This is a genomic window from Streptomyces anulatus, from assembly GCF_000721175.1.
Taxonomy (GTDB): domain Bacteria; phylum Actinomycetota; class Actinomycetes; order Streptomycetales; family Streptomycetaceae; genus Streptomyces; species Streptomyces anulatus_C.
Genome location: NZ_JOEZ01000009.1, coordinates 109451 through 164651, shown reverse-complemented (window position 1 = coordinate 164651; position 55201 = coordinate 109451). Strand labels below are relative to the sequence as shown.

At 72.1% G+C, this 55201-nt stretch carries 52 protein-coding genes and 6 pseudogenes (2 of these 58 cut by a window edge); 38 read left to right on the top strand and 20 right to left on the bottom strand.

The window, feature by feature from the left end; genetic code table 11:
• From IG90_RS0112880 to IG90_RS0112860, 5 genes are all read left to right on the top strand, one after another.
• Window positions 1-451, top strand: the 3' portion of a protein-coding gene (locus tag IG90_RS0112880; protein WP_030582297.1) for a MarR family winged helix-turn-helix transcriptional regulator. 47 nt of this gene lie to the left of the window's left edge; only the last 451 of its 498 coding nucleotides appear in the window; its start codon lies beyond the left edge, outside the window; its stop codon occupies window positions 449-451.
• Window positions 452-515: 64 nt separating this feature from the next.
• Window positions 516-3461: an FAD-binding and (Fe-S)-binding domain-containing protein gene (locus IG90_RS0112875; protein WP_030582295.1), complete on the top strand. Its 2946-nt coding sequence runs from the start codon at window positions 516-518 to the stop codon at window positions 3459-3461.
• A 286-nt stretch (window positions 3462-3747) separates the two neighbouring features.
• Complete coding sequence (locus tag IG90_RS0112870) at window positions 3748-5232, top strand: Gfo/Idh/MocA family protein (protein WP_030582292.1); 1485 nt, start codon at window positions 3748-3750, stop codon at window positions 5230-5232.
• Window positions 5233-5389: 157 nt separating this feature from the next.
• Complete coding sequence (locus IG90_RS0112865; protein WP_030582289.1) at window positions 5390-7243, top strand: ABC transporter transmembrane domain-containing protein; 1854 nt, start codon at window positions 5390-5392, stop codon at window positions 7241-7243.
• Window positions 7240-9021: an ABC transporter ATP-binding protein gene (locus IG90_RS0112860; protein WP_030582286.1), complete on the top strand. Its 1782-nt coding sequence runs from the start codon at window positions 7240-7242 to the stop codon at window positions 9019-9021. The genes IG90_RS0112865 and IG90_RS0112860 overlap by 4 nt, the downstream gene beginning before the upstream one ends.
• 27 nt (window positions 9022-9048) lie before the next feature.
• Here IG90_RS0112860 and IG90_RS41845 read toward each other — a convergent pair.
• A pseudogene (locus IG90_RS41845) lies at window positions 9049-10608 on the bottom strand (fused MFS/spermidine synthase); the annotation flags it as partial.
• A 255-nt stretch (window positions 10609-10863) separates the two neighbouring features.
• Here IG90_RS41845 and IG90_RS0112850 point away from each other — a divergent pair.
• Window positions 10864-12225 carry an NAD(P)/FAD-dependent oxidoreductase gene (locus IG90_RS0112850; RefSeq protein ID WP_030582280.1) on the top strand — a complete coding sequence of 454 codons (1362 nt, stop codon included), beginning with the start codon at window positions 10864-10866 and terminating at the stop codon, window positions 12223-12225.
• A gap of 45 nt (window positions 12226-12270) precedes the next feature.
• Here the strand turns inward: IG90_RS0112850 and IG90_RS0112845 are convergent, their stop codons facing one another.
• Together IG90_RS0112845 and IG90_RS0112840 are read right to left on the bottom strand one after the other, a co-directional pair.
• On the bottom strand, window positions 12271-13806 hold the full coding sequence (locus tag IG90_RS0112845; protein WP_030582278.1) for an ATP-dependent DNA ligase: 1536 nt from the start codon (window positions 13804-13806) through the stop codon (window positions 12271-12273).
• A gap of 68 nt (window positions 13807-13874) precedes the next feature.
• Window positions 13875-14666 carry a metal-dependent hydrolase gene (locus IG90_RS0112840; protein ID WP_030582275.1) on the bottom strand — a complete coding sequence of 264 codons (792 nt, stop codon included), beginning with the start codon at window positions 14664-14666 and terminating at the stop codon, window positions 13875-13877.
• 138 nt (window positions 14667-14804) lie between these two features.
• Here IG90_RS0112840 and IG90_RS0112835 point away from each other — a divergent pair, with 138 nt between their 5' ends.
• Both IG90_RS0112835 and IG90_RS0112830 read left to right on the top strand, forming a co-directional pair.
• The gene (locus IG90_RS0112835) at window positions 14805-17318 is read left to right on the top strand and encodes a DEAD/DEAH box helicase (RefSeq protein ID WP_030582272.1); all 2514 of its coding nucleotides are present in this window, start codon (window positions 14805-14807) and stop codon (window positions 17316-17318) included.
• Between the two features lie 53 nt (window positions 17319-17371).
• Window positions 17372-18247, top strand: a complete 876-nt coding sequence (locus IG90_RS0112830; RefSeq protein ID WP_030582269.1) for an acyl-CoA thioesterase — start codon at window positions 17372-17374, stop codon at window positions 18245-18247.
• A 246-nt stretch (window positions 18248-18493) separates the two neighbouring features.
• Here IG90_RS0112830 and IG90_RS0112825 read toward each other — a convergent pair whose 3' ends face one another.
• The gene (locus IG90_RS0112825) at window positions 18494-18748 is read right to left on the bottom strand and encodes a DUF6011 domain-containing protein (RefSeq protein ID WP_030582266.1); all 255 of its coding nucleotides are present in this window, start codon (window positions 18746-18748) and stop codon (window positions 18494-18496) included.
• A 119-nt stretch (window positions 18749-18867) separates the two neighbouring features.
• Between IG90_RS0112825 and IG90_RS0112820 the strand changes: the two genes are divergently transcribed.
• From IG90_RS0112820 to IG90_RS0112805, 4 genes are read left to right on the top strand one after another with little or no spacing between them, the layout of a single operon-like run.
• Window positions 18868-19128, top strand: a complete 261-nt coding sequence (locus IG90_RS0112820) for a hypothetical protein (protein ID WP_157846313.1) — start codon at window positions 18868-18870, stop codon at window positions 19126-19128.
• A 53-nt stretch (window positions 19129-19181) separates the two neighbouring features.
• Window positions 19182-20519 carry a chloride channel protein gene (locus tag IG90_RS0112815; protein ID WP_030582261.1) on the top strand — a complete coding sequence of 446 codons (1338 nt, stop codon included), beginning with the start codon at window positions 19182-19184 and terminating at the stop codon, window positions 20517-20519.
• Window positions 20520-20576: 57 nt separating this feature from the next.
• Entirely contained in the window at window positions 20577-21101 is a 525-nt protein-coding gene (locus IG90_RS0112810; RefSeq protein ID WP_030582259.1) for a GNAT family N-acetyltransferase, read from the top strand.
• Between the two features lie 51 nt (window positions 21102-21152).
• The gene (locus IG90_RS0112805) at window positions 21153-21641 is read left to right on the top strand and encodes a glutathione peroxidase (RefSeq protein WP_030582256.1); all 489 of its coding nucleotides are present in this window, start codon (window positions 21153-21155) and stop codon (window positions 21639-21641) included.
• A 231-nt stretch (window positions 21642-21872) separates the two neighbouring features.
• Here the strand turns inward: IG90_RS0112805 and IG90_RS0112800 are convergent, their stop codons facing one another.
• The gene (locus IG90_RS0112800; RefSeq protein ID WP_030582253.1) at window positions 21873-23099 is read right to left on the bottom strand and encodes an acyl-CoA dehydrogenase family protein; all 1227 of its coding nucleotides are present in this window, start codon (window positions 23097-23099) and stop codon (window positions 21873-21875) included.
• Window positions 23100-23284: 185 nt separating this feature from the next.
• On the opposite strand from IG90_RS0112800, the gene IG90_RS0112795 reads away from it, so the two are divergent.
• Window positions 23285-23947 (top strand): TetR/AcrR family transcriptional regulator, encoded by a 663-nt coding sequence (locus IG90_RS0112795; RefSeq protein WP_030582248.1) that lies wholly within the window; start codon window positions 23285-23287, stop codon window positions 23945-23947.
• A 78-nt stretch (window positions 23948-24025) separates the two neighbouring features.
• Here the strand turns inward: IG90_RS0112795 and def are convergent, their stop codons facing one another.
• Entirely contained in the window at window positions 24026-24571 is a 546-nt protein-coding gene (def, locus tag IG90_RS0112790) for a peptide deformylase (protein WP_030582245.1), read from the bottom strand.
• A gap of 114 nt (window positions 24572-24685) precedes the next feature.
• Between def and IG90_RS0112785 the strand changes: the two genes are divergently transcribed.
• From IG90_RS0112785 to IG90_RS0112755, 7 genes are all read left to right on the top strand, one after another.
• A complete protein-coding gene (locus tag IG90_RS0112785) occupies window positions 24686-25924 on the top strand; it encodes a MurT ligase domain-containing protein (protein ID WP_030582242.1) in 1239 nt (412 codons plus the stop codon).
• A gap of 34 nt (window positions 25925-25958) precedes the next feature.
• Entirely contained in the window at window positions 25959-26687 is a 729-nt protein-coding gene (locus IG90_RS0112780; protein ID WP_030582240.1) for a type 1 glutamine amidotransferase, read from the top strand.
• A gap of 174 nt (window positions 26688-26861) precedes the next feature.
• Window positions 26862-27887, top strand: coding sequence for a 6-phosphofructokinase (locus IG90_RS0112775; protein ID WP_030582237.1), 1026 nt, complete (start codon window positions 26862-26864; stop codon window positions 27885-27887).
• 112 nt (window positions 27888-27999) lie between these two features.
• Window positions 28000-28950: a cytochrome c oxidase assembly protein gene (locus IG90_RS0112770; RefSeq protein WP_030582234.1), complete on the top strand. Its 951-nt coding sequence runs from the start codon at window positions 28000-28002 to the stop codon at window positions 28948-28950.
• A 66-nt stretch (window positions 28951-29016) separates the two neighbouring features.
• The gene (locus IG90_RS44785) at window positions 29017-29175 is read left to right on the top strand and encodes a hypothetical protein (RefSeq protein ID WP_033894103.1); all 159 of its coding nucleotides are present in this window, start codon (window positions 29017-29019) and stop codon (window positions 29173-29175) included.
• A 204-nt stretch (window positions 29176-29379) separates the two neighbouring features.
• Window positions 29380-30096 (top strand): lysophospholipid acyltransferase family protein, encoded by a 717-nt coding sequence (locus IG90_RS0112760; protein WP_030582232.1) that lies wholly within the window; start codon window positions 29380-29382, stop codon window positions 30094-30096.
• 64 nt (window positions 30097-30160) lie between these two features.
• Window positions 30161-31213: an NAD-dependent epimerase/dehydratase family protein gene (locus IG90_RS0112755; RefSeq protein WP_233435984.1), complete on the top strand. Its 1053-nt coding sequence runs from the start codon at window positions 30161-30163 to the stop codon at window positions 31211-31213.
• Window positions 31214-31281: 68 nt separating this feature from the next.
• Here the strand turns inward: IG90_RS0112755 and IG90_RS0112750 are convergent, their stop codons facing one another.
• The 7 genes and pseudogenes from IG90_RS0112750 to IG90_RS0112720 all read right to left on the bottom strand — a co-directional run.
• Window positions 31282-32157: an urease accessory protein UreD gene (locus IG90_RS0112750; protein ID WP_233435983.1), complete on the bottom strand. Its 876-nt coding sequence runs from the start codon at window positions 32155-32157 to the stop codon at window positions 31282-31284.
• Window positions 32154-32831: an urease accessory protein UreG gene (ureG, locus tag IG90_RS0112745; protein WP_030582224.1), complete on the bottom strand. Its 678-nt coding sequence runs from the start codon at window positions 32829-32831 to the stop codon at window positions 32154-32156. Before ureG ends, IG90_RS0112750 begins: the two co-directional genes overlap by 4 nt.
• A gap of 25 nt (window positions 32832-32856) precedes the next feature.
• The gene (locus tag IG90_RS0112740; RefSeq protein ID WP_030582222.1) at window positions 32857-33519 is read right to left on the bottom strand and encodes an urease accessory protein UreF; all 663 of its coding nucleotides are present in this window, start codon (window positions 33517-33519) and stop codon (window positions 32857-32859) included.
• 11 nt (window positions 33520-33530) lie between these two features.
• Window positions 33531-35252, bottom strand: coding sequence for an urease subunit alpha (locus IG90_RS0112735; RefSeq protein ID WP_030582221.1), 1722 nt, complete (start codon window positions 35250-35252; stop codon window positions 33531-33533).
• Window positions 35245-35556, bottom strand: coding sequence for an urease subunit beta (locus IG90_RS0112730; RefSeq protein ID WP_030582220.1), 312 nt, complete (start codon window positions 35554-35556; stop codon window positions 35245-35247). Before IG90_RS0112730 ends, IG90_RS0112735 begins: the two co-directional genes overlap by 8 nt.
• A 13-nt stretch (window positions 35557-35569) precedes the next feature.
• Window positions 35570-35872 carry an urease subunit gamma gene (locus IG90_RS0112725; RefSeq protein ID WP_030582219.1) on the bottom strand — a complete coding sequence of 101 codons (303 nt, stop codon included), beginning with the start codon at window positions 35870-35872 and terminating at the stop codon, window positions 35570-35572.
• A 143-nt stretch (window positions 35873-36015) separates the two neighbouring features.
• A pseudogene (locus IG90_RS0112720) lies at window positions 36016-36246 on the bottom strand (TetR/AcrR family transcriptional regulator); the annotation flags it as partial.
• Between IG90_RS0112720 and IG90_RS0112715 the strand changes: the two are divergent.
• Window positions 36247-36473, top strand: a pseudogene (locus IG90_RS0112715) (ABC transporter permease); the annotation flags it as partial.
• Window positions 36474-36556: 83 nt separating this feature from the next.
• Here the strand turns inward: IG90_RS0112715 and IG90_RS0112710 are convergent.
• A complete protein-coding gene (locus IG90_RS0112710; RefSeq protein WP_030582216.1) occupies window positions 36557-36841 on the bottom strand; it encodes a type II toxin-antitoxin system Phd/YefM family antitoxin in 285 nt (94 codons plus the stop codon).
• 91 nt (window positions 36842-36932) lie between these two features.
• Here IG90_RS0112710 and IG90_RS0112705 point away from each other — a divergent pair, with 91 nt between their 5' ends.
• The 3 genes from IG90_RS0112705 (at window position 36933) to IG90_RS0112695 (ending at window position 38895) form a co-directional block, all read left to right on the top strand.
• Complete coding sequence (locus IG90_RS0112705) at window positions 36933-37538, top strand: ATP-dependent Clp protease proteolytic subunit (RefSeq protein WP_030582215.1); 606 nt, start codon at window positions 36933-36935, stop codon at window positions 37536-37538.
• Window positions 37539-37577: 39 nt separating this feature from the next.
• Complete coding sequence (locus IG90_RS0112700) at window positions 37578-37883, top strand: hypothetical protein (RefSeq protein ID WP_030582213.1); 306 nt, start codon at window positions 37578-37580, stop codon at window positions 37881-37883.
• A gap of 541 nt (window positions 37884-38424) precedes the next feature.
• On the top strand, window positions 38425-38895 hold the full coding sequence (locus tag IG90_RS0112695; RefSeq protein ID WP_030582211.1) for a C40 family peptidase: 471 nt from the start codon (window positions 38425-38427) through the stop codon (window positions 38893-38895).
• Between the two features lie 111 nt (window positions 38896-39006).
• Here IG90_RS0112695 and IG90_RS39360 read toward each other — a convergent pair.
• A pseudogene (locus IG90_RS39360) lies at window positions 39007-39361 on the bottom strand (LysE family translocator); the annotation flags it as partial.
• Window positions 39362-39449: 88 nt separating this feature from the next.
• A complete protein-coding gene (locus IG90_RS0112685) occupies window positions 39450-39881 on the bottom strand; it encodes an ATP-binding protein (protein WP_030582209.1) in 432 nt (143 codons plus the stop codon).
• Window positions 39882-40118: 237 nt separating this feature from the next.
• Between IG90_RS0112685 and IG90_RS0112680 the strand changes: the two genes are divergently transcribed.
• Together IG90_RS0112680 and IG90_RS41840 are read left to right on the top strand one after the other, a co-directional pair.
• Entirely contained in the window at window positions 40119-40973 is an 855-nt protein-coding gene (locus IG90_RS0112680; protein ID WP_030582207.1) for a helix-turn-helix domain-containing protein, read from the top strand.
• A gap of 9 nt (window positions 40974-40982) precedes the next feature.
• Window positions 40983-41237 carry a DUF397 domain-containing protein gene (locus IG90_RS41840; RefSeq protein WP_078585272.1) on the top strand — a complete coding sequence of 85 codons (255 nt, stop codon included), beginning with the start codon at window positions 40983-40985 and terminating at the stop codon, window positions 41235-41237.
• Here the strand turns inward: IG90_RS41840 and IG90_RS0112665 are convergent.
• Window positions 41230-42393, bottom strand: a complete 1164-nt coding sequence (locus tag IG90_RS0112665; protein ID WP_030582205.1) for an 8-amino-7-oxononanoate synthase — start codon at window positions 42391-42393, stop codon at window positions 41230-41232. The genes IG90_RS41840 and IG90_RS0112665 overlap by 8 nt on opposite strands.
• Window positions 42394-42609: 216 nt before the next feature.
• Here IG90_RS0112665 and bioB point away from each other — a divergent pair, with 216 nt between their 5' ends.
• From bioB to IG90_RS0112645, 4 genes are all read left to right on the top strand, one after another.
• Window positions 42610-43917 carry a biotin synthase BioB gene (bioB, locus tag IG90_RS0112660; protein ID WP_030582202.1) on the top strand — a complete coding sequence of 436 codons (1308 nt, stop codon included), beginning with the start codon at window positions 42610-42612 and terminating at the stop codon, window positions 43915-43917.
• Entirely contained in the window at window positions 43910-45298 is a 1389-nt protein-coding gene (locus IG90_RS0112655) for an adenosylmethionine--8-amino-7-oxononanoate transaminase (RefSeq protein ID WP_233435982.1), read from the top strand. Before bioB ends, IG90_RS0112655 begins: the two co-directional genes overlap by 8 nt.
• A 5-nt stretch (window positions 45299-45303) precedes the next feature.
• Window positions 45304-45996: a dethiobiotin synthase gene (gene bioD, locus IG90_RS0112650; protein ID WP_030582197.1), complete on the top strand. Its 693-nt coding sequence runs from the start codon at window positions 45304-45306 to the stop codon at window positions 45994-45996.
• 110 nt (window positions 45997-46106) lie between these two features.
• Window positions 46107-46784: a class I SAM-dependent methyltransferase gene (locus IG90_RS0112645; protein ID WP_030582195.1), complete on the top strand. Its 678-nt coding sequence runs from the start codon at window positions 46107-46109 to the stop codon at window positions 46782-46784.
• Between the two features lie 73 nt (window positions 46785-46857).
• Here IG90_RS0112645 and IG90_RS0112640 read toward each other — a convergent pair whose 3' ends face one another.
• Both IG90_RS0112640 and IG90_RS0112635 read right to left on the bottom strand, forming a co-directional pair.
• Window positions 46858-47229, bottom strand: a complete 372-nt coding sequence (locus IG90_RS0112640) for a hypothetical protein (RefSeq protein WP_018957883.1) — start codon at window positions 47227-47229, stop codon at window positions 46858-46860.
• A complete protein-coding gene (locus tag IG90_RS0112635; RefSeq protein WP_030582192.1) occupies window positions 47226-47453 on the bottom strand; it encodes a hypothetical protein in 228 nt (75 codons plus the stop codon). Before IG90_RS0112635 ends, IG90_RS0112640 begins: the two co-directional genes overlap by 4 nt.
• Window positions 47454-47540: 87 nt before the next feature.
• Between IG90_RS0112635 and IG90_RS0112630 the strand changes: the two genes are divergently transcribed.
• From IG90_RS0112630 to mug, 6 genes are all read left to right on the top strand, one after another.
• Window positions 47541-47975 (top strand): GNAT family N-acetyltransferase, encoded by a 435-nt coding sequence (locus tag IG90_RS0112630; protein WP_030582189.1) that lies wholly within the window; start codon window positions 47541-47543, stop codon window positions 47973-47975.
• 248 nt (window positions 47976-48223) lie between these two features.
• Entirely contained in the window at window positions 48224-49564 is a 1341-nt protein-coding gene (locus IG90_RS0112625) for a hemolysin family protein (RefSeq protein ID WP_030582186.1), read from the top strand.
• On the top strand, window positions 49561-50580 hold the full coding sequence (locus IG90_RS0112620) for a hemolysin family protein (protein WP_030582181.1): 1020 nt from the start codon (window positions 49561-49563) through the stop codon (window positions 50578-50580). The genes IG90_RS0112625 and IG90_RS0112620 overlap by 4 nt, the downstream gene beginning before the upstream one ends.
• Before the next feature lie 99 nt (window positions 50581-50679).
• Window positions 50680-51549: an SGNH/GDSL hydrolase family protein gene (locus IG90_RS0112615; RefSeq protein WP_030582180.1), complete on the top strand. Its 870-nt coding sequence runs from the start codon at window positions 50680-50682 to the stop codon at window positions 51547-51549.
• Between the two features lie 204 nt (window positions 51550-51753).
• Window positions 51754-53196: an adenylosuccinate lyase gene (purB, locus tag IG90_RS0112610; protein ID WP_030582179.1), complete on the top strand. Its 1443-nt coding sequence runs from the start codon at window positions 51754-51756 to the stop codon at window positions 53194-53196.
• 19 nt (window positions 53197-53215) lie between these two features.
• Window positions 53216-53797, top strand: coding sequence for a G/U mismatch-specific DNA glycosylase (gene mug / locus IG90_RS0112605; protein ID WP_030582177.1), 582 nt, complete (start codon window positions 53216-53218; stop codon window positions 53795-53797).
• A gap of 34 nt (window positions 53798-53831) precedes the next feature.
• Here mug and IG90_RS0112600 read toward each other — a convergent pair.
• A pseudogene (locus tag IG90_RS0112600) lies at window positions 53832-54014 on the bottom strand (ABC transporter permease); the annotation flags it as partial.
• A gap of 50 nt (window positions 54015-54064) precedes the next feature.
• On the opposite strand from IG90_RS0112600, the pseudogene IG90_RS0112595 reads away from it, so the two are divergent.
• Both IG90_RS0112595 and IG90_RS0112590 read left to right on the top strand, forming a co-directional pair.
• Window positions 54065-54535: pseudogene (locus IG90_RS0112595) on the top strand (LuxR C-terminal-related transcriptional regulator); the annotation flags it as partial.
• A gap of 100 nt (window positions 54536-54635) precedes the next feature.
• Window positions 54636-55201, top strand: partial view of an ROK family transcriptional regulator gene (locus tag IG90_RS0112590; RefSeq protein ID WP_030582169.1) — the start only. It continues 592 nt past the right edge of the window; only the first 566 of its 1158 coding nucleotides appear in the window; its start codon is at window positions 54636-54638; its stop codon lies off the right edge, out of view.

The following is a 55201-nucleotide window of genomic DNA, read 5'->3' as shown; positions in this document are numbered from 1 at the left end:
GAGCTCCCCCGGCTCCCCCGACACCGACGGCATGCTCGCCGAGCAGTTGCTGCGGCTGACCCGTCGGCTGCACCGCATCCAGACCCGCCAGCTGGAGCCGATCGACATCACTCCGGCCCAGTTCCGGCTCCTGCGGACGGTCGCGAGCTACGACGCGGCCCCCCGGATGGCGGATCTCGCCCGGCGCCTGGACGTCGTTCCGCGCGCCGTGACGACGCTGGTCGACGCGCTGGAGGCGAGCGGCCGGGTGCGCCGCGCCGCGGACCCCGACAGCCGCCGGGTGGTCCGCGTCGAGATCACGGACGAGGGGCGCGCCACGCTGCGATCCCTGCGCAGCGCGCGCCGGGCGGCCGCGGAGGAGATCCTGGCGCCATTGACCACCGATCAGCGCGAGGTGCTCGGCGGGCTGCTGTCCGCTCTGGTCGACGGCATGCCGGAACGCCGCTGCTGAGCGCGACAGCACGCCGGAACACCACTGCCGAGCACCGCGCCGAGCCGCCGAGGAGATGGCCGACATGCCGCTGCTGGAGCCCGACCCGGAAGCCCTGCGCCCAGGAACGGCACGGGAACCCGCCCCCGACCGGGTCACCGACCGCAGCGCCGAGGGCACCCCGGAGCCGCTGCGCGGCGAGCTGACGGCCCTGCTCGGTGCGGACAAGGTGCTCTGGAAGATCTCCGACCTCGTGCGGTACGCCTCCGACGCCAGCCCCTACCGCTTCCTCCCCAAGGTCGTGCTGGTCCCCGAGGACCTCGACGACGTCTCCGCGATCCTGTCGTACGCCCACGGCAAGGCGCGTGACGTGGTCTTCCGGGCCGCCGGCACCAGCCTCAACGGCCAGGCACAGGGTGAGGACATCCTCGTCGACGTACGCCGCCACTGGACCGGCGTCGAGGTGCTGGCCGACGGGGCGCGGGCCCGGATCCGGCCCGGGACGACGGTGCTGCGGGCCAACATCACCCTCGCCCGGTACGGCAGGCTGCTGGGCCCCGACCCGGCCAGCGCCATCGCCTGCACCGTCGGCGGGGTCGTCGCCAACAACGCCTCGGGCATGACCGCGGGCACCACCCGCAACTCCTACCGGACACTCGCCTCGCTCACCTTCGTCCTGCCGAGCGGCACCGTCGTCGACACCGCCGACCCCGCCGCCGACGAGAAACTGGCCCGCGCCGAGCCGGAGCTGTGCGCGGGGCTGATGGAGCTGAAGGCGGAGATCGAGGCGGACGAGGAGCTGACCGCCCGGATCCGCGCCAAGTACACGATCAAGAACACCAACGGCTATCGCCTGGACGCCTTCCTCGACGGGGCGACGCCGGTGCAGATCCTGCGCGGGCTGATGGTCGGCTCCGAGGGGACGTTCGGATTCATCTCCGAGGTCGTCTTCGACACCCTGCCGCTGGACCGGCGGATCTCCAGCGCCCTGCTCTTCTTCCCCTCCCTCACCGCCGCCGCGGCCGCCGCGCCCCGGTTCAACGAGGCGGGGGCCATCGCCGTGGAGCTGATGGACGGCAACACCCTGCGCGCCTCCGTCAGCGTGCCGGGCGTTCCGGCGGACTGGGCGGCACTGCCCCGGACCACGACCGCACTGCTGGTGGAGTTCCGGGCGGCCGACGAGGCGGGCCGGGAGGCGTTCGAGCGGGCGGCCGACGCCGTCGTCGCCGATCTGGACCTGGTCGTCCCGGCCGCTTCGGTGACCAACGCGTTCACTCGGGACGCCGGGACGATCGCCGGGTACTGGAAGGCCCGCAAGGCGTTCGTCACGGCGGTCGGCGGGTCACGGCCCTCGGGCACCACCCTGATCACGGAGGACTTCGCGGTGCCGCCCGCCCAGCTGGCGGATGCCTGCGAGGCGCTGCTGGAGCTCCAGTCGCGCCATGGCTTCGACGCCGCCGTGGCCGGTCACGCCGCCCACGGCAATCTGCACTTCCTGCTCGCGTTCGACGCGGGGAAGCCGGCCGACGTCGAGCGGTACGACGCGTTCATGCGGGAGTTCTGCGCGCTGGTCGTGGACCGGTTCGACGGGTCGCTCAAGGCGGAGCACGCCACCGGACGCAATATCGCGCCGTTCCTTGAGCGGGAGTGGGGGCCGCGCGCCACCGAGCTGATGTGGCGGACGAAGCAGGTCATCGATCCCGCCGGGGTCCTCGCTCCGCGGATCGTCCTGGACCGGGACCCCCGGGCCCATCTGCGGGGTCTGAAGACCATTCCGAAGGTCGAGGCGGTGGCCGACCCGTGCATCGAGTGCGGCTTCTGCGAACCGACCTGCCCCAGCGAGGATCTGACGACCACTCCGCGCCAGCGGATCGTGCTGCGCCGGGAGATGATGCGCCAGACCGACGGCTCACCGGTGGAGGCCGGACTCCTCGACGCCTATGGATACGACGCCGTGGACACCTGCGCCGGGGACTCCACCTGCAAGCTCGCCTGCCCGGTCGGCATCGACACCGGGGCGATGATGAAAGGCTTCCGGCACCGCAGGCACACACCGCGCGAGGAACGGATCGCCGCGCTCACCGCGAAGAACTTCCGGGTGGTGGAGGCCTCGGCCCGGCTCGCCGTCGCGGCGGCCGGCACGGTCGGGGAGCGGGTGGGCGACGGTCCGCTCCAGGCCGTGACGCGGCTCGCCCGCAAGGCCGTCCGCCCCGACCTCGTACCGGAGTGGCTGCCGCAGATCCCCGGTGCTGCGGCCCGGCGGCTGCCGCGCACCACCCGCGTCGGGGCGAGCGCGGTCTACTACCCGGCCTGCGTCAACCGCATCTTCGCCGGGCCGGACGGGATGCCGGGCCTGTCCCTGGCAGAGGCGGTGGTCACCGTGTCCGGGCGGGCCGGGAAGCCGGTGTGGATCCCCGAGGACGTCGCGGGGACGTGCTGTGCGACGATCTGGCACTCCAAGGGCTACGCCGCGGGCAACAGGATCATGGCGAACCGCATCGTGGAGGCCGCCTGGGCCTGGACGGCGGGCGGCACGCTGCCGCTGGTCGTGGACGCGTCCTCGTGCACGCTCGGCATCGCCGAGGAGGTGGTGCCCTACCTCACCGAGGACAACCGGGCGCTGCACCGCGAACTGACCGTCGTGGACTCGCTGGTGTGGGCGGCCGACGAACTGCTGCCGGAGCTGACGGTGTTCCGCACCGCCGGGTCGGCCGTCGTGCATCCGACCTGTTCGATGGAGCACCTGGGTGACGTGGGGCAGTTGCGCGCGCTGGCCGAGGCCTGCGCCGACGAGGTCGTGGTGCCGGACGACGCGGGGTGCTGCGCGTTCGCGGGCGACCGGGGCATGCTGCACAAGGAGTTGACCGACTCGGCGACGGCCAAGGAGGCGGCCGAGGTCGGCCGCCGTCCCTACGACGCCTATCTGTCGGCTAACCGGATGTGCGAGATCGGCATGGAACGCGCCACCGGGCACCCCTACCGCTCGGCGCTGATCGAGCTGGAGCACGCCACCCGGCCGACCGTCCGCTGAGCCTCTGACGGCAGGCGTGAACACCCCGACCTCCTCCCCGCCGAGCACCTGAAAAGCGTGCACAACTGAGCGTTCCGAGGCCCCAACTGGTTGCACCAGTTGGGGCTTTCGCACGCCGTGACGAAAGTCCAAGGTTTGAGGACGAGAGTCCAAATACCTCCCTTGCGCATCATCAGCCTCACCCTCCAGGGTCCTTACCGAGACCCGGTCCCCCCCGCTCGCCAGCCGTACGGGGACCGGACGCGCTCGCGCACCGTCTGAACCCCCAACCCCACCTGGAGGCTCGATGAACGACGACGCCCGGCCCGCACCGGAACCGCAGAACATACCCCCGCACAGCGGCGCGGCCGACGAGTCGGCCCGGCAGGACCCCAGTCGCCGCTCGGTGCTGTGGACCACGGCGGGCGTGGCCGGCGCCGGACTCGGCCTCGGCGCACTGAGCGGGGGGACCGCGTCGGCGGCCGAGGCAGCCGCCCCGGAAGCCGTCACCGCCGCAGAGGCGGTCGCCGCCGCTCCCGCCCGGCAGGGACGCACGATGGCGGGCGTCCGCTTCGAGGGGCGCTCCACGGTCCGGGTCGGCATCGTGGGCCTCGGCAACCGGGGCGGCAGCATGGTCGACCTCTTCCTCGCCGTCCCGGGCGTCCAGGTGAAGGCGGTCTGCGACCCGGTCCGGGACAAGGCGGAGAAGGCCGCCGCGAAGGTGACGGCCGCCGGTCAGCCCGCCCCCACCGTCTACGCCAAGGGCGAGGACGACTACGAGAACCTCTGCAAGCGCGGCGACATCGACTTCGTCTATGTGGCGACGCCTTGGGAGCTGCACTTCCCGATGGCGAAGGCGGCGATGCTGAACGGGAAGCACGTCGGCGTGGAGTGCCCGATCGCCATGCGGCTGGAAGAGCTCTGGCAGCTGGTGGACCTCTCCGAGCGGACCCGGCGCCACTGCATGCAGTTGGAGAACTGCTGTTACGGCAGGAACGAGATGCGGGTGCTGCGCATGGCGCACGCGGGTCTCTTCGGCGATCTGCTGCACGGGGCGGGGGCCTACAACCACGATCTGCGCGGGCTGATGTTCGACCCCGACTACTACGAGGGCCCGTGGCGGCGGCTGTGGCACACCCGGCTGCGCGGGGACCTCTACCCCAACCACGGGTTCGGTCCGGTCGCCAACTACATGGACGTCAACCGGGGCGACCGTGCCGTGAGCATCACGAGCATCGGCACGCCTGCCCTGGGGCTCGCCGAGTACCGCGAGGAGCACGTGCCGCCCGGCGACCCCAGCTGGAAGGAGTCGTACATCGGGGCCGACCGGACGATCAGCCTCGTGCAGACGGCCAAGGGCCGGGTGATCCGGCTGGAGCACGACGTGTCGACGCCGCACCCGTACTCCCGTATCAACAGCCTCGGCGGTACGCGGGGCGTCTTCGAGGACTACCCGGAGCGGATCTACCTGGAGCCCACGAACACGAACCACCAGTGGGACGACTTCAAGAAGTACGCCGAATGGGACCACTGGCTGTGGAAGGAGCACGCGAACCCGCCGGGCGGCCACGGCGGCATGGACTACATGATGGTCTTCCGGCTGATGCAGTGCATGCGGCTCGGCCTGGTCCCCGACTTCGACGTGTACGACGCGGCGACCTGGACCGCCCCCGTACCGCTGAGCCATCTTTCCATCAAGGCCAAGGGCGCGCCGCTGCCGATCCCGGACTTCACCCGGGGCGAGTGGAAGAAGGCCCGGTCCGGCGTGGACTCCGAGAAGCCCGCGGAGTGACGTTCCCAGGGGCCCGGGCCGACCGGGCCCGGGACCCCGCAGGGCGGCGGAGCACCGGAAAACCGGTTGCCCCGGAACGGGACGAACAGGGAACCTTGCACGTCACCCCGTTCTTCGAGATCCGTCCGGATCTCCGTTTCACGAGCCCTGGGACGTCATGCAGATTCGCGACCTTCCGTATTCGGATCCCGGCGACCCCGATGTCCGTTCGGGCCCCCGGTTCCTCTACTGGCTCGGGCGCAATCAGCTCGCGGGCCAGCTGAAGGCCCTCTCCTGGGGGCTGCTGCACCAGCTGGGCATCGCCGGTCTCCCGGTCACCGTGGGTCTCGCCGTGCAGGCCGTCATCGACCGCTCCGGGGGGCGGCTCGCCCTGGCCGGCGGCCTCATCGTGGCGCTCGGCATCCTGATCGCCGTCGGCGACACCATGCTCCACCGGACCGCGGTGACCAACTGGATCACCGCCGCCGCCCGGGTCCAGCAGCTGCTCGCCCGCAAGACCGCCGAGCTGGGCTCGGCGCTGACGCGCCGGGTCGCGGCCGGTGAGGTCGTCGCCGTGTCGACCGGCGACGTGGAGAAGATCGGCTGGTTCGTCGAGGCGCTCTCCCGCTTCGCGGCGGCCGCCACCGCCCTCGTGGTGATCTGCGTGGGGCTGGCCTTCTACCTCCCGTCCCTCGGTGTGATGGTGGCGCTCGCCATGCCGGTGCTCGCCCTGGCCGTGCTGCCGTTGCTGCCGCGCGCCACGCGGCGCGCCGACGAGCAGCGCGAGAAGGCCGGGAAGGCCACCGAGCTGGCCTCGGACACGGTCGCCGGACTGCGCGTGCTGCGCGGCATCGGCGGCGAGGAGCTGTTCCTCGGCCGCTATCGCCGCGCCTCCCAGGAGGTGCGCCGGGCGGCCGTGCGCAGCGCCAGGATGTGGGCGCTGATCTCGGCGGTGCAGGTGCTGCTGCCGGGGATCCTGCTGATCTCCCTGGTCTGGTACGGGGCGACGCTGGCCCGGGACGGCCGCATCGACGTCGGCCAGCTCGTCACCGTCTACAGCGCGGCCACCCTGATGCTGTTCCCTCTCCGTCACTTCGAGGAGATCGCGATGGCCTACTCCTTCTCGCGGCCCTCCGCCCAGCGGGCGGTGCGGGTGCTGTCGCTGCGCCGCAGTGCACGTGAGGCCACCGTCGAGGGGGTGACGCCCTCCGGTGATCTGTACGACCCGGCGACCGGCCTGATGGCCCCGCAGGGGCAGTTCACCGCCGTCGTCTGCGGCGACCCGGACGAGGCGGGCCGGCTGGCCGAACGGCTCGGCGGGCACGCGGAGACCGGCGAGGGGGACTGGGACGAGGAGGCTTCGGCGAGGGTTCCTTCGGTTCTGCTCGGCGCGGTCGCCCTGGATGAGATCCCGCTGGACGCCGCACGGGCCGCGGTGCTGGTCCAGGACAAGGACCCGGTACTGCTGTCCGGCACGCTCCAGGAGCTGCTGGACGTACCGTCGTCCGGCCTGGTCACCGCGGAGGCGGCGTTGGAGGCGGCCCAGTGCGGTGACGTGCTGAGCGCCCTGGCGCAGGCCTCCCCCGACGACGACGGGGACCCGATGCGGACCCGGATCACCGAGCGCGGCCGGTCCCTGTCCGGCGGTCAGCGCCAGCGCCTCGCGCTGGCCCGGTCGCTGGTCACCGACCCGGAGGCGCTGGTGCTGGACGAGCCGACCTCGGCGGTCGACTCGCACACCGAGGCGCGGGTCGCCGCCGGCATCGCGAAGCTGCGCCGGGGGCGTACGACGGTGGCGTTCGCCTCGTCCCCGCTGCTGCTCGACGTCGCCGACCGGGTGGTCCTCGTCCACGAGGGCACCGTGGTCGCTGTGGGGAGCCACCGCGACCTGCTGCGCACCGAACCGCGCTACCGGGCGGTCGTCACCCGGGAGACCGACGACGAGGCGGCGGCGTCCGTACCGGACGCGACAGCCGGCATCGAAGCGGTCCCCGCCATGAAGAGCATCCAGGAAATCGAGGAGAGGGCGTGATCGGCGTCGCACCCCCGGCGTACGACCCCGCGGCCCCGGAGTCGGCGACGACACTGCCCGTGGGCACGCCGACGACCGTGCGGAGTTACGTACGGAGCCTCCTCCGCCGGCACCGCAGGGCGTTCGTCGTCCTGATCGCGGTCAACGCGGTGGCGGTGATCGCCTCGATCACCGGCCCCTATCTGCTGGGCGGACTGGTCGAGGACCTATCGAACGGCGTCACCGACCTGCATCTGGAGCGCACCGCCGCGATCTTCGCGGTCGCGCTGGTCGTCCAGACCCTGTTCACCCGCAGCATGCGGCTGCGCGGGGCGATGCTGGGCGAGGAGATGCTCGCGGACCTGCGTGAGGACTTCCTCGTACGGTCCGTCGGGCTGCCGCCCGGTGTTCTGGAGCGGGCCGGGACCGGCGATCTGCTGTCCCGGATCACCACGGACATCGACCGGCTGGCGAACGCGATGCGTGAGGCGGTGCCGCAGCTGGCGATCGGCATCGTGTGGGCCGGGCTGCTGCTCGGCGCGATGACGGTGACCGCTCCCCCGCTGGCGCTGGCCGTGCTGGTCGCGCTGCCGGTGCTGATCGTGGGCTGCCGCTGGTACTTCCGCCGGGCCCCCTCGGCGTACCGCTCGGAGGCCGCAGGTTACGCCGCCGTCGCCGCGATGCTCGCGGAGACCGTGGACGCCGGGCGGACCGTGGAGGCGCACCGCCTCGGCGGCCGCCGGGTGGCGCTGTCGGACCGGCGGATCACTCAGTGGACGGCCTGGGAACGGTACACGCTGTTCCTGCGCTCGGTGCTGTTCCCGGTCATCAACGCGACGTACGTGACGATCCTCGGCGCGGTCCTGCTGCTCGGCGGCTGGTTCGTGCTGGAGGGCTGGATCACGGTCGGGCAGCTGACGACGGGTGCGCTGCTGGCCCAGATGATGGTCGACCCGATCGGTCTGATCCTGCGCTGGTACGACGAGCTCCAGGTGGCCCAGGTGTCGCTGGCCCGGCTGGTCGGCGTCCGGGAGATCGAGCCGGACGCGGGCGACGCCGGGGTCGGTCCGGACGGCCGGGACGTGCGGGCGGACGAGGTCCGTTTCGGATACCGGGAAGGCGTCGACGTCCTGCACCAGGTGTCGCTCGACGTGGCCCCGGGCACCCGGCTCGCCCTGGTCGGCCCCTCCGGCGCGGGTAAGTCGACGCTGGGCCGCCTGCTGGCGGGGATCTACGCCCCGCGTACCGGTGAGGTGACGCTCGGCGGGGCGGAGCTGTCGCGGATGACGGCGGAACGGGTCCGTGAGCACGTGGCCCTGGTCAACCAGGAGCACCACGTCTTCGTCGGTTCGCTCCGGGACAACCTGCTGCTGGCCCGCGACGGGGCGACGGACGCCGAGCTGTGGGCGTCGCTGGCCGCGGTCGACGCGGACGGCTGGGCGAAGGCCCTGGAGACGGGGCTGGACACCGAGGTCGGCTCCGGCGGGTTCGCGCTGACCCCGGCGCAGGCCCAGCAGATCGCGCTGGCCCGTCTCGTGCTGGCCGATCCGCACACGCTGGTCCTGGACGAGGCGACCTCGCTGCTGGACCCGCGGGCCGCCCGCCACCTGGAGCGTTCACTCGCCCGGGTGCTGGAGGGCCGCACGGTCGTGGCGATCGCGCACCGGCTGCACACCGCGCACGACGCGGACGTGATCGCGGTCGTGGAGGACGGCCGGATCAGCGAGCTGGGCGGCCATGACGAGCTGGTGGCGGCGGACGGCGCGTACGCGTCGCTGTGGCGGTCCTGGCACGGGTGAGACACTCGGCGGACGGCCCGGGGATCGCCGGGCCGTCCGGGTGGGGCCGGGCTGGAGGAGCTGGTCGACGGGCGCGTGGTCGTCGGTGAGGATCGGGGCGTTCCCGGTCCAGGTGGCGAGGTCGCCGCCGGTGGTGATCCTCCAGCCGACGTCCCGGGCGTCCAGGGCTTCCTGGATCGCGGGGGCGTCGACCGGCCGGCGGGAGGCGACCACCACCAGGTTGCCGCCCACGGAGGACGCGGTCGTCTCCAGCCCGATGTCCGCGGGCTTCCCGAGGAGGGCGACGTGCTCGAAGGTCTCGGCGAGGGTGGCGACCTCGGCGCGGGCGAAGGCCAGCTTCCCGTGGTCGATGAGGTTGGCGACGTACAGGCCGTCCTCGTCGAGCGCCCGGCGTACGTCGCCCAGCGCCTGTGACGTCGTCAGGTGCCACGGCACGCTGACGCCCCCGAAGGCGTCGCCGACGACCAGGTCGTGGCTGCCCGCCGCCAGCTGCCGCAGGCCCAGCCGGCCGTCCTCCACCCGCACGTCGACACCGGTCGCGGCCGACGGTCCCAGGCCGAACCGTTCGCGGTCGATGCGGACGACTCCGCCGTCGATCTCGGAGACGACGCTGCGGGTCCCGGGGCGTGCGTCCGCGAGGTAGCGGGGGAAGGTGAGGCCGCCGCCCCCGATGTGGTGGGCGGTCAGCGGTGCGCCCTCGGGGAAGGCGGTGTCGACCACGGAGGCGATGGCGCGGACGTACGCGAACTTCAGATGCGCCGGGTCCTCGACGTCGACGTAGGAGTGGCTCAGGCCGTCCAGGACGAGCGTGCGGCCGCTTGCGCGGTCGGGGTCCGCGACGACCTGGGCGCAGTGGTAGCGGGTCTCCGCGTCGCAGCCGCCGGGGGCGAACGCGGTGGCGAGGGAGGCTGCCACGACGGTGGCGAGCGCCACGGCCGAGGCGCGCCGCCAACGCCGGGCCCGCCATCCGACCAGCGCGGCGCCGATCACCAGCAGCGTTCCGAGGCCGATCAGGATGGAGCTGACGGGCAGCCGCGAGACCAGGACGAATCCGGTGAGGACGGTGCCGACGATGGCGCCGAAGGTGCCCACGCCCGACAGCCGCCCGACGACCGTCCCGGTCTCGGCGAGGCTGGTGAGCCGCAGCTTCGTCACGAACGGGGTCACCGCGGAGAGCAGTGCGCCGGGCACCAGGAGCGTCGCCGACGCGACCAGCAGGAGCAGCGCCGGAGACCACTCGGCGGTGGTACGCAGCAGCAGCGGGGTGAGCGCGACGACCACGCCCGACACCCCGAGCGCCGGGCCGATGAGCCGGTGCGGATCGACCTGGTCCGCGATGCGCCCGCCCAGCCAGGAGCCCAGCGCGATGGCGGTGAGGGCGACGCCGATCACCATCGTGCTGGTTTCCAGGGTGAGGCCGAGGTACGGGGCCAGCAGCCGCAGGGCGACGATCTCGACCACCAGGACCGCGGCCGAAGACCCGAACACGAGGACCGCAGCGGCGCGGGGGCCCAGGCCCCGGTCGCGGGGCGGGTCGTCGCCCTTGGGGGAGTCGTCGGCCACGGGCGAGGAGGGCGATGGGGTCACCGCAGCATCCTCGCACGGGGCGGCGGCCGAACTCCCGTTGCTCCATGGGGCGGAGAGGGCGGGAACCGGGCGCATCCCGGTGACGAGCGCCTTCGGAAAGTCGCGGTGCGTCCTCGCCCCGCCGCTGTGAGCCGGGCCCCCCTTTCACCGCTGTCAGGAGGCGGATGCCGGGGCGTCCGGTGAGGATGAGAGGTGAAACCCGGCATACGGGGCAGGCGAGCGCAGAACACGCAAGCCCGAGAAGGGACGCAGACCGTGGCACCACCCAGGATTCTCGTCGTCGGCGCCGGCTTCGCAGGCGTCGAGTGCGTACGCCGCCTGGAGCGCAGGCTCGCTCCGGGAGAGGCCCTGATCACGCTCGTCACACCGTTCTCCTACCAGCTGTATCTGCCGCTGCTCCCCCAGGTGGCCTCGGGTGTGCTCACGCCTCAGTCCGTCGCGGTGTCGCTGCGCCGCAGCCGCCGCCACCGGACCAGGATCGTGCCGGGCGGGGCGATCGGCGTGGACACCCAGGCGAAGGTCTGTGTGATCCGGAAGATCACCGACGAGATCGTGAACGAGCCGTACGACTACATCGTGCTGGCGGCGGGCAGCGTCACCCGGACCTTCGACATCCCCGGGCTGCTGGACCACGCCCGGGGGATGAAGACGCTGGCCGAGGCCGCGTACGTCCGCGACCACGTCATCGCCCAGCTGGATCTGGCGGACGCCAGTCACGACGAGGCGGAGCGGGCCTCCCGGCTCCGGTTCGTGGTGGTCGGCGGCGGATACGCGGGCACCGAGACGGCCGCCTGTCTCCAGCGCCTGACCACCAACGCGGTCCGGCACTATCCGCGGCTGGACCCGAGGCTGATCAAGTGGCATCTGATCGACATCGCGCCCAGGCTGATGCCGGAGCTGGGTGACAAGCTGGGACAGGCCGCTCTGGAGGTGCTCCGCAAGCGGGACATCGAGGTGTCGCTCGGGGTCTCCATCGCCGAGGCAGGGGCGGAGGAGGTCACGTTCACCGACGGCCGGGTGCTGCCCTGCCGGACCCTGATCTGGACCGCCGGAGTGGCCGCCAGCCCCCTGATCGCCACCCTCGGCGCGGAGACGGTACGCGGCCGGCTCGCCGTGACCCCGCAGCTGAAACTGCCGGGCTCGGACGGGGTGTTCTCGCTCGGCGACGCGGCCGCGGTGCCCGACCTGGCGAAGGGCGACGGGGCGGTCTGCCCGCCCACCGCGCAGCACGCGATGCGTCAGGGCCGTGTGCTGGCCGACAACCTGATCGCCTCGCTGCGGCACCAGCCGCTCAAGGACTACGTGCACAAGGATCTGGGGCTCGTCGTGGACCTCGGCGGCAAGGACGCCGTGTCCAAGCCGCTGGGCATCGAGCTGCACGGGCTGCCCGCGCAGGCGGTGGCGCGCGGCTACCATTGGTCGGCGCTGCGGACGAACGTCGCCAAGACCCGGGTCATGACGAACTGGATGCTGAACGCGGTCGCCGGTGACGACTTCGTACGGACCGGGTTCCAGTCCCGCAAGCCGGCGACGCTGCGGGACTTCGAGTACACGGACGTCTATCTGACGCCCGAGCAGATCAAGAAGCACACGGCGACGACGGTCATCAAGCACTGAGCGGCCGGGTGACGCCCGAGCGCGCCCCGGGTCCGCGGGGCGCGCTCACGCCTGCCGGGACAGGACCGTCTCCACGGTGTCCGCCTCCCGCGCGGTCTTGTCCTCCCGGTAGCGCAGGACGCGGGCGAACCGGAGGGTCACGCCCGCGGGGTAGCGGGTGGAACGCTGGAGTCCGTCGTAGGCGATCTCCACGACGAGTTCCGGGCGTACGGTGACGACATGGCCGTCGTCGTCGGTGGCCAGCTTCCCCAGCCGCTCGGTCTGCCACTCCAGCAGGGCGTCCGTGAGCCCTTTGAAGGTCTTGCCGAGCATCGCGAACGTGCCGTCGGACCTGCGGGCGCCCAGGTGCAGGTTGGAGAGCTTGCCGGTGCGCCGGCCGCTCCCCCGCTCGACGGCCAGGACCACCAGGTCCAGGGTGTGCACCGGTTTCACCTTCAGCCAGGACGCGCCCCGGCGTCCCGCGCTGTAGGCGGCGGCCAGGTCCTTGACGACGACACCCTCGTGGCCGCGCTCCAGGGTGTCGGCGAGGAACGCCTCGGCCGCCGCGCGGGCCCGCGGGTCGTCCGGGTCGGCGACGAGCGTACGGCGGACCCGCAGGTGCTCGGGGAGGAGCCGGGCCAGGGCCGCGTGGCGGTCGGTGAAGGGCAGGTCGAGCAGGTCCTCGTCGTCGACCGACAGCGCGTCGAAGAAGACCGGGACGACCGGCACGTGCGCCGCGGCTCCGGCCACGTCCCGCCGGGAGCCCACCCGGGACGCGGTCTCCTGGAAGGGCCGGGGTCTGCCGTCCTCGCCCAGGGCGATCACCTCGCCGTCGAGGACGAAGCGGCCCGCCGGGAGCGCGGCCACGGCGGCGGTGAGCTCGGGCAGCCGGTCGGTGATGTCGTCGAGGGCGCGGGTGTAGGCGCGGATCCGGTCGCCGTCCCGGTGGACCTGCACCCGGATCCCGTCGAGCTTCTCCTCCACGGCGCACGGTCCCAGCTTGTCCAGGGCCTCACCGACCGAGGCGGCCGTGTGCGCGAGCATCGGCTGGACGGGCCGCCCGACGGTGAGACGGAAGGCGGCGAGCGCTCCGGGTCCGTCCGCGAGGAGGACCCCGGCGACGTCCTGGAGTGATCCGGCGAGCATCACGGCGCGCCTGACGTCGGCGGGCGGTGCTTCGGCCGCGCGGGCCAGGGCGTCGGCGGCGACGGCGTCCAGGGCCCCCTGGCGTACCTCGCCGGTGAGCAGGGCCCGCAGGAAGCGCTGCTCACCGGCGGTGGCGGCGGCGAACAGGGCGCGCAGGCGCTCGCGGCGCAGCGCCTGGGATCCTGGGCCGGAGGTGGCGGCGAGGGCGGTCAGCTCGGCGTCGACGCCGGTGACGGTGAGCGTGGGCTCGGCGGCGGGTTCCACGGGGTCGCCCAGGCTCCGCCGGCCGACGCCGATCCGGCCCTGGGGCAGCCGCCCGGCGAGGTACGGGATGACGACGGGCACGTTCTCGGGCCCGGCGTCCCGGAAGAGGCCGGCGAGGAGCGCCACCTTCCGGGACCGGGCGGAGGTGGCGGCGACCTCCAGCGACACCTGGGCGAGCTCGGCGAGCAGCATGCTGCCATGGTGCTACGGGGCGGAGCCCGGCGCCCGCCCATAGGTACGGACGGTCGCGCCCGGGTCCGTCATATGTAGTTGAGGGCGGCGGCCCCGCCCACTCCCCCGAGGAGCATGAAGGCGGGCATCAGCACCTTCATCTCCACCCAGCTGCCGGCCCGGAAGCGCATGGCCTTCGGCGGGCCGATCGGATACCAGCGCTTGCGGCCGATCGGGATGGGCCACAGGATCGGGCAGCCCGAGACGGTCAGCGCGTCGCCGATGTCGTGGACCAGGGCGCCGAGCACGATGGGCAGGCCGAGCCACAGGTACTCCTGGCCGGGGGCGTCGAAGAGCCAGCCGGCCCCGTTGCCCGGCTGGTCCAGGACGCCGGCGAGGATCCAGGCGCTCGTGGCGCCGAGCAGCCAGACCAGGACGTCGCTGGAGACCCGGGCGGCCCGCCACAGCAGGCCCTCGACCGCGAGCACCAGGTGGACGAAGAGGATGCCGAGGACGGCCCAGCGTCCGCCGAAGACCGCCGCGGCGGAACAGCCGCCGCCGATGAGGACGGCCCAGAGCCAGGTGTGGGTCAGCGTCCGGTGGCCACCGGTGCGGCGGGGGTCGCCGGCGCTCCTGGTGGCCTTGTAGACGGCGAAGGAGAGTTTGTCGACGATCTCGCAGAGGGTTTTGGAGACGGGGCCGAAGGCGCGCGAGATGGTCGCGGACTTGTGGTCGAGGTCGGGGGCGAGCGCGGCTCCCGCGCAGATCAGCGCCCCGACGACGAGGACGGGCCAGGGCATCGTGTGACCCGCGGCGGTGGCCGCCGCACCCACCCCCAGCCAGGCCGCCGCCCCTGACAGAGAGTGTGCCGGTCCCATCATGGTCTTTTCCCGCCCCAGTGCTTCGTGCGCCCATCACCGGTGCGGCGCGGGCAGGTTGAGACCGCAGCGTATCGTCCGTGATCTTCGTGCCGTCCGCCGGTTCCCTCATCCGGGCGGAAGACAGGCAAGATGGGGGGCGTGACCCTCATCGACCAGCTGCCCAAGACACCCGACCCGGACGCCCTCTTCGAGGCCTTCTCGTCATGGACCGAGACCCAGGGCATCACCCTTTATCCGGCTCAGGAGGAGGCGCTGATCGAGGTGGTCTCCGGGGCGAACGTGATCCTTTCCACCCCGACCGGCTCCGGAAAGAGCCTGGTGGCGGCGGCCGCGCACTTCACGGCGCTGGCGCAGGACAAGGTCACCTTCTACACGGCGCCGATCAAGGCTCTGGTGTCGGAGAAGTTCTTCGACCTGTGCAAGCTCTTCGGCACCGAGAACGTCGGCATGCTCACCGGCGACGCCTCGGTCAACGCGGACGCCCCGGTCATCTGCTGTACGGCCGAGGTGCTGGCCTCCATCGCGCTGCGCGACGGCAAGTACGCCGACATCGGCCAGGTCGTGATGGACGAGTTCCACTTCTACGCCGAGCCGGACCGGGGCTGGGCCTGGCAGATCCCGCTGCTGGAGCTGCCGCAGGCCCAGTTCGTGCTGATGTCGGCGACGCTCGGCGACGTCGCGATGTTCGAGAAGGACCTGACCCGGCGCACCGGCCGCCCCACCTCCGTGGTGCGCTCGGCGACCCGCCCGGTGCCGCTGAGCTACGAGTACCGCTTCACACCGATCACCGAGACGCTGACCGAGCTGCTGGACACCCGGCAGTCGCCGGTCTACATCGTGCACTTCACGCAGGCGGCGGCCGTCGAGCGGGCGCAGTCGCTGATGAGCATCAACATGTGCACGAAGGAGGAGAAGGAGAAGATCGCCGATCTGATCGGCAGCTTCCGCTTCACCACCAAGTTCGGCCAGAACCTCTCACGTTACGTGCGCCACGGCATCGGCGTGCACCACGCGGGCATGCTGCCCAAGTACCGCCGGCTGGTGGAGAAGCTGGCCCAGGCCGGTCTGCTGAAGGTGATCTGCGGGACGGACACGCTCGGGGTGGGCGTCAACGTGCCCATCCGCACGGTGCTGTTCACGGCGCTCACCAAGTACGACGGCACCCGGGTGCGAACCCTGCGCGCGCGGGAGTTCCACCAGATCGCGGGCCGGGCCGGGCGGGCCGGGTTCGACACGGCGGGCTTCGTCGTGGCGCAGGCCCCCGAGCACGTCATCGAGAACGAGAAGGCCGTCAAGAAGGCGGGCGACGACCCCAAGAAGAAGCGCAAGGTCGTCCGCAAGAAGGCGCCCGAGGGCTTCGTCGCCTGGTCGGAGACCACGTTCGACAAGCTGATCCAGTCCGAGCCGGAGCCGCTGAGCTCCCGCTTCCGGGTGACGCACACGATGCTGCTCGCGGTCATCGCCCGCCCGGGCAACGCCTTCGAGGCGATGCGGCATCTGCTGGAGGACAACCACGAGCCGCGCCGCGCGCAGCTGCGGCACATCCGGCGGGCCATCGCCATCTACCGCTCGCTGCTGGACGGCGGGGTGGTGGAGCAGTTGGAGACGCCGGACGCCGAGGGCCGGATCGTGCGTCTGACGGTCGACCTCCAGCAGGACTTCGCACTGAACCAGCCGCTCTCCACGTTCGCGCTGGCCGCGTTCGACCTGCTGGACGTCGAATCCCCTTCGTACGCGCTGGACATGGTCTCGGTCGTCGAGTCGACGCTGGACGATCCCCGGCAGATCCTGGCCGCCCAGCAGAACAAGGCGCGCGGCGAGGCCGTGGGCCAGATGAAGGCGGACGGGGTCGAGTACGAGGAGCGGATGGAGCGGCTCCAGGACGTCACGTACCCCAAGCCGCTGAGCGAGCTGCTGTGGCACGCCTACGACGTGTACCGCACGAGCCACCCGTGGGTGAACGACCACCCGGTGTCGCCGAAGTCGGTGATCCGGGACATGTTCGAACGGGCCATGACCTTCACGGAGTTCACCTCGCACTACGAGCTGGCCCGGACCGAGGGCATCGTGCTGCGGTATCTGGCGAGCGCGTACAAGGCGCTGGAGCACACGATCCCGGACGACGTGAAGTCGGAGGACCTCCAGGACCTGATCTCCTGGCTCGGCGAGATGGTGCGTCAGGTGGACTCCAGTCTGCTGGACGAGTGGGAGCAGCTGGCCAACCCCGAGGTGGAGACCGCCGAGCAGGCCCAGGAGCGGGCCGACGAGGTCAAGCCGGTCACGGCCAACCCCCGCGCCTTCCGGGTGCTCGTGCGCAACGCGATGTTCCGCCGGGTGGAGCTGGCCGCGCTGGACCGGGTCCGGGACCTGGGCGAGCTGGACGGCGACGCCGGGTGGGACGAGGACGCCTGGGGCGAGGCGATGGACGCGTACTGGGACGCGCACGAGGAGATCGGCACCGGTCCGGACGCGCGCGGTCCGAAGCTGCTGAAGATCGAGGAGGACCCGGCGCACGGGCTGTGGCGGGTCTGGCAGGCGTTCGCCGACCCGGCGGGCGACCACGACTGGGGTATCAAGGCCGAGGTGGACCTCGCCGCGTCCGACGAGGAGGGCCGGGCGATCGTCCGGGTCACCGAGGTCGGCCAGCTGTGAGCGGACCCTTCGACGCGGAAGACGAAGCTGCGGAAGAAGTGGAGAGCGACGGGATGACGAACCCGGCCGAGCGTCTGGTCGACCTGCTCGACCTGGAGCGGATCGAGGTCAACATCTTCCGGGGCCGCAGCCCGGAGGAGTCCCTGCAACGGGTCTTCGGCGGGCAGGTCGCCGGCCAGGCGCTGGTGGCCGCGGGCCGCACGACCGACGGGGAGCGGCCGGTGCACTCGCTGCACGCCTACTTCCTGCGGCCGGGGCGTCCCGGGGTGCCGATCGTCTATCAGGTGGAGCGGGTGCGGGACGGCCGTTCCTTCACCACCCGCCGGGTGACAGCCGTTCAGGAGGGCCGGACGATCTTCAATCTGACGGCGTCCTTCCACCGTCCCGAGGAGGCGGGCTTCGAGCACCAGTTGCCGCCGGCCCGGATCGTCCCGGACCCGGAGGAGCTGCCGACGGTCGCCGAGGAGGTGCGCGAGCACCTGGGCGCGCTGCCGGAGGCGCTGGAGCGGATGGCCCGGCGGCAGCCCTTCGACATCCGTTACGTCGACCGGCTGCGCTGGACGCACGACGAGGTCACGGACGCCGATCCACGGAGCGCGGTGTGGATGCGGGCGGTGGGCCCGCTGGGCGACGACCCGCTGGTGCACACCTGCGCGCTGACGTACGCGAGCGACATGACGCTGCTGGACGCGGTGCGTATCCCGGTGGAGCCGCTGTGGGGCCCGCGTGGCTTCGACATGGCGTCCCTGGACCACGCGATGTGGTTCCACCGGCCGTTCCGGGCGGACGAGTGGTTCCTGTACGACCAGGAGTCGCCGATCGCCACGGGCGGCCGGGGCCTGGCGCGGGGCCGGATCTACGACCGGTCGGGGCACCTGCTGGTGTCGGTGGTGCAGGAGGGGCTGTTCCGGCGGCTGGCAGGCGGCTAGGGCGTGACAGGCGACGTTCGCCCCGTCGCGACGCCCGGAGGGCGGGCGGCGGGACTTTCGAAACACGCCCTGGTGCCGTGACAGGCGACGCTCACCCCGTCGCGACGCCCGGTACGCACGCTCGCCGCACCGGCCGGAACCCCGAGTACGTCCGCTACGAGGGCTTCCGGCCGGCACACCGGGAGCACGCACCGGACGCCACTCCTTGACGGGCAGACGTCGCCTGCCACGGCACCAGAGCGCGCTTCACGTGCCGGGCAGCGGGTCCTGTTCCACCTCGTGGCGGCGGGTGCGGATGTCCGGCGGCGCGGGGTGCAGCTTGGCGTCGCAGGACGGGCCGAGGCCGGCCCGGCGCGATTCGGTCCCGGTGAGGGGCCGGCCGCAGAGGCGGCAGCGGACGAGGCGGCGGCCTTGCGGCTGCTCGCCGTCGGCCGCCGGGTCCCGGGCGAGGGCTCCGTCGGCCCCGGGCAGCGGTTCGGGAAAGGCATCGGGAGTATCCACCCTTCGATCCTCCCAGCTCGGCTCCGTGGCGGCCCTCGGGGCGTTTGGTCCCAGGTGCCGCGGTGCCGCTCCCGGTCGAGCGCCTCGTCCGGGGTCCGGGCCGCCAGGATGAGCGAGAGATGGGTGAACGCCTGGGGGCAGTCGTCCAGTTCTTCGCCACTGGGGCCGGACTCCTCGGCGAGCAGGCCCCGTGCGACGAGCTCGATCACCGGGCGCTGGTGGACGCGGCCTCGGGCCGGCTGCCGGCGCACGGCTCGGCGGGGCGCGCGGCCGGCGGCGCGAACGTCCTCCGGGGCCGGGCGGCTGACCTTACGCACCGGAGGGCGTGTCCCGGCGGCGGAGACGCGCCCGGTCCGCCGGTGCGTGGTATCCCGACGTGAACCCGTGGGGACACCTCCCCGTCCCGGGGTCGTCACGCCGAGGAGTCGAGATCATGCCGGCCGTCCCTCCGGGCACACCCGTCACCGCCTCCGAGGACCCGTACGCGCCGGTCCGCACGCGGAGGTACGCGGGGCTGCTGGTGATGGCGGCGCTGCTCGGGGTGCCCATCTCGGCGGTCGCGTTCGGCTTCCTGGCCCTGGTCTCGGAGCTCCAGTCACTGACGTACACAGAGCTGCCGAGGGCGATGGGCTTCGAGGAGACACCGTCGTGGTGGCCCGTCCCGCTGCTCGGCGCCGCCGGTCTTCTGGTCGGACTCACCGTTCGCCGGCTGCCGGGCGGGGGCGGGCACCGGCCGGCGGAGGGGCTGCTGTCCACCGGAGCCCCGGCCCCGGCGGACCTGCCCGGCATCGTTCTCGCGGCGCTGCTCTCCCTGGGCGTGGGTGCCGTGCTCGGGCCGGAGGCGCCCCTGATCGCGCTGGGCGGCGGGCTGGCCGTCTGGGCGGCGGGCCGCGTCAAGCGGAACCTGGCGCCGGACGGGCGGGCCCTGGTCGGGGCCTCGGGGAGCTTCGCCGCGGTGAGCGCCCTGCTGGGATCACCGCTGCTGGGCGCGTTCCTGCTGATGGAGGTGTCGGGGCTGGCCGGGCCGATGCTGGGCGTGGTCCTGGTGCCCGGGCTGCTCTCCGCGGGGATCGGCGCGCTGATCTTCACGGGGCTGGGTTCCTGGACGGGCCTGGGCACCTACTCCCTGACGTTGGGCGAGGTTCCGCCGGTGGCGGCTCCCGGCATCGCCGGGTTCGGGTGGGCGCTGGTTCTCGGTGTCGCGGCGGCCTTCGCCGGCGCGGGCATCCGCCGGCTGTCGCTGGCTCTGCAGGAACGCGTGGAGCGGCGGACGGTGGTGGCCACGGCGGCGATGGGGCTGGTCGTCGGCGGGCTCGCGCTGGTGTACGCCGAGACGTCGGGCAGGGACGCGTCCGAGGTGCTGTACTCGGGCGAACACGAGCTGGGCCATCTGCTGTCCGGGAGCGCGGAGTACTCGGTCGGCGCGCTGGTGCTCCTCATCGTCTGCAAGGCGCTCGCCTACTGCGCCTCGTTGAGCTGTTTCCGGGGCGGCCCCGTCTTCCCCGCGATGTTCGTGGGCGCGGTGGCCGGCATCGCGCTGTCCCATCTGCCGGGGCTGCATCTCACCGCGGGGTTCGCGATGGGGATCGGGGCCATGTGCGTGGCGGTGCTGCGGCTGCCGCTGACCTCGGTGCTCCTGGCGACGCTCCTGCTGGGCGAGGAGGGGCTCACCGTGATGCCCCTGGTGATCGTGGCGGTGGTGGTGGCGTACGTGGTCACCCTCCGGCTGACGCTCGCGCCGGTGGACAGGGCGGGGCCGAAGGAGGTGTGATCGTTCCCGTGGGTTTCCTCCCGGCTCCTGCTCCTGTTTCGTGAAAGGACCCTCCCCATGACCGAGATCGTCCACGTGTCCGCCCCCGAGCTGGTCACCTACGCCGACGACCTGGCCGGCCTCCTGGTCGAGACCGTCGACGAGGGGTCATCGGTGGGTTTCCTGGCCCCGCTGGACCGGGAGGCGGCCGCCATCTGGTGGCGGGAGCGGGCCGCCGCCGTGGAGGCGGGGACCATCGGGATCTGGATCGCGCGGGAGGGCGGACAGGTCTCCGGGACGATCGCCCTGGTCCGCGCTCCGCTGCCGAACGCCCGGCACCGCGCGGAGGTCGCCAAGCTGATGGTCCGTCCCTCCGCCCGCGGCCAGGGGCTCGGCGGGGCGCTGCTGGCCGCCGTCGAGGCGTACGCGGCGACCGAGGGCATCACGCTGCTGATCCTGGACACCGAGAGCGGCAGTCTGGCGGAGCAGGTCTACTGCGGGGCGGGGTGGACGAAGGTCGGGAGTGTGCCGGGATACGCGGCGGATCCCGCGGGCATCCTCAAGCCGACGACCTTCTATTACAAAGAGCTCGCCGCTCCGTGAGCGGCGAACGGCACAATGTGCACCACCACGCAATGATTCAGGGAGAGTTTCATGACGCTGCACGACATTCCGCTGCGCACCCTCGCGGGCGCGCCGACCACGCTGGGCGCGTACAGCGGCCGGGCCGTCCTGCTGGTGAACGTGGCCTCCAAGTGCGGGCTCACCCCGCAGTACGAGGGCCTGGAGCGGCTGCAGCAGAACTACGGCGACCGGGGCCTGACGGTGCTCGGCGTCCCGTGCGACCAGTTCGCCGGGCAGGAGCCGGGCAGCGCGGAGGAGATCCAGACCTTCTGCTCGACGACGTACGGGATCACCTTCCCGCTGCTGGAGAAGACCGACGTCAACGGCGCGGACCGGCACCCGCTGTACGTGGAGCTGACGAAGCTGGCGGACGCGGACGGGGAGGCCGGGGACGTCCAGTGGAACTTCGAGAAGTTCCTCATCTCGCCGGCCGGTGAGCCGGTGGCCCGGATCCGGCCGCGTTCCGAGCCCGAGGCCACGGAGGTCGTGGCGGCGATCGAGGCGCAGCTGCCGGCCTGAGTACGCGGAAGGGGGGCGGTCCGGGACAGGTGTCCCGGGCCGCCCCCCTTCCGGTCTCCTGCGGCAGCTGGTGCCGTGGCAGGCAGCGTCTGCCCGTCAAGGAGTGGCGTCCGGTGCGTGCTCCCGGTGTGCCGGCCGGAATCCCTCGCAGCGGACGTACTCGGGGTTTCGTCCGGTGCGGCGAGCGTGCGTGCCGGGCGTCGCGACGGGGTGAACGTCGCCTAACACGCCCTAGCGGATCGGCATGCCCGAGAGCGTGCGGGCGATCACCAGGCGCTGGATCTCGCTGGTGCCCTCGAAGATGGTGTAGATGGCCGCGTCGCGGTGCATGCGCTCGACCGGGTACTCGCGGGTGAAGCCGTTGCCGCCGAGGATCTGGATGGCCTGTGCGGTGACGTCCCGGGCTGTCTCACTCGCGTACAGCTTCGACATGGACCCCTCGGCCGAGGTGAACGGCTTGCCGGTGGTGGCCATCCAGGAGGCGCGCCAGACCAGCAGCCGGGCCGCGTCGATCCGGGTGCGCATGTCGGCGAGCTGGAAGGCGATGCCCTGGTTGTCGATGATCGGGCGGCCGAACTGGCTGCGCGTCTTCGCGTAGTCGAGGGCGACCTCGTAGGCGGCGCGGGCGGTGCCCACGGCCATCGCGCCGACGGCCGGGCGGGATGCCTCGAAGGTGGCCATCGCCGCGTTCTTGACCCGCTCACCGCCGGACTTGGCGCGCTCGCGGGCGCGGGCGAGGCGCTCGTCGAGCTTCTCCTTTCCGCCGAGCAGGCAGTGTCCGGGGACGCGGACGTCCTCCAGGACCACCTCGGCGGTGTGGGAGGCGCGGATGCCGTGCTTCTTGAACTTCTGGCCCTGGGAGAGGCCGGGCGTGTTCGGCGGCACGATGAAGGATGCGTGGCCCTTGGAGCCGATGTCGGGGTCGACGACGGCGACGACCACGTGGACGTTGGCTATGCCGCCGTTGGTCGCCCAGGTCTTGGTGCCGTTGAGGACCCACTCGTCCTTGGCCTCGTCGTAGACGGCACGGGTGCGCATCGAGGCGACGTCGGATCCGGCGTCGGGCTCGGAGGAGCAGAAGGCGGCGACCTTCACGTCGTCGGCGTCGCCGTACATCTGCGGGATCCAGGTGCCGATCTGCTCCTCGGTGCCGTTGGCGAGGACGCCGACGGCCGCCAGACCCGTACCGACGATCGACAGGCCGATGCCCGCGTCGCCCCAGAAGAGCTCTTCCATGGCCATGGGGATGCCGAGCCCCGTAGGGTCGAAGAACTGCTGGGCGTAGAAGTCGAGCGAGTAGATGCCGACCTTGGCCGCTTCCTGGATGACGGGCCAGGGCGTTTCCTCACGCTCGTCCCACTCGGCGGCGGCGGGGCGGATGACATCCGCCGCGAAGCCGTGGAGCCACTCCCTGACCTGCTTCTGGTCGTCGTTGAGATCGAGCGTGAACTCGGCCATGTTCCCCTCCAGGCACTGCGGCGGAAAAGCGTACGTTACTTGCGGTAACCCCAGTCTGTTACTGACAAGTAGCCACTGTCAACCGCTCCGGAGCCGATCAAGCGTCCTCCCTGGGGAGTGTTACGTTGCGCGGGCGTGCAGAAGCGATGCGACGGCATCGCGTAGCCAGGGGTGGGAGAGACGACATGGAGACCGCACGAAGCGCCGAACGACAGCGGACCGCGGCCGAGCGCCGTCGCCGCGAGTTGCTGGAAGCGGCGGACCGAGTGGTGCTCAGGGACGGACCGCAGGCCTCGATGAACGCCATCGCCGCCGAGGCCGGGATCACCAAGCCCATCCTCTACCGCCACTTCGGGGACAAGGGCGGCCTCTACCGCGCCCTCGCCAAGCGCCACACCGACGCGCTGCTCAGCGCCCTGCGGGCCGCCCTGGACGCGCCCGCCGACCGGCGTGAGCGGGTGGAGTCCACGCTCGACACCTATCTCGCCGCGATCGAGGCCCGCCCCCAGGTCTACCGCTTCCTGATGCACCCCTCCGACGCCGCCGGAGCCGACACCGCCCCCTCCCCCGAGCAGGGCTTCGACGTCGGCCGGCACTCCGCCCCGCTGCTGCGCCGCCTCGGCGAGGAGCTGGGCCAGGTGATCGTCGAGCGCGTGGACCTCGGCCCGGACAGCGAGCAGATGGCGCGCATCTGGGGCCACGGGATCGTCGGCATGATGCACGCGGCGGGCGACTGGTGGCTCGCCGACCGGCCCTGCTCCCGCGAGCGGCTGGTGAGCGGCCTCGCCGATCTGCTGTGGGGCAGGCTCGCGGAGGCCGGCGACCTCCAGGGCGGCCCGGGCTTCTGACCGCTCCGGATGCCGGGCCCGGGCTTCTGACCGCTCCGGGAGCCGGCCCAAGGCTCTGAAAGCCGGGGCGCGACGGGCTCAGCCCTTGCGGGCCCAGGGTGCGCGGCGCGCCGCGCGCAGTGCCCGGGTGCGCCGCAGCCCGGTCAGCCGGTCGGTGTAGACCATGCCCTCCAGGTGGTCGCACTCGTGCTGGAGGCACCGGGCGAACCACCCCGTCCCGGCGATCCGGACCGGCTCGCCGGTCATCGTCAGGCCCTCGACGACCGCGTGGTCGAAGCGTTCCGTGCCCGCTTCCAGACCGGGAAGTGACAGGCAGCCCTCCGGTCCGCGTACGGTGAGTCCGTCCGCCTCGACCAGTTCAGGATTGACCACGTGTCCCAGATGGCGGACATCGTCGTCGTCCGGGCAGTCGTAGACGAACACCTTGAGCGGGACACCGATCTGGTTGGCGGCGAGCCCGACACCCTGTGCGGCGTACATCGTGGCGAACATGTCCTCGACCAGCCTCGCGAGCGACGGGCCGAAGTCCGTGACGTCCTCGCAGGCACGGTGGAGCAACGGGTCGCCGAGCAGACTCATCTCACGGACGAGTCCGGAACTGCCGGGGATCGGGCGGTTTCGCATGGCGGCAAGCGTACGTTCCGCCGGGGTCGGGGAGTTCCCGTGGTGCCGCGGTGCGGTCGCCACGCCGGACATCGATAGGCTGGGCGCGGACCGATGCAAGGAGGATCTAGGACGATGGCAGGCAACACGGAGCCGTTGTCGCCGCGGGCCAAACTGGCCGTGACGGCGGGCAAGGCCGCGGCGGCGGTGTCACGCGCCGCGGGGCGGGGCAGCGGATCGGTGATCGGCGGCCGGGTGGCGCTCAAGCTCGACCCCGACCTGCTGGGGCGGCTGGCGCAGCACCTGGACGTGATCCTCGTGTCGGCGACGAACGGCAAGACGACCACCACACGGTTGATCGCCGAGGCACTGCGGGCCGCCGGGCCCGTCGTGTCGAACGCCCTCGGCGCGAACATGCCCGCGGGCATCACCTCGGCGCTGGCCGGCGGCTCGGACGCGAAGTTCGGCGTGATCGAGGTCGACGAGAAGTATCTGGCGGGGGTGGCCCGGGACACCACGCCCAAGGCCATCGCGCTGCTCAACCTCTCCCGCGACCAGCTGGACCGCGCTGCGGAGACCCGGATGATGGCCGAGCACTGGCGCGAGGGCCTCTCCGGCTCGAAGGCCGTGATCATCGCCAACGCCGACGACCCGCTGGTCGTCTGGGCGGCCTCCTCCTCGGCCAACGTGGTGTGGGTGGCGGCCGGTCAGGCGTGGAAGGACGACGCCTGGTCCTGCCCGTCCTGCGGCGGTGTGATGCAGCGTCCGGGCGACGACTGGTTCTGCGGGCAGTGCGGCTTCCGCCGCCCCGCCCCGAGCTGGGCGCTGAACGGCGACTACGTCCTGGACCCGCACGGATCGGCCTGGCCGATCCACCTCCAGCTGCCGGGCCGCGCGAACAAGGCGAACGCCACCAGCTCGGCGGCCGTGGCCGCCGTCTTCGGGGTGCCGCCGCAGGTCGCCCTGGAGCGGATGTACCAGGTGCAGGCGGTGGCCGGACGCTACGACGTCGTCACCTTCCACAACCGTGAGCTGCGCCTGCTGCTGGCGAAGAACCCGGCCGGCTGGCTGGAGACGTTCTCGCTGATCGACCCGCCGCCGACGCCGGTGATCCTCTCGGTGAACGCCCGCGGTGCGGACGGCACGGACACCTCCTGGCTGTGGGACGTCGACTACACCCAGCTGGCGGGCCACCCGATCTTCGTGCTCGGCGACCGGAAGCTGGACCTCGCGGTCCGCCTCGAAGTTGCCGGTCTCGACTTCCGGGTCTGCGAGACGCTCGACGAGGCCGTGCAGTACGCCCCGCCCGGCCGCATCGAGGTCATCGCCAACTACACCGCCTTCCAGGATCTGCGCCGTCGTGTCGGCAACTGACCCCGGCCCCGGCCACCTCCGGAGAGGACGAAGCATGAGCAACAACGGTCTGCGTCTGGTCTGGGTCTACCCCGACCTGCTCAGCACCTACGGCGACCAGGGCAACGCCCTGGTCGTGGAGCGGCGGGCCCGGCAGCGCGGTCTGGACGTGCAGCGCGTCGACGTGCGCAGCGACCAGCCTGTGCCGACGTCCGGCGACATCTATCTGATCGGCGGCGGTGAGGACCGGCCGCAGCGCCTCGCGGCCGAGCGGCTGCGCCGCGACGGCGGGCTGAGCCGGGCCGCGTCCAACGGCGCGATCATCTTCTCGGTCTGCGCGGGCTACCAGATCCTCGGGCACGAGTTCGTCAACGACCTGGGCGAGCGCGAGCAGGGTCTCGGTCTGCTCGACGTGGTCTCCACCCGGGGCGAGGGAGCGCGGTGCGTCGGCGACGTACTGGCGGACATCGACCCGCAGCTCGCGCTGCCGCAGCTGACCGGGTTCGAGAACCACCAGGGCGTCACCCATCTCGGCCCGACGGCACGGCCGTTCGCGCGGGTGCAGTTCGGCCGGGGCAACGGCACCGGGGACGGCACGGAGGGCGCGTACAACGACACGGTCTTCGGGACGTACATGCACGGTCCGGTGATGGCCCGCAATCCTCAGATCGCCGATCTGCTGCTCAAGCTGGCCCTCGACGTGAACGCGCTGCCGCCCACCGACGACCGCTGGTACGACGCGCTGCGCTCCGAGCGGATCGCCTCGGCGACACAGCCCGCCTGAGGCGTTTTCCGCTCGCTTGAGCAGCGTCCGCCTGAGGCGTTTTCCGCTCGGTTGAGCGGAGTCCAGCAGGCGGACGGCCGGTTCGGTCCCGCCACCCTGCGCCGGTAGGGTGGCGGGGATCCAACCGGACGACGTGGTCCGGTCGTCGACCCACGTTGCAAAGGTTTTCGGGCCATGCGCATTGGCGTACTCACCTCCGGCGGCGACTGCCCCGGCCTCAACGCCGTCATCCGTTCCGTCGTGCACCGCGCGGTGGTGGACCACGGCGACGAGGTCATCGGCTTCCACGACGGCTGGAAGGGCCTGCTGGAGGGCGACTACCGCAAGCTCGACCTCGACGCGGTAGGCGGCATCCTGGCCCGCGGCGGCACGATCCTCGGTTCCTCCCGCGTCCAGCCCGCGCATCTGCGCGACGGTGTGGAGCGCGCCCGCGGCCATGTCGCGGACCTCGGCCTGGACGCCATCATCCCGATCGGTGGCGAGGGCACCCTCAAGGCCGCGAACCTCCTCTCCGAGGCCGGTCTCCCGATCGTCGGCGTCCCCAAGACCATCGACAACGACATCGCCTCCACCGACGTCACCTTCGGCTTCGACACCGCCGTCGGCGTCGCCACCGAGGCGCTGGACCGGCTGAAGACGACCGCCGAGTCGCACCAGCGGGTGCTGATCGTCGAGGTCATGGGCCGGCACACCGGCTGGATCGCCCTGCACTCCGGGATGGCCGCCGGCGCCCACGCGATCGTGGTGCCCGAGCGTCCCTTCGACATCGACGAGCTGACCGAGCTGGTCGGCAAGCGTTTCTCGGCGGGCAAGAAGTTCGCCATCGTGGTGGTCGCCGAGGGCGCCAAGCCGCGCGCAGGCTCCATGCAGTTCGAGCAGGGCGTCAAGGACATCTACGGCCACGAGCGGTTCGCCGGGGTGGCCACCCAGCTCTCCGGGGAGCTGGAGCAGCGGCTCGGCAAGGAGGCCCGTCCGGTCATCCTCGGCCACGTCCAGCGCGGCGGCACGCCGACCGCGTACGACCGCGTCCTGGCGACCCGGTTCGGCTGGCACGCGGTGGAGGCGGCGCACCGGGGCGAGTTCGGGATGCTGACGGCACTGCGCGGCACCGACATCGTGATGGTGCCGCTGGGGGAAGCGGTCGAGACACTGAAGACGGTCCCGGCCGAGCGGTACGCCGAGGCGGAGTGCGTGCTCTAGGAAACGTGTCGTCCAGAACTGCCCCCGGCCGCAACCGCGGCCGGGGGCAGTTCTAGTCTGGACCGGACAACCGGCACGAAACGGGGACGTGTCCCCATCGGGAGTGAAACAGATGGATCACAGCGGGCACGGCATGAACATGGATCTGCCGCCGTTCACGCTGGAGCGTGGGCTGGAGCTGTCGGTCGACCCGTTCTTCCTGACCGGCTGCGTCCTGGCGCTCGCCCTGTACGGGTACGGCGTGGTGCGGCTGCGTCGGCGCGGGGACGGCTGGCCGGTGAACCGGATCGTGTTCTTCACCCTGGGCGTGCTGAGCATCGCGCTGGTGATGTGCACCAAGCTCAACGACTACGGCATGGTCATGTTCAGCGTGCACATGGTGCAGCACATGGTGATCAGCATGCTGTCGCCGATCCTGCTGCTGCTGGGCGCGCCGGTGACGCTGGCGCTGCGTGCGCTGCCCCCGGCCGGCCGGGGGCGGACCGGGCCGCGCGAACTGCTGCTGAAGCTGCTGCACAGCCGGTACATGAAGATCATCACACATCCGGTGTTCACGATCCCGCTCTTCATCGCGAGCCTGTACGCGCTGTACTTCACGCCGATCTTCGACTTCCTGATGGGCTCCAAGCCGGGTCACATCGGGATGATGGTGCACTTCCTCGCGGTCGGCCTGGTCTTCTTCTGGCCGATCATGGGCGTGGACCCGGGTCCGCACCGGCCCGGCTATCTGATGCGGATGCTGGAGCTGTTCGCCGGGATGCCGTTCCACGCGTTCTTCGGGATCGCCCTGATGATGGGGTCGACGCCGATGGTGAAGACGTACCAGAACCCGCCCGCCTCGCTCGGCATCGACGCCCTGAGCGACCAGAACTGGGCGGGCGGCATCGCGTGGGCGTTCAGCGAGATCCCCTCCGTGCTGGTGCTGATCGCGCTGGTCTTCCAGTGGTACCGCTCCGAGCAGCGCACCGCCCGGCGCTCGGACCGCGCGGCGGACCGCGACGGGGACAAGGAGCTGGCGGCGTACAACGCCTATCTCGCGTCTTTGCAGGCGCGCGGACGGTAGCGCGGAGGGCGCATCCGGGGTGACCATGGGGACAACGGCCGCGCGGCCGACGAGGAGCGTGCGCGCATGTCCGGATCGACGAAGACCATGGGATACACGACCGTCGGGGCACTGGTCGCGGTGACGGCGTACACGGTGGCGCTGGGTAGCAGCGGCTGGCTCTGGTTCGGCTGGGTGGTGCTGGGCCTGTGCACCCTCGGCATGCTGGCCACGCAGGACACCTGACCGCCGCGGCGGAGCGACCACGAGGACAGCTGACCACCGCGGCGGGTGACCACGTCTGACGGGCCAGGAGACGGGTACGAGTCGGTGGACCGGTTCGCTACGGTCGCACGGTGGTGCCGGGGGCCTACGCTGTAGGCCCCCGGCACCACCGTGACCCAGTACAGCCCTGAGCCGACCCGGCAGCGAGCGAGGTGCACCCACAAGGTGTTCTACTACGTCCTGAAGTACGTCGTGCTCGGGCCCCTGCTTCGGCTGCTGTTCCGTCCCCGTATCGAGGGCCTGGAGAACATTCCGGAGGGCGGCGCGGCGATCGTCGCCGGCAACCACCTCTCCTTCTCCGACCACTTCCTGATGCCGGCCATCATCAAGCGCCGGATCACCTTCCTGGCGAAGGCCGAGTACTTCACGGGCCCGGGGATCAAAGGCCGGCTGACCGCGGCCTTCTTCCACAGCGCGGGGCAGATCCCGGTGGACCGGTCCGGCAAGGACGCCGGGCAGGCGGCCATCCGCGAGGGGCTCGGTGTGCTGGGCAAGGGCGAGCTGCTGGGGATCTACCCGGAGGGCACCCGCTCGCACGACGGCCGGCTCTACAAGGGCAAGGTCGGGGTCGCGGTGATGGCGATCACCGCGCAGGTCCCGGTGGTCCCCTGTGCCATGGTCGGCACGTTCGAGATCCAGCCGCCCGGCCAGGTCGTGCCGAGGATCAAGCGGGTCGCGATCCGCTTCGGCGAACCGCTGGACTTCTCCCGCTACGCGGGCATGGAGAACCAGAAGGCCGCGATCCGGGCCGTGACGGACGAGATCATGTACGCGATCCTCGGACTCTCCGGCCAGGAGTACGTGGACGAGTACGCGGCCAAGGTGAAGGCGGCCGGGCAGGAGGCCGCGCCGCCGAGGAAGTTCCCGAAGCTGCGACGCTGAGCGCGAATCCGCCACCGGCAGAGCGCCCACGTCCGGGCGGGCCCGCTCCCCTAGCGTCGGATCCATGAGCAAAGGACGCGCATGGGTGCTGGGAGCGACGGGCCAGATCGGACGGGCGGCGGTGCGGGCGCTGGCCGAGGACGGCTGGGAGGTCACCGCGGCCTCGCGCGGCGGTGGCCGGGACGAGGGGTGGGATGCCGGGGTCCGGGCGGTGGCGCTGGACCGGGACGAGGAGGGGGCGCTCGGCAGGGCTCTGGGCGACGGCTGTGACGTGCTGGTCGACATGGTGGCGTTCGGCGGCGCGCACGCCCGCCAGCTGACGGAGCTGGCCGGCCGCGTCGGCTCGGCCGTCGTGATCTCCAGCGGGGCGGTGTACGAGGACGACCGGGGCCGCAGCTTCGACACCCAGACGGAGCAAGACGGCTTCCCCCGCTACCCGGTGCCGCTGCCGGAGTCCCAGCGCACGGTGGCGCCGGGGGACGCCACGTACGGGACACGGAAGGTCCTGCTGGAGCGGGAGCTGCTGGCGGTGGGCGAGGCGCTGCCGGTGACGCTGCTGCGGGCGGGCGCGGTCCACGGCCCGTACTGCCGGACACCACGCGAGCTGTACGTGGTGAAGCGGCTGCTCGACGGGCGCCGCCGCCGGGTCCTCACGTACGGCGGGAAGAGCCGCTTCCACCCGGTGCATGTGTCCAACGCGGCGGAGCTGATCCGGCTGGCCGCCGACCGGCCGGGATCGCGTGTGCTGAACGCGGCGGACCCCGAGGCCCCCACGGTCGCGGAGATCGCGTCGGCGATCGACGCGGTGCTCGGGCGGGAGACCGAGACGGTACTGATCGACGGCGCTTCCCCGGCGGGGCAGGTCGGGGTGACACCGTGGAGCGGCGCCCACCCCGTGGTGTACGACATGACGGCCGCCGAGGAGCAGCTCGGGTACCGTCCGGTGATCGGGTACGTGGAGTCGCTGCCGGAAACGGTCGAGTGGCTCGCCGGTGAGCTGGCGGAGCGCGACTGGCGGGAGGCGTTCCCGAAGATGCAGGCCAACTACGGCGAGTGGCTCTTCGACTATGCGGCGGAGGACGTCTGGCTGGACGCGTTCGACCGGGGCCGCCGCTGATCGGGGGCCCCGGCGGAACCTCGAACATCTCAGGTTGCCACCCGGCCCCTTTTCAGGAGCCGCTTGTCCTACCGGCTGTGATGGCCGGGACAGCGCTCAGGCATGTCTCCGGTGCCGTCGTCGGAGCGTTGGGGCGATCTGTTCGCGCTCGACGATGCGGATATGTGGTCGTCCCCGTCGAGTCCGTCCAGCAGCTCGTGCATCGCCTCGTCCAGAACCCCGCGCAGCAGGCGGGCGTCAGCCGCCACGGCGGTCACCAGGACGGCGGGGCCGGCCAGCGGGGTGAGGGCTGCGGTGGGGCCGAGGAGGCGCGCCGGGAGCGGGGCGTCCTCGAAGGACGGGTCGGCGAGGAGCAGTTGGCCGACGGCCCGGTGGCCGCCGAGGACGGCGGGGCCGTCCCAGCCGCCGGGGGCGCAGGGTCCGTAGGCCAGTTGCTGGTCCAGGAGCGGGCGGCCCGCGCGGTGGACGGTGAGCCGGGTGGTGAGGGCGCCGCTGGGTTCGCCGTGCCGGCCGAGGATCTGCTCCTCGCGCAGCAGCAGGCGGCCGGTGGCGGCGAGTTGGACCCGGGTGGTCAGGTGCAGGTCGCTGCCGCGGGCGGAGACGAGCTGTTCGGGGAGCCAGCGCAGCACGGCCCCCTCCCCCACGCTCAGGTCCACGGTGTACGTGGACGGCTCGCCGTCCGCCCGCGCCCCGGGCAGGGCCACGGTGGCCGCCGCCGAGTCCACGGTGAGGCGCGCCCTGTCCGCGATGTCCGCCTCGATGGCCAGCCCGTCGCCGTTCAGCGGGGCGCTCATCGCGCCGACGACGGTGACCCGGGCGTACGCGGCCAGCGGGGAGCGGGTACGGCGCAGGGCGAGTGGCCCGTCGCTCTCCAGGACGGGCAGGGCGGTCCCGCCCCGCCCGTCGGGTTCGGCGCGGAGCCGGGCCGTCGCGTGGACGCTCATGCGGTCCAGGCCGCGAGCTGTGCCCGCACCCAGCCGGCGACCGGTCCGACGCCCTCGGCCGAGGTCAAGGAGGTGAAGGCGACGGGGAGTTCGCCGCGCTGCTTCTTGGCGTCCAGAGCCATCCGCTCCAGGTCGGAGCCGACGTAGGGGGCGAGGTCGGTCTTGTTGATGACGAGGAGGTCGGCGGTGGTGACGCCGGGGCCGCCCTTGCGCGGGATGTCGTCGCCGCCCGCGACGTCGATGACGAAGATCTGCGCGTCGACCAGTCCCTTGGAGAAGGTGGCGGTGAGGTTGTCGCCGCCGGACTCGACGAGGATCAGGTCGAGCGGGCCGACCGCGTCCTCCAGGTCCTCGACGGCTTCGAGGTTGGCGGAGATGTCGTCGCGGATCGCGGTGTGCGGGCAGGCGCCGGTCTCGACGGCCTGGATCCGCTCGGGCGGCAGGACCGCGTTGCGCAGCAGGTAGGCGGCGTCCTCCTGGGTGTAGATGTCGTTGGTGACGACGGCGATGGAGAGCCGGTCGCGCAGTTCGCGGCAGAGGGCGGCGACGGTGGCCGTCTTGCCGGAGCCGACGGGGCCGCCGAGGCCGATGCGCAGGGCGCGTCGGGCGCCGTCGGGGCGGGTGGCGTCGACGCTGACGGCGGCGGGGCCGTCGCCGGTGTGGCCGAGGTGCATGGGGGGCTCCGGTGAGGTCTGGGGGCTACGAGGCGAAGAGGCGGACCGGCCAGGCGGCGTGCGCCTCGGCGGTGATGTCGAGGAGCGGGGCCGAGGCGGCGGGCAGGCCGTCGATGCCCTGCCGGGCCGCCTCGGCGGCCTGTTCGGCGACCCGGTCCAACTCGGGGGCGAGCCGGGCGAGTACGGCGGTGGCGTGGAAGGGGTCGAGGGAGAGGAGCCGGACGACGGCGGTGGCGGGGCCGCTGACCGTCTCGTACGCGACACAGTGCGCGGCGTCCACGGGCCCCAGGCCCGCCGACCGTGCGGTGAGCCCGAGGACCACCGGCTGGTGGACGCCCCGCGGCCGGGCCAGGGCGAGCGCGTCCAGTTCGGGGCTCGGCCAGGTGGCGCGGGCGGCCCGCATCATCTGCCGGCCCAGCTTGCGCGCGGTGGTCCGCAGGGCGGGCGAGGGGGTACGGGCGTCGGCGGCCTCGTCGAGGGCGAGCGGGTCGAGGCCGTGGGCCGCCGCCGCGGCGAGGGCGGCCGCGGTGAGACCCGCGGTGTGCAGACGGCCCAGGCAGAAGGCGGCGAGGGAGTCGGCGTCCCGGATCCGGCCCTCGGCGACGGCCGGTTCGGCGCCACCGGAGTGGGCGTGCCCTCCGGCGGGGAACCGGCCGTCGGCGAGGACGAGGAGTGCCGCGCGTGACATGGGTGGTCCGCTCAGAAGAGGAAGTAGCGCTGGGCCATGGGCAGTTCCGCCGCCGGTGCGGGCTCGACCGGATCGCCGTCGATGGTGACGGCGAAGCTGTCGGGGTCGACGTGGACCTGTGGCAGCGCGTCGTTCTCCCGCATGTCCGCCTTGGTGACCCCCCGCGTGCTGGTGATCGGCACGAACCGCTTGTCCAGGGCGAGCCGTTCGGGCAGCCCGTCCTCGATCGCCGCAGCGGAGACGAAGTTGAACGAGCTGTGGGCGGCCGCCCGTCCCAGGGCGCCGAACATCGGCCGGGGCAGGACCGGCTGGGGCGTCGGGATGGAGGCGTTGGCGTCACCCATCTGCGCGTACGCGATCTGGCCGCCCTTGATGACGGTCTGCGGCTTGACGCCGAAGAACGCCGGGTCCCAGAGGACGAGGTCGGCGAGCTTGCCGGTCTCCACGGATCCGATCTCCCGGTCCAGGCCCTGCGCCACCGCCGGGTTGATGGTGTATTTGGCGACATAACGACGGACCCGGTGGTTGTCGGCCCTGCCGTCCCCGGGCAGGGCGCCGCGCCGCTTCTTCATCACGTGGGCGGTCTGCCAGGTCCGCAGGATCACCTCGCCGATGCGGCCCATGGCCTGGGAGTCCGAGGAGATGATCGAGATGGCGCCGAGGTCGTGCAGGATGTCCTCGGCCGCGATGGTGGAGGGACGGATCCGGGATTCGGCGAATGCCAGGTCCTCGGGGACCGCGGGGTTGAGGTGGTGGCAGACCATCAGCATGTCGAGGTGCTCCTCGATGGTGTTGACGGTGTGCGGCCGGGTGGGGTTGGTCGAGCTGGGCAGGACGTACGGCTCGGAGACCACACTGATGATGTCGGGTGCGTGCCCGCCGCCCGCCCCCTCGGTGTGGTACGCGTGGATCGTCCGGCCGGCGATGGCGGCGAGGGTGTCGGCGACGAACCCGGCCTCGTTGAGGGTGTCCGTGTGGATGGCGAGCTGGGCGCCGGTCCGCTCGCAGACGGTGAGGCAGGCGTCGATGACGGCTGGGGTGGCGCCCCAGTCCTCGTGGATCTTGAATCCCAGTGCGCCGCCGCGAAGTTGGGAGTGCATCGCCTCCTGCGACATCGTGTTGCCCTTGCCGAGCAGCCCGATGTTGACCGGGAAGGTCTCCAGCGCCTCGAACATCCGGGCGAGGTGCCAGGGTCCGGGGGTGATGGTGGTGGCCTTGGTGCCTTCGGCGGGTCCGGTACCGCCGCCGACGAGGGTGGTGATGCCGCTGGAGAGCGCCTGGTCGACGAGGGTCGGTGAGATGAAGTGGACGTGGGCGTCGACCGCACCGGCCGTGAGCAGCTTCCCGTTGCCCGCGATGATCTCGGTCTCGGGGCCGATCACCAGGCCGGGGTGGACGCCGTCCATGGTGTCCGGGTTCCCGGCCTTCCCGATGCCGGTGATCCGGCCGTCCCGGATGCCGATGTCGGCCTTGACGATGCCCCAGTGGTCGATGACGACGGCCCCGGTGATGACGGTGTCGGGTGCGCCCTCGGCCCGGGTGGTCCGGGCCTGGCCCATCGACTCCCGGATCACCTTGCCGCCGCCGAACACCGCCTCGTCGCCCGCGTTTCCGGGGCCGCCCGAGCGGTCCTCCTCGATCTCGACGAGCAGATCGGTGTCGGCGAGCCGAAGCCGGTCGCCGGTGGTGGGGCCGAACAGATCGGCGTACACGGCTCGCTTGAGGTCAGGCATCGAGGGCACCTCCGGTTTCGCCGCGCAGGCCGGGGACGACGCGGCGGCCGGTGAGGGGGACGAGTTCGACGTCGGCGGGGATGCCGGGTTCGAAGCGGACCGCCGTGCCGGCCGCGATGTTCAGCCGCAGGCCGTGGGCGGCGGCGCGGTCGAAGCGCAGTCCGGGGTTGGCCTCGGCGAAGTGGTAGTGGGAGCCGACCTGGACGGGGCGGTCGGCGGCGTTGAGGACGGTGAGGCGGGTGACCGCCCGCCCCTCGTTGAGGGGGATGTCCCCGTCTCCGTGAAGGATCTCTCCGGGAGTCATCGGCGCTCCCCCGTCAGACGATCGGTTCGTGGACGGTGACGAGCTTCGTGCCGTCGGGGAAGGTGGCCTCGACCTGGACGTCGTGGAGCATCTCGGGGATGCCGTCCATGACCTCGTCCCGGGTGAGCAGTTCACGGCCGGACGCCATGAGTTCGGCGACGGTGCGGCCGTCCCGGGCGCCTTCGAGCAGATGGGCCGTGATCAGGGCGACGGCCTCGGGGTGATTGAGCCGCAGCCCGCGCGCCCGGCGCTTCTCGGCCACGTCGGCGGCCACATGGATGAGCAGACGTTCCTGCTCGTGCGGGGTCAGTTGCACGCTTCCACCTCATCGTCTTCCGTCCGACTCCGGCTCCGGCTCCGGACGCAGCGGGACCCTATCCCCGTTCAACGATTCGTTGAGCGGGGATGACGGTCTCGCGACCAGACATTGCACGTTAGGGCGGAAGTTTTTCCGTTGCGTTAACTGATCTTTTGCGGGTTCATCGACATCAGCCCGCGCAGCCCGTTCTCCAGCACCTCGGGGTGTACGTCCCCGAAGAGCGCCTCCTGCACGATGAAGCCCCGCGCCGTCGCGATCATCGTGCGCGCCACGTGGTCGCCGGGCACATCGCTCGCCAGGATCCCGGCGGAGCGGTAGGCGTCGACCAGTTTCGTCCGGGCGACGCGCATCGTGGCGTAGCCGTGGTCGAGCAGCAACTGCTCCCCGAGCCAGTCGGTGCGATCGGTCAGTGGCTGCCGCCGGGCGCGGACGGCCGCTCCGATCGGTCGCCTTCTTCGACGGCAGCGCGGCGGGCGGCACCGCGCTGACGCTCTCGCCGTGGTCGGCGTCCGGCCTGGCGGCGGTGCCGCTCACCCGTCGCACACCGACTCCGGCCGAGCCGGCCGAGCCCGTCCGGGAACCGGCCCTGACCGACTGAGCGCCGGATCCGCACGAGCCGAGCCTGGTGCCCCTCCTACGGGAGGGGCGCCCGGCTTCGTGCTGTCACGGGGCGGTCGGGTGTCAGACGTCCCGGCCGTCGTGGGGGCGGTGCTCGGCGGCGATGCCGAACCTGCGCCGTTCACCCTGAGCGGATGGCGCGGAGCCGATGGAGGAGACCGAGCTGATCACCTGCTCCTCGGCAACAGCTTCCTCCGCTTCGAGTTGCTGCAGGTCAGCGGCGGAGACCAGCGCGATGAGCGGCTTGCCGTGCCGCGTCACCACCACGCGTTCACCGCCGTAGACAACGCGGTTGATCAGTTCGGCTAGCTCCGCCCGTGCTTGCGTCACCGGAATCTCGTAGGCCATAGTCCCCATCATAGCCTTCTGTACGTCCTGTACATTTTTCACGCTGGTCGGACGGACAGACGGATGGTCAGTTCCAGGAGAGAGGCACGCCATGATCCGCCCCGCCGCCCGCTACGTACTGCCCGAGTTCACCGAGCGCACCGCGACCGGAACCCGGACCCTGGACCCGTACTCCAAGCTGCTGTCCGAGCGGATCGTCTTCCTCGGGACCCCGGTCGACGACACGGCCGCGAGCGACCTCATCGCCCAGTTCATGTATCTGGAGCACGCCGACCCGGACCGGCCGCTGTCGCTCTACATCAACTCCCCCGGCGGCACGTTCCAGGCGATGGCGGCGGTCTACGACACGATGCAGTTCCTGACCTGCGAGGTGGAGACCTTCTGCCTGGGGCAGGCGGGCTCGTACGCGGCGGCCCTGCTGGCGGCCGGGGCGAAGGGACGTCGACATGCGCTGCCCGGCGCGCGGGTAGTCATCCAGCAGCCCGCGCTGGAGGAGCCGATGCGGGGCCAGCCGTCCGACCTGGAGATCCACGCGCGCGAACTGGTACGCACCCGCGAGATGTTCGCGGCCATGCTGGTCCGGCACACGGGCCAGGCCGCGGAGCGCATCACCGCCGACATCGAGCGCGACACCATCCTCGACGCGAAGGCCGCCGCCGCCTACGGGCTGGTCGACCACGTCGTGGGTAACCGCTGACTCTCCCGGCCGCCCGTACGACGTGAGGTGAAACCGTCGATGAAGCCACCCGAGTTCCCGCCCCTGCCCGCGCTGACCCGCGCCGAGGGCGAGTTCGTCGACTGCTATCTGGCCGTGCTCGACCAGGTGGGCCGGATCAACCCGGCCCACGGCAGCGACACCTACAGCGCGCTGCGGGCCGCCCAGGCCCTGGCCTCCCGGGCGGCCGCCCTGCGTGACGCCCTGGCCCTGATGCACGAGCGCGGCGAGTCGCGGATCCACGCCGCCACCCTGGCGCGGGCCCTGCGCGTCCTGGACGGGGAGCGCCGGGCGGGCCGGGTCGCGATGCCGCCGGCCGCGAACTGACCGGCCCCGCGCGCGGGGAGCGCCTTACGGGAGCGGGCCGGCCGATCCCGCGTGCGACACGCCCGGTCCCGCGATCGATTTGCCTCGCTCGTTCGGCGTAGGCGATCACCCGCGCGAGCGACGGCTCAACTTGCGCTCGGCGCGCGGTCCCTACTCGAAATGTGCCCTTTCGTCGCTGGTACGAGGGTGTGCCCCCGGCTCGCGGGCGAGCACGAAGGGGACCTGTCCACCCGAACGGATCAGTGGTGAGGAGACTCACAAACCACTGTTTCAGCTCGGAAATCCGGCATCGAGTGAGTCAAGATCCCTGAGACGACAAGCCCCCGCCGCCGCGGCGGGGCGGTCCGGGTGGACGCCGAGTCCTGCCGCCTCCCGGATGACTGGTCGACAGAAGTGGATCGGCAGGAGTGGAGGACCCGAGCACAACGGGCCGACCGGGAGACCGGGAAGCCCTCGGGGTGAAGCCGCGACGCGGCCGGGCAACTTCGCCAGCCCGAACCCGACAGGTCATCCTTCACAGGCGGCTGACGAAGGGTTGCGCATGTCTGCGCAGGTTCATGTCCCGTCTCTGTTCGCCCGGGTCGGTACGGCCTCGGTACTCACCCTGGCCGTGACGTCGACGATGCTGGCGCCCGGCCTGGTGAGCGACGCCGAGGCCGCCACCCACTCGACGAAGGCCCTCAAGGTGGCCGCGTCGAAGAAGGGGGCTCCCTACAAGTACGGAGCGACCGGCCCCAGTCGCTTCGACTGCTCGGGGCTGACGCTGTACTCGTTCAAGAAGGCCGGGAAGAGACTCCCCCGCACGGCACAGCAGCAGTACAACAAGACCCGCCATATCTCGAAGTCACAGCGCAAACGCGGCGACCTCGTCTTCTTCCATTCGGGGCGCAGCGTCTACCACGTGGGCATCTACGCCGGGGCCGGGAAGATCTGGCACTCCCCCAAATCGGGGGACGTGGTGCGACTGGCGAAAATCTGGTCCAAGAGCGTCTGGTACGGACGGGTCCGCTGACCCGGCGACCGGACGCTCTTTCCGTGCGGGCGGTCCCGGCCCTCTTCGGGGCCGCCCGGGCTGCCCGTGCCGTGGGGCCTGCTTGTGCCTCCAGGGGCGCGGACTGCGTCCTCAGCGCGACAGCGGGCCGGTGACCAGCGCGAGTCCCGGACCGGTGAGCGCCGCACCGCTGCCGTCCTCGATGGCGCGGGCGATACGCGGACGGCGCAGCCACCGGCCCAGCCGGTCCACGAGCGGGGCCACCGCCGGGAACCGGATCAGCGCCGGCACCACCACGAGGGCAGCGGCGGCTGCCCGTGGGGCACGAACTGCGCAGCAGGCTGAGGAAGAGGACCGGGGCCTTCGGGTTGAGCGCGTTGGTCGGGAACCCCTGGCGCAGCGCGCGTCCGAACTCCCTGGTCACGGGCCGTCCCGGCGCGTCCTCGGGTGTTCCGTCGCTGCTCCGCGGGCCGCGACGCTGCTGCGCAGCGGATACGGCCGAGGGAGCACGGCCCCGGCGGCGAACCGGCCCCCTGCGGGCTGATCGCCCCGGTCCGCCCCGTGCCCCGCCCAGGTCAGCCCTGGACCGGAACGACCCACGGGAGGGCGATCCAGACCGTCTTGCCGCCCTCGGCGGTCGGGGTGACCTGGAGCCGCCCGCCGTGCTCCTTGGCCAGCGCCCGGATGATGACCATGCCCCGGCCGTTGTCCTGCCGTACGGCGGCGGGCAGTCGCTGGGGCCAGCGGGGGTGACTGTCCGTGACGCCGAGATACAGTTCCTCGTCGCGTTCGAGGCGCAGGTCCACGGTGAAGGTGGGCGACTGGCCGAACGTGTGCTGGACGGCGTTGGTTGCCAGCTCCGAGACGATCAGCCGGAGGGTGTCGGCGAACTCGGTGCCGTCGGGCAGGCCCCATTGGGCCAGGGTGCCGGCCACGTGTCTGCGGGCCGAGGAGACCGAGACCGGATCGCTCGGCAGAGTGACGGTTGCTTCCTGATGGTCTGCCATGGCGACGCCGTCCCTTATCCCGACCCGGCCGACCGGTGACCGGCCAGGATTGTGCTTCGCGCCAGATTGCCATTGATGAAGCTGCCTGTAACGGCGTTCGGCCAAGATATGCATATATCTGTCGCTCGAAGCGGTGAAGTCGGGACCCGGACGGCGTGGACGGACGGCACACTGGCCCCTCTGCGGGCCGGCTCCGGTGAGGGAACCGGCCCTTCCCGACAGCAGAAGGAGACCGGCATGCTGCACGGCCCCGTCGTCCGGCGGCGCAAGCTCGGTGAGGAGCTGCGGAGCCTGCGCCACACCTCCGGGCTGACCAGCCGGGACGCGGCGCGGCTGCTCGGCTGGCACCAGTCGAAGGTGAGCCGCATCGAGACGGGCGCGAGCGGGGTGACGCCCGCCGACGTGTCGCGGCTGCTGGACGTCTACGCGGTGCGCGACACCCAGTTGCGCTCCCTGCTCGAGGTCCTCGCGGGGTCGGCGGGCGGCGGCGGCTCGGGCTGGTGGCATGCCTACCGGGGGCTGATCCCACCGCAGTACCGCGACTTCATCAGTCTGGAGTCGCAGGCCAGTACGGTCCGGACGCTGGAGACCTCGGTGGTACCGGGCCTGCTCCAGACCGCGGGATACGCGCGAGCCGTGACCCGCGCCTGCCCGGACGGGTTACCGGACGGCCGGCTCGACTCCCTGGTCGAGGTCCGGCTGACCCGCCAGCGCGTGCTGCGCGCGAGTCCGCCGCTGCGCTTCACCGCCGTGCTGGACGAGGCGGTGCTCCATCGCGAGGTGGGCGGACCGGAGGTGATGAGGGACCAGTTGCAGCACCTGCGACAGGTGTCCCAACTTCCCCATGTGCAACTGCAGTTGCTGCCGTTCTCGGTCGGCGGCTACGTCGGACTCACCTGCCCTTTCGTTATTTTCTCCTTTCCGAACATTTCCGATCTGGATGTGGTCGTTCTTGACCACTTGACGAGTAGCCTCTATCTGGAACGGAAAGAAGACCTTGAGGCGTACAGCTCGGCCTTCCGTACGTTGCAGGCACACGCGCTGTCGCCCGAGCGCTCGCTGGACCTCATCACCGCGATCAGCCGCAGCTAGGGGGCCGCCATGACCGACCGTCTCGCACCGCCCGTCGCACCGCCGCCGTCGTCCGTGACTCCGTCCGATCCGCGGTGGCGGCGCAGCAGCCGCTCGACCGGGATGAACAACTGCGTGGAGACCGCGCGGCTCAACGCCGCGCTCCTCGCCGTACGCGATTCGAAGGACGTGGACCGGCCGCCGCTGCGCTTCTCGGCGGCGGCCTGGAGCACGTTCGTGACCGGCCTCGTACCGCGCGGAGCCGGCCCGCACGGGATCAGCTGACAGGGGCAACGTCCGCCTGCCGGGGGGCGGTCGCGACGATCGTGGCCACCGCGGTCGTGATCTGCTCCTCGGTCAGGTCGGCCCTTGCCGTCAGCCGCAGCCGGGAGATGCCGTCCGGTACCGAAGGCGGGCGGAAGCAGCCCACCGCCATCCCGGCCGCGCGGCAGTCGGCCGCCCAGCGAACCGCCGCGTCCGCCGAGGGCGCCCGGACGGAGACGACGGCCGCGTCGGGCCGGACCGCGGTCAGTCCGGCGGCGGTGAGCCTTCCGTGCAGCGAGGTGGCGACCTCACGTGCGCGGGCCGCCCGTTCGGGCTCCCGGCGCAGCACCCCGAGGGCGCCGAGCGCGCCGCCGGCCGCCGCCGGGGCGAGTCCGGTGTCGAAGATGAACGTACGGGCCGTGTTGACGAGGTGCTCGATGACCCGGGCGGGCCCCAGGACCGCTCCGCCCTGGCTGCCCAGGGACTTGGACAGCGTCAGCGTCGCCACGACGCCGTCGCCGCCCGCCAGCCCGGCCGCGGCGAGCGCTCCGCGACCGCCGTCGCCCAGGACGCCGAGGCCATGGGCGTCGTCGACCAGCAGCGCGGCGTTCGCGGAGCGGCAGACCTCGGCCAGCGCGGGGAGCGGGGCGGCGTCGCCGTCGACGGAGAAGACCGAGTCGGTGACGGCGAGGGCCCGCCCTCCGTGTGCCGGCAGCGCTTTGGCGACCGCGTCCGGGTCGGCGTGGGGAACGACGGCGGTCTCGGCGCGGGAGAGCCGGCAACCGTCCACGATCGATGCGTGGTTGCCCGCGTCGGAGACGATGAGTGAGCCGCGCCCGGACAGTGCGGTCAGCGCGGCGAGGTTGGCCGCGTACCCGGAGGAGAGCACGAGGGCCGCCTCGAAACCGCAGAACGCGGCGAGTTCGCGTTCGAGCTCGGCGTGCAGGACGGTGGAGCCGGTGACCAGCCGGGACCCCGTCGCCCCCGCCCCCCAGCGATGGGCGGCGCCGGCCGCGGCGTCCGTGACCTCCGGGTGCCGGGTGAGGCCCAGATAGTCGTTGCTCGCGAGATCCAGCAGCTCCGGGTCGGCGCCGCGCGGACGCAGTGTGCGTACGAGTCCGGCGGCGGCCCGGCCGCGGGCCTCGGCGTCGATCCAGTCGAACGGGGCGAAGGACATGGGGCGGTCCCTTGGGTAGGCGGGCCCTCGGCGGGCGGCTCCGCGCGGACAGTCCGGCGCGGACAGTCCGGCGCGGACGGTCCCTTTGTAGGCAGCCAACAGACCCTAGCCGGGTGCGCAGCAGGTCAGGGTGTGGCAATACACACACCCTCGCCCGGGTCTCCTGTCTGGTTCCTCCTTGGCTGGAGGCGGTGCCGTAAGCGAGGATCATCTTCCATGGACCTGCTGAACACGCTGGTGGACAAGGGGCTGCGGCGCGAACTGCCGACCCGCGAAGAAGCGCTCGCCGTACTGGCGACCTCCGACGACGAGCTGCTCGACGTGGTGGCCGCCGCCGGGAAGGTGCGGCGTCAGTGGTTCGGGCGGCGCGTCAAGCTCAACTATCTGGTCAACCTGAAGTCGGGACTCTGCCCCGAGGACTGCTCCTACTGCTCGCAGCGGCTCGGCTCCAAGGCCGGGATCCTCAAGTACACCTGGCTGAAGCCGGACGAGGCGTCCAAGGCAGCCGCCGCCGGGGTGGCGGGTGGCGCCAAGCGGGTCTGCCTGGTGGCGAGCGGGCGCGGCCCGACGGACCGGGACGTCGACCGGGTCTCGAAGACCATCGAGGCGATCAAGGAGGAGAACGAGGGCATCGAGGTCTGCGCCTGCCTCGGTCTGCTCACCGACGGACAGGCCGACCGGCTGCGTTCGGCGGGCGCCGACGCGTACAACCACAACCTCAACACGTCCGAGGAGACGTACGGGGCGATCACCACCACGCACACGTACGCGGACCGGGTCGAGACCGTGCAGCAGGCCCAGGCGGCCGGGCTCTCGGCGTGTTCCGGGCTGATCGCGGGGATGGGCGAGAGCGACAAGGACCTGGTCGACGTGGTGTTCGCGCTGCGCGACCTGGACCCGGACTCGGTGCCGGTGAACTTCCTGATCCCGTTCGAGGGAACGCCGCTCGCCAAGGAGTGGAACCTCACCCCGCAGCGCTGCCTGCGCATTCTGGCGATGGTCCGCTTCGTCTGCCCCGATGTCGAGGTGCGGCTCGCGGGCGGCCGGGAGGTGCATCTGCGTTCGATGCAGCCGCTGGCGCTCCACCTGGTCAACTCCATCTTCCTCGGCGACTACCTGACGAGCGAGGGCCAGGCGGGCCAGACCGACCTGGACATGATCGCGGACGCCGGTTTCGAGGTGGAGGGCGCGGGCACGACGACGCTGCCACGCCACCGGGCCGACGCCCTGGCCGGCGGCTGCGGTACCCAGGACGCCACGGCGGAGGCCGGCTGCGGATCGCACGGCACCGGTGGAGCCGCGGACGACGGTTCGCCGGAGAATTCTGGAGCGGGTGGCTGCGGTTCCCACGGTGGTGGCGGCTGCGGGCCGTGCGGTGGCCACGCGGAGCGGGAACCGGTGGCCGTCGCGGACGCCGGGGAGAGCGTGACCGCTTCGCGTACGGACGCGAACGGCGCGGCGCGTACGGATCTGGTGGCGGTCCGCCGTCGCGGCGCGGGAACGGACCTCGCGCCCAATGCCTGAACCGTACCCCGCCGGGGAGGCCACGCACACCGGACCCACCACGCGCTCCGGAGCCGCCGAGCACTACGGACCCGCCGCGCCGAAACCGTACGCGCCCGACGAACTGCGGGCGCTGGACCGCGCGCACGTCTGGCATCCGTACGGTCCGATGCCGGGGCGCCAGGAGCCGCTGATCGTGGAGTCGGCCTCCGGCGTACGGCTCCGGCTCGCCGAACCCGTCGAGGGGCAGCACGAGTTGGTGGACGGCATGTCCTCCTGGTGGTCGGCGGTGCACGGCTACAACCACCCGGTCCTCAACGAGGCCGCGCGCGGGCAGCTGGACCGGATGAGCCATGTGATGTTCGGCGGGCTCACCCATGAGCCCGCCGTCCGGCTGGCGACCCGGCTGGTGGAGATCACCCCCGAGCCGCTCCAGCACGTCTTCCTCGCCGACTCGGGGTCCGTCTCCGTGGAGGTCGCGGTCAAGATGTGCCTCCAGTTCTGGCGTTCGGCCGGGCGTCCGGAGAAGCGCCGGCTGCTGACCTGGCGCGGCGGCTACCACGGGGACACCTGGCAGCCGATGTCCGTGTGCGACCCGAAAGGCGGGATGCACGAGCTGTGGTCGGGCTCCCTGCCCCGGCAGGTCTTCGCCGACGCCCCGCCGGACGGCTTCGACGCGGAGCCGGACGCCGCCTATGTACGGCATCTGCGGGAGCTGGTCGCCGCGCACGCCGACGAGCTCGCGGCGGTCATCGTGGAGCCGGTGGTGCAGGGGGCCGGCGGGATGCGCTTCCACTCCCCCGCCTGTCTGCGCGTGCTGCGCGAGGCGTGCGACGAGCACGACGTCCTGCTGGTCCTCGACGAGATCGCGACCGGTTTCGGGCGTACGGGCAAGCTGTTCGCCGCCGGGCACGCCGGGATCTCGCCGGACGTCATGTGCCTCGGCAAGGCGCTGACCGGCGGCTATCTCACGCTGGCGGCGACGCTGTGCACCACGCGGGTGGCCGAGGGCATCTCCAGCGGCGAGGTGCCGGTGCTGGCGCACGGGCCGACGTTCATGGGCAATCCGCTGGCCGCCGCGGTGGCCTCGGCCTCCGTGGACCTGCTGCTCGGGCAGGACTGGGAGGGCGAGGTGGCGCGGATCGGCGCTGGCCTGCGCTCCGGGCTCGCGCCGGCCTCCGGCATCGCCGGAGTGGTGGACGTACGCGTCCTGGGCGCGATCGGGGTCGTCCAGCTCGACCACGAGGTGGACATGGCGGCGGCGACCCGTGCGGCCGTGCGCGAGGGCGTCTGGCTGCGGCCGTTCCGCGACCTCGTCTACACGATGCCGCCGTACGTGACGGGCGACGAGGACGTGGCACGAATCTGCCGGGCCGTGTGCGCCGCGGCGCGGGAGGGCTGAGCGACATGTCGATGATTCTGCTGGTGTCCGGTACGGGCACGGAGATCGGCAAGACCGTGGTGACCGCCGCGGTAGCGGCCGCCGCACGGGGCCGCCGGGTCGCGGTGCTCAAGCCGGCGCAGACGGGGCTCGCCCCCGGGGAGCCGGGCGACGCGGCCGAGGTCGCGCGCCTGGCGGGAAGCCATGTCACCGCCGTCGAACTGGCCCGTTTCCCCGAGCCGTTGGCCCCGGCCACAGCCGCCCGCCGGGCGGGACTCGCGCCCCTGCGGCCGTTCGAGGTGGCCGAGGCGGCGGAGAAGCTGGCCACCGAGCACGACCTCGTACTGGTGGAGGGTGCGGGCGGGCTGCTCGTACGGTTCGACGACGAGGGCGGCACCCTGGCGGACGCGGCCCGCCTGTTGTCCGCGCCGGTGCTGGTGGTGGCCCCCGCGGGCCTGGGCACGCTGAACGCCACCACGCTGACCGCCGAGGCGCTGCGGAACCGGGGGCTGAGCTGCCGGGGCGTCGTGATCGGCAGCATGCCCGCGGAGCCGGACCTCGCGGCCCGCTGCAACATCGAGGACCTGCCGGTGGCGGCCGGTGCACCGCTGCTGGGCGCGGTCCCGGCCGGCGCGGGTGCACTGCCGGGCGCCGACTTCGCGGCCCGCGCGCCGGGTTGGCTGGCTCCGGAACTCGGAGGGACCTGGGCCACGCGCTGACGGGCGGGGGCCGGCGTGGGGCGTCGGGCGGTCCTCGGGGATTCCCGCCGGGGCGATCCGGGGGAGAATCATGGAGGAGCGTCACGTCCACTCCTCAACGGAGGTCCGTCATGCAGCTGCGCAGCAGGAAGCTCCCCCGGGACGCCGTGCACCACCCGCTCTTCGCCCGCTTCTACGCGCGGGTGAGCGTGACCGCCGACGTGAGGGGCGGCATCTCCGCGTACCGCGAGGAGCTGCTGGCGGGGCTCTCCGGCCGGGTCATCGAGATCGGCGCGGGGAACGGGCTGAACTTCGCCCACTACCCCGGCGCCGTCTCGGAGGTCGTGGCGCTGGAGCCGGAACGCTCGCTGCGGCAGCTCGCCGTCCGCTCCGCCCTGCGCGCCGAGGTGCCGGTGGACGTGGTGCCGGGGGCGGCCGAAGCGCTGCCGCTCAAGAGCGAGGCCTTCGACGGGGCGGTGGCGTCCCTGGTCCTGTGCACCGTACGGGATCTGCCCCGGGCGCTCGCCGAGATCAGGCGGGTCCTGCGCCCGGGCGGCGAACTGCGGTTCTTCGAGCACGGGCTGGCGCCGGGCCGGGCACTGGCCACGGCGCAGCGGGCGGCCGACCGGACCGTGTGGCCGCTGCTCTTCGGCGGCTGTCACACCGCCCGGAACCCGCTGGCCGCGATCGAGGCGGCGGGCTTTGAGCTGGGCACGTACCGCAGGCTGCGGATTCCGGAGACGGGCATCCAGGTGCCGTCCTCCCCCTGCGTCCTGGGCGTGGCCCACAAGCCGTTCACGGAGGACTGAGCCGGACGTTCGGGGAGGACCGATCCGGACGTTCGCGGAGGACCGATCCGGACGTGGGGTTCTCCGCCCCGTCTCACACGCTCCACTGCCGCAGCTCGTCGGCGATGGCCCGTACGTCTGCCTTGCCCTGCTTCACCAGCAGCGCCAGATCGCGGACCTGCTCGGGCGAGGTGATGACCTTGAGCCCGGAGGCGACGAGATAGCCGTACGCGACGGCCGAGGCGAACATCGCGTTGGAGTGTTCGAGCGCGGGAACGTGCAGCAGCAACTGCAACAGGGCGGCCGCGCGTGCGTGCGGGTCGCTGTAGACGGCGCTGCCGAAGATCTCCGCGTCATGCCGCGCGACGGCGGCGACGAGCGCACCCCAGTCGACGACCTGCGGGTCTCCGGGCGTCTTGTGCTCGGCGACCATCAGCAGCCAGGAGAGGTCGATCCGAAGGTTCAACGGGTGCCTTCGCGCTCCGGGCCGAACTCCTCGGCGAACACCGACTCGTACTGCTTCATGAAGTCGGCCGCAGCCTCGACGAAGGTGTGTCCCACCTCGCCCGCGTCCTGCTGGACGAGTTCCTCTATGTAGCGGTTCACACTCATCCCCCTCTGCAGCGCGCGCTGGCGCGCGGCCTCGGCGGTGGCCTCTTCCACTCGAACGTTCAGCTGAGTCTTGGGCACGCGACCACGCTAGCGCGACCGTGCTAGCACCGGCAAGAGGAGCATGTGTCCGCACTGCGAAATGCGATCGGCGCGGCGGATGGTGGGATGGCCGTCATGAACGATCTTTCGATACGGTCCGCGACCCCGGCCGACCTGGACGAGGTCCTCGCCTTCTGGAAGGTGGCCGCCGAGGGCACCAGCATCAGCGACGACGGGGCCGGGATCGCACGCCTGGTGGAACGGGACCCCGACGCGTTGCTCCTCGCGGAGCGTGAGGGGTCGCTGGTGGGCACGGTCATCGTGGGCTTCGACGGCTGGCGCTGCCATCTCTACCGGCTCGCGGTCCACCCGCACCAGCGGCGCCGGGGCGTGGGCGGCGCCCTCCTCGCGGCGGCGGAGGAACGGTTCATCGCGCTGGGCGGGCGGCGCGCCGACGCCATGGTGCTCGACCGCAATACGTCGGCACAGCACGCCTGGCGCGCGGCGGGCTACGCGCCCGAGCCGCAGTGGAGCCGCTGGGTGAAGCATCTGACGGACTGACCCGTACGGCGGAGACCGACCCGGCACGGCGGGCATCGGCGCGGTACGCCAGGCACTGACGCGGTACGCAGGCGCTGACGCGGTAGGGCGGAGCGCGGCTGGGCAGACGACCTACGATGACGTGCCCCTCCGCCACCCCCTGCCGAAAGGTGTGAGCGTCCGCCCATGGGCGAGCCTCCCGAGAGCCGATTCCGCCGATGCCGCGCGGTCCCCCCGTCCCTGCCTGATCATGGGACGGAGGTGAACCGATGATCGAAGTGCTTCTGCTGCTCATCGCCCTGCTGCTCTGTCTCGCCTGCGGCGCGTTCGTCGCGGCGGAGTTCTCCCTGACCACGGTGGAGCGCGGCGAACTCGAACGAGCCGTCGAGCGGGGCGACCGGGGCGCCGCCAGCGCGCTGAAAGCCGTTCGTAGCCTCACCTTCCAGCTCTCGGGCGCCCAGCTCGGCATCACCGTCACCAATCTGGTGATCGGCATGCTCTCCGAACCGTCCATCGCCAAGCTGATCCGGAGCCCCGTCGAGGCTGCGGGGCTGCCTCCCGCCGCCGCGTCCACCCTGGCGCTCGTCATCGGCACTGCGCTGTCCACGGTGGTCCTGATGGTGATCGGCGAACTGGTCCCGAAGAACTGGGCGATCTCGTCCCCGCTGGCCGTGGCCAAGGCGGTGGCCACACCGCAACGAGTGTTCACCGCGTTGTTCCGACCCTTCATCAGCCACCTCAACAACACGGCCAACCGGATCCTGCGCCGCTTCGGTCTGGAACCGACCGAGGAGCTGGCGTCCGCCCGCAGCCCGCAGGAGCTGGTGGCACTGGCCCGGCACTCCGCCAAGGCGGGGGCGCTGGAGGCGGACACGGCCGAGCTGTTCGTCCGCACCCTGAACCTCTCGGAGCTGACCGCGGAGAACGTGATGACACCGCGGGTCCAGGTGACCGCGCTGGACCTGCACGCGACGGCCGAGGACGTCGCCAACGCCACACGGGCGACCGGTCTGTCCCGCTTCCCCGTCTACCGGGGCAGCCTGGACACCGTGGTCGGTGTGGCCCACATCAAGGACGTCTTGGCGATCCCCGCCGACCGGCGGCCCCGCACCCGCGTCTCGGAACTGCTGCGCGAGCCGCTTCTCGTACCGGAGACGCTCACCGTGGACCGGCTGCTGGACCGGCTGTCCGGCAGGCTCGCCATGGCCGTGGTGATCGACGAGTACGGCGGGACGGCCGGGGTCGCGACACTGGAGGACATCGTGGAGGAAGTCGTCGGCGAGGTCCGGGACGAGCACGATCCGCACGAGACACCCGACCTCGCCGCCGCCGGTGAGGACGCCGACGGGCGGACCCTGTGGTCGGCCGACGGGGCGGCGCGCACCGACCAGCTCCGAAGGATCGGTCTGCGGGTACCGGACGGGCCCTACGAGACCCTCGCGGGGCTGATCGCCGCCGAGATCGGACGGATCCCGACGGTGGACGACAGCGTCGAGCTGGCGGGATGGCGGATCGACGTGGTGGACGCCTCGGGCCGCCGTGCCGCGCGGGCCCTGCTGCACGCCCCGCTGCCCGGATCCGAGGACGACCGGACGGAGGACGACCGGTGATCGTTCTCCAGCTCTTCATCGGCCTGCTGACCCTGGTGGCCAACGCCTTCTTCGTCGGCGCCGAGTTCGCGATGATCTCCGTCCGCCGCAGCCAGATCGAACCGGAGGCGGAGTCCGGCAACCGGCGGGCGCGGAGCGTCATCTGGGGCCTGGAGCACGTCTCCGCACTGCTCGCCGCCGCCCAGCTCGGCATCACGCTCTGCACCCTGGTGCTGGGCATCGTCGCCGAACCGGCCATCGCGCATCTGCTGGAGCCGGTCTTCGACGCGGTGGGGGTGCCGCACGGACTGATCCACCCACTGTCGTTCGTCATCGCGCTGGGTGTGGCGACCTATCTGCACATGCTGCTGGGCGAGATGGTCCCGAAGAACATCGCGCTGGCCGAGCCGTCGCGGAGCGCCCTGGTCCTGGGTCCGCCGCTGGTCGCGATGGCCCGTGCTCTGCGCCCGGTGATCTTCGCGATCAACGCGTTCGCCAACACCCTGCTCAAGCTGTTGCGGGTGGAGGCGAAGGACGAGGTCTCCGCGACGTTCTCGGACGACGAGCTGGCCCGGCTGGTGCAGGACGCCGGCGACGCCGGACTGGTCGACGACCGCTCCGCACAGCGGCTCCACCACGCTCTGGAGCTGGGCCGCCGACCGGTGCGGGATGTGGTGATGCCGGTGGACCGGGTGCTCTACGCCAGGGTCGGCACCACCCCGGAGGAGCTGGAGCGGCTCTCGTCCGAGTCGGGGTTCTCCCGCTTCCCGGTGATGGACAGCGAGCAGCGCATCCTCGGCTACCTCCATGTGAAGGACGCCCTGGACGCGACGCCCCGCGACGTGCCCTTCCCGGTGACGGCGATGCGGCCGATCGCCCGGGTCCGGGCGGCGACTCCGCTGGACGACGTGCTCACCGCTCTGCGGCGGAGCCGGACCCACCTCGCGGCCGTCCTCGACGAGGACGGGCGGCTGGCCGGCATGGTCACGATGGAGGACGTGCTCCGAGAACTCGTCGGGCGGCCGCAGCCCCGCTGACCTGTCCGTCCTGGCTGACCTGCCTGACCTGCGGACCGGCTCGCGCGGCGGGTCGGACCGCAGGCCGGTCGCCGGCCCTCGCGGTAGGATCACCGGGCCATGAAATTGAATGCCTCCTACACCAGTCTTGTCGCGGTCGGCGACTCGTTCACCGAGGGCATGTCGGACCTGCTCCCCGACGGCACGTACCGGGGCTGGGCCGACGTCCTCGCCTCCCGGCTGGCATCCCGGTCCCCCGGTTTCCGGTACGCCAACCTCGCCGTACGCGGGAAGCTCATCGGCCAGATCGTCGACGAGCAGGTGGGGGCGGCGGCCGCGCTCCGGGCCGATGTGGTCACGCTCGTCGGCGGGCTCAACGACACGCTGCGCCCGAAGTGCGACATGGGCCTGGTCAAGGGGCGGCTGGAAGAGGCCGTGGAACGACTGGCCCCCTCCTGCGGGCAACTCGTCCTGATGCGCAGCCCCGCCCGCAACGGACCGGTGCTGGAGCGGTTCCGGCCTCGCATGGAGGAGCTGTTCACCCTGATCGACGACCTGGCCGCCCGGCACGGGGCCGCGGTGGTCGATCTCTACAGCGCCCCCTCGCTCAGCGACCCCCGCATGTGGGACGTGGACCGGCTGCACCTGACCGCCGAGGGACACCGCCGCGTCGCCGAGGCGGTCTGGCAGACGCTGGGGCTTCCGGCCGAGCTCGACTGGTGGACGCCGGTCCCCGCGACCGCGCCGCCACGTTGGGCGTCACGACGGACCGAGGACATCCGCTTCGCCCGCAGGCACCTCGCCCCGTGGATCGGGCGGCGGCTCACCGGCCGCTCCTCCGGCGACGGGCGATCCGGCGCGCAGTTCGACGCCGCGACGGCCAGGGCCTTCTGGCTCACGCCCTCGGACGCCGAAACCCCCGGCCCGGTGACGGGATGGAGCCGAGCGGTCTCCCCGGAAGCCACAATGAGCACCCCGGAAGCCGACTGATCCGACCGGTCCAGCCGGCCGACCGGGCTGGTGGGGCTGACCGGCGGCGGGGCGGCCTGACCCGATTCCCTGCCGAGGGCCGGGCCTTGCCCCGTCCTTCTCCTCCGCCCTCGGTTCCCCTCCCCCGTCGCCGGGCCCTTCGTAGCAAGCCACAAATCAGGGCACGTCGCCGGCCTGCACGAACCGCCAGTAGAATCCCTTCACGTGACTGCTGTGTCTGCGAAGCCTCGCATCCCCAATGTCCTGGCCGGCCGCTACGCCTCTGCGGAGCTGGCCGTCCTCTGGTCCCCCGAGCAGAAGGTGAAGCTGGAGCGTCAGCTGTGGCTGGCGGTGCTGCGCGCTCAGAAGGACCTCGGGATCGAGGTGCCCGATGCGGCGCTGGCCGACTACGAGCGTGTGCTGGACCAGGTCGACCTGGCCTCGATCGCCGAGCGCGAGAAGATCACCCGGCATGACGTGAAGGCCCGGATCGAGGAGTTCAACGCCCTCGCCGGTCATGAGCACGTCCACAAGGGCATGACCTCCCGGGACCTGACGGAGAACGTCGAGCAGCTTCAGATCCGCCTTTCGCTGGAGCTGATGCGCGACCGCACCGTGGCCGTTCTGGCCCGGCTCGGCAAGCTCGCGGCCGAGTACCGCGAGCTCGTCATCGCCGGACGCTCGCACAATGTCGCCGCGCAGGCGACGACGCTGGGCAAGCGCTTCGCGACCGCGGCCGACGAGCTGCTGGTCGCCTACGGCCGCTTGGAGGACCTTCTCTCCCGCTATCCGCTGCGGGGGATCAAGGGTCCGGTCGGTACGGCGCAGGACATGCTGGACCTGCTCGGCGGCGACGCGGGCAAGCTCGCCGACCTGGAGCAGCGCATCGCCGGGCACCTCGGCTTCGCCGAGGCGTTCACCTCCGTCGGTCAGGTCTACCCCCGGTCGCTCGACTACGACGTGGTCACCGCTCTGGTGCAGCTGGCCGCGGCGCCCTCCTCGGTGGCGAAGACCATCCGGCTGATGGCCGGCCACGAGCTGGTGACCGAGGGCTTCAAGCCCGGCCAGGTCGGCTCGTCGGCGATGCCGCACAAGATGAACACACGCTCCTGTGAGCGGGTGAACGGTCTGATGGTGATCCTGCGCGGCTACGCCTCGATGACGGGCGAGCTGGCGGGTGACCAGTGGAACGAGGGCGACGTGTCCTGCTCCGTGGTCCGCCGGGTGGCGCTCCCGGACGCGTTCTTCGCGTTCGACGGCCTTCTGGAGACCTTCCTGACGGTCCTGGACGAGTTCGGCGCGTTCCCCGCGGTCGTGGCGCGCGAGCTGGACCGCTACCTTCCGTTCCTGGCCACCACCAAGGTCCTGATGGGCGCTGTACGGGCCGGGGTGGGCCGCGAGGTGGCGCACGAGGCGATCAAGGAGAACGCGGTCGCCTCCGCCCTCGCGATGCGGGAGCAGGGCGCCGAGCGCAACGAACTGCTCGACAAGCTCGCCGCGGACGAGCGGATCCCGCTGGACCGCGCGCAGTTGGACGAGCTGATGGCCGACAAGCTCTCGTTCACGGGTGCCGCCGGCGACCAGGTCTCGTCGCTCGTCGCCCGGATCGAGGAGATCACCAAGCAGCACCCCGAGGCCGCGAACTACGCCCCAGGCTCGATCCTCTGACCGGCACCGTCATCACGGCATGACCCCCGAAGAACTGAGCGCCGCCCGTGACCGCGTCGTCCCCGATGTGGCCGCGGGCGGTCTGCGCGTGCTCTTCTGCGGCATCAACCCGAGCCTGATGACCGCGGCGACGGGCCACCATTTCGCCCACCCCGGTAACCGGTTCTGGCCGGTCCTGCACCGCTCGGGTTTCACGCCCCGGCAGCTGCACCCTTCGGAGCAGGCCGAGTTGCTCGGCCTCGGGCTCGGCATCACCAACGTGGTGGCGCGGGCCACCGCACGGGCCGATGAGCTCGACGCGGAGGAGTTCCGGCAGGGCGGGGCCGCCCTGACGGCGAAGGTCGAGCGCCTCGCGCCACAGTGGCTCACGGTGGTCGGCATCACCGCCTACCGCACGGCCTTCGGGGAACCCAGGGCCCGCATCGGCCCCCAGGACCGCACGGTCGGCGGCGCCCGTGTGTGGGCTCTCCCCAACCCCAGCGGTCTCAACGCCCACTGGACGGTCCAGAGCATGGCCGAGGAGTACGCCCGCCTCCGGGACGCCGTGCTCATCCGGCCCCCGGGCGACCGCCCTGCCGCCGGTCCAACCTCGGCCGGCTGAGCCGACCCTGCGCCTTCACTCTTCCCTTCGGGTCTCACGCGTCCCGGTCGCGGACCGCCCACCAGCCCGCCAGGAGCGCTGCTGCCTCCCACACGGCTGCCACCGCCAGGCCGGTCCACGGCCCTGGTCCGTCGTCCGGATTCCGGTGCAGCACGGCCTGCCCCGCGCGGTCGGGCAGATACCGCACCACTGCGGTGGCGACGTCCACGAACACGAAGCTACGCGGCGAAGATGACGGCGATCGGCGGGTCGGCGCTCGTCGTCGGGCTGGACGGCATCGAGGCGACCCGGCTGGTGCTGCGTACGGTGCCGGATCCACCGAAGATCCTGGTGCTGACGACCTTCGAGAACGACGAGTACGTGTACGAGGCGTTGAGGGCGGGGGCCGACGGCTTTCTGCTCAAGCGCGCCAGGCCCGCGGAGATCGTGCACGCCGTACGTCTGGTGGCCGAGGGGGAGTCGCTGCTGTTCCCGGCGGCGGTCAGGCAGCTCGCCGCCGAGTACAGGACGGAGACGGCGCGGGCCGCCCTCGACCGGGCTGCGCTCACCGGCCGGGAGGCGGCAGTGCTCCGGTTGATGGCCCGGGGACTGTCGAACGCGGAGATCGCGGCCGACCTGGTCGTCGGGATCCAGACGGTGAAGTCCCATGTCAGTTCGGTCCTGGCAAAGTTGGGGGCGCTGGACCGTACGCAGGCGGTCATCGCCGCCTACGAGTCCGGATTCGTCGCTCCGGGGTGACCCAGGTTGCGGCTCGATACCGGCTTTCCACGCTGGTCGCAGGGGTCCCGGCCAGCGAGTACGATCCGGCAGACATGCGCACGAGCTGGGAGGACATACCGTGGGCCGGCTGACCGGTGGGGACCCGTCGCTGTTGCGGCGGATCAATTCAGCGGTAGTGCTGCACGCCCTGAGGGGGGCCGGCGCGCCGACGCTGACGGACCTGACCCGGATCACGGGGCTGTCCCGGCCGACGGTCGAAGGGGTCGTCGAGGGACTGTTCGAAGCAGGCCTCGTGGTCGAGGCGGTGCCCGACGAGAGTGAGGCACGGCGCCAGGGGCGCCCTGCGCGAAGGTTCCGCTTCCGCGCCGAGGCGGGGCACCTCCTCGGGGTGGAGATCGGCCCGCACCGGGTGTCGGCGCTCATCTCGGGGCTCGACGGCCGGATCATCGGGGCGGGCTCCCGCGCCGTGTCGGAGACCGCCGGCGCGGACGACCGGCTCGACCAGGTCCGGGGCGTCATCGCCGACGTGCTGCGGCGCACCGGGGTGGCCCGGAGCAGTCTGCGTGCCGTCGGTGTGGGCAGTCCCGGGATCGTGGAGGCCGACGGCACCGTGCGGCTGGGTACGGCGTTGCCGGACTGGACCGGCCTCGCGCTCGGGGAGCGGCTCCGTCGTTCGTTCCGCTG

Excerpts from the sequence above, each read along its gene's own strand:
- IG90_RS0112815 (WP_030582261.1), top strand. The coding sequence starts at position 19,182 with ATGCCGGCCGTCCCTCCGGGCACACCCGTCACCGCCTCCGAGGACCCG.
- mug (WP_030582177.1), top strand. The coding sequence starts at position 53,216 with ATGACCCCCGAAGAACTGAGCGCCGCCCGTGACCGCGTCGTCCCCGAT.
- IG90_RS0112685 (WP_030582209.1), bottom strand. The coding sequence starts at position 39,881 with ATGGCAGACCATCAGGAAGCAACCGTCACTCTGCCGAGCGATCCGGTC.
- IG90_RS0112785 (WP_030582242.1), top strand. The coding sequence starts at position 24,686 with ATGGCAGGCAACACGGAGCCGTTGTCGCCGCGGGCCAAACTGGCCGTG.
- IG90_RS0112730 (WP_030582220.1), bottom strand. The coding sequence starts at position 35,556 with ATGACTCCCGGAGAGATCCTTCACGGAGACGGGGACATCCCCCTCAAC.
- IG90_RS0112780 (WP_030582240.1), top strand. The coding sequence starts at position 25,959 with ATGAGCAACAACGGTCTGCGTCTGGTCTGGGTCTACCCCGACCTGCTC.
- IG90_RS41840 (WP_078585272.1), top strand. The coding sequence starts at position 40,983 with ATGACCGACCGTCTCGCACCGCCCGTCGCACCGCCGCCGTCGTCCGTG.
- bioD (WP_030582197.1), top strand. The coding sequence starts at position 45,304 with ATGTCGATGATTCTGCTGGTGTCCGGTACGGGCACGGAGATCGGCAAG.
- IG90_RS0112840 (WP_030582275.1), bottom strand. The coding sequence starts at position 14,666 with ATGATGGGACCGGCACACTCTCTGTCAGGGGCGGCGGCCTGGCTGGGG.
- IG90_RS0112740 (WP_030582222.1), bottom strand. The coding sequence starts at position 33,519 with ATGTCACGCGCGGCACTCCTCGTCCTCGCCGACGGCCGGTTCCCCGCC.
- IG90_RS0112810 (WP_030582259.1), top strand. The coding sequence starts at position 20,577 with ATGACCGAGATCGTCCACGTGTCCGCCCCCGAGCTGGTCACCTACGCC.
- IG90_RS0112630 (WP_030582189.1), top strand. The coding sequence starts at position 47,541 with ATGGCCGTCATGAACGATCTTTCGATACGGTCCGCGACCCCGGCCGAC.
- IG90_RS0112875 (WP_030582295.1), top strand. The coding sequence starts at position 516 with ATGCCGCTGCTGGAGCCCGACCCGGAAGCCCTGCGCCCAGGAACGGCA.
- IG90_RS0112770 (WP_030582234.1), top strand. The coding sequence starts at position 28,000 with ATGGATCACAGCGGGCACGGCATGAACATGGATCTGCCGCCGTTCACG.
- bioB (WP_030582202.1), top strand. The coding sequence starts at position 42,610 with ATGGACCTGCTGAACACGCTGGTGGACAAGGGGCTGCGGCGCGAACTG.
- IG90_RS0112695 (WP_030582211.1), top strand. The coding sequence starts at position 38,425 with ATGTCTGCGCAGGTTCATGTCCCGTCTCTGTTCGCCCGGGTCGGTACG.
- IG90_RS0112700 (WP_030582213.1), top strand. The coding sequence starts at position 37,578 with ATGAAGCCACCCGAGTTCCCGCCCCTGCCCGCGCTGACCCGCGCCGAG.
- IG90_RS0112805 (WP_030582256.1), top strand. The coding sequence starts at position 21,153 with ATGACGCTGCACGACATTCCGCTGCGCACCCTCGCGGGCGCGCCGACC.
- IG90_RS0112655 (WP_233435982.1), top strand. The coding sequence starts at position 43,910 with ATGCCTGAACCGTACCCCGCCGGGGAGGCCACGCACACCGGACCCACC.
- IG90_RS0112645 (WP_030582195.1), top strand. The coding sequence starts at position 46,107 with ATGCAGCTGCGCAGCAGGAAGCTCCCCCGGGACGCCGTGCACCACCCG.
- IG90_RS0112750 (WP_233435983.1), bottom strand. The coding sequence starts at position 32,157 with ATGAGCGTCCACGCGACGGCCCGGCTCCGCGCCGAACCCGACGGGCGG.
- IG90_RS44785 (WP_033894103.1), top strand. The coding sequence starts at position 29,017 with ATGTCCGGATCGACGAAGACCATGGGATACACGACCGTCGGGGCACTG.
- IG90_RS0112820 (WP_157846313.1), top strand. The coding sequence starts at position 18,868 with ATGGGTGAACGCCTGGGGGCAGTCGTCCAGTTCTTCGCCACTGGGGCC.
- ureG (WP_030582224.1), bottom strand. The coding sequence starts at position 32,831 with ATGCACCTCGGCCACACCGGCGACGGCCCCGCCGCCGTCAGCGTCGAC.
- IG90_RS0112830 (WP_030582269.1), top strand. The coding sequence starts at position 17,372 with ATGACGAACCCGGCCGAGCGTCTGGTCGACCTGCTCGACCTGGAGCGG.
- IG90_RS0112865 (WP_030582289.1), top strand. The coding sequence starts at position 5,390 with ATGCAGATTCGCGACCTTCCGTATTCGGATCCCGGCGACCCCGATGTC.
- IG90_RS0112665 (WP_030582205.1), bottom strand. The coding sequence starts at position 42,393 with ATGTCCTTCGCCCCGTTCGACTGGATCGACGCCGAGGCCCGCGGCCGG.
- IG90_RS0112735 (WP_030582221.1), bottom strand. The coding sequence starts at position 35,252 with ATGCCTGACCTCAAGCGAGCCGTGTACGCCGATCTGTTCGGCCCCACC.
- IG90_RS0112870 (WP_030582292.1), top strand. The coding sequence starts at position 3,748 with ATGAACGACGACGCCCGGCCCGCACCGGAACCGCAGAACATACCCCCG.
- def (WP_030582245.1), bottom strand. The coding sequence starts at position 24,571 with ATGCGAAACCGCCCGATCCCCGGCAGTTCCGGACTCGTCCGTGAGATG.
- IG90_RS0112800 (WP_030582253.1), bottom strand. The coding sequence starts at position 23,099 with ATGGCCGAGTTCACGCTCGATCTCAACGACGACCAGAAGCAGGTCAGG.
- IG90_RS0112680 (WP_030582207.1), top strand. The coding sequence starts at position 40,119 with ATGCTGCACGGCCCCGTCGTCCGGCGGCGCAAGCTCGGTGAGGAGCTG.
- IG90_RS0112775 (WP_030582237.1), top strand. The coding sequence starts at position 26,862 with ATGCGCATTGGCGTACTCACCTCCGGCGGCGACTGCCCCGGCCTCAAC.
- IG90_RS0112755 (WP_233435984.1), top strand. The coding sequence starts at position 30,161 with ATGAGCAAAGGACGCGCATGGGTGCTGGGAGCGACGGGCCAGATCGGA.
- IG90_RS0112705 (WP_030582215.1), top strand. The coding sequence starts at position 36,933 with ATGATCCGCCCCGCCGCCCGCTACGTACTGCCCGAGTTCACCGAGCGC.
- IG90_RS0112845 (WP_030582278.1), bottom strand. The coding sequence starts at position 13,806 with ATGCTGCTCGCCGAGCTCGCCCAGGTGTCGCTGGAGGTCGCCGCCACC.
- IG90_RS0112710 (WP_030582216.1), bottom strand. The coding sequence starts at position 36,841 with ATGGCCTACGAGATTCCGGTGACGCAAGCACGGGCGGAGCTAGCCGAA.
- IG90_RS0112625 (WP_030582186.1), top strand. The coding sequence starts at position 48,224 with ATGATCGAAGTGCTTCTGCTGCTCATCGCCCTGCTGCTCTGTCTCGCC.
- IG90_RS0112795 (WP_030582248.1), top strand. The coding sequence starts at position 23,285 with ATGGAGACCGCACGAAGCGCCGAACGACAGCGGACCGCGGCCGAGCGC.
- IG90_RS0112615 (WP_030582180.1), top strand. The coding sequence starts at position 50,680 with ATGAAATTGAATGCCTCCTACACCAGTCTTGTCGCGGTCGGCGACTCG.